Origin of the sequence: Clavibacter tessellarius, from assembly GCF_001618005.1 — a bacterium.
Classification (GTDB): Bacteria; Actinomycetota; Actinomycetes; order Actinomycetales; family Microbacteriaceae; genus Clavibacter; species Clavibacter tessellarius_A.
This window is the reverse complement of record NZ_LQXA01000049.1, coordinates 1-53,614: the sequence shown is the minus strand read 5'-3', so window position 1 is coordinate 53,614 and position 53,614 is coordinate 1. Positions and strand designations below refer to the sequence as shown.

The following is a 53,614-nucleotide window of genomic DNA, read 5'->3' as shown; positions in this document are numbered from 1 at the left end:
TCGCCGTCGCCCAGGGCGTGGACACCGCGACGCTGCCCCGCGGCGTCGACGTGCCCTTCACCGCCCAGACCCGCATGTCGGGCACCGCCGCGTCGTCGGTGGTGCGCCGCCGGTCCGCCCGCCCCCGAGGGCGCGGGCCGAACGGGCGGATCAGCCCTGGAAGCGCGGGAAGGCGCCGCGACCGGCGTAGACCGCGGCGGCGCCGAGGTCCTGCTCGATGCGGAGGAGCTGGTTGTACTTCGCGACGCGCTCGCTGCGGGCGGGGGCGCCGGTCTTGATCTGGCCGGCCTCCACCGCGACCGCGAGGTCGGCGATGGTGGTGTCCTCGGTCTCGCCCGAGCGGTGCGAGAGCACCGTGGTGTAGCCGCTGCGCTGCGCGAGGGCGACCGCGTCGAGCGTCTCGGTGAGCGTGCCGATCTGGTTGACCTTGACGAGGATCGAGTTGGCGACGCCGCGCGTGATGCCGTCGGCCAGGCGCTTCGGGTTCGTGACGAAGAGGTCGTCGCCGACGATCTGCACCTTCGAGCCGAGCTCGGCGGTGAAGTGGTCGTAGCCGGCCCAGTCGTCCTCGTCCAGCGGGTCCTCGATGGTGATGAGGGGGTAGGACGCGACGAGGTCCGCGAAGTACGCGGTCAGGTGCGCCGCGTCGACCTTCTGGCCCTCGAACGTGTAGGCGCCGTCGGAGTAGAACTCGCTGGACGCGACGTCGAGGCCGAGCGCGATCTGCTTGCCGGCGGTGAAGCCGGCGGACTCGATGGCCTCCATGAGCAGGTCGAGCGCGGCGCGGTTGCTGTCGAGGTTCGGGGCGAAGCCGCCCTCGTCGCCGAGGCCGGTGGACAGGCCCTTCTCCTTCAGCAGGCTCTTGAGCGCGTGGTACGTCTCGACGCCCCAGCGCAGGCCCTCGGAGAAGGTGGACGCGCCGACGGGGAGGAGCATGAACTCCTGGATGTCGACGTTGGTGTCGGCGTGCGAGCCGCCGTTGATGACGTTGAGCATCGGGACGGGCAGCGTGTGCGCGTTCGGGCCGCCGAGGTAGCGGTAGAGGGGCAGCTCGGCCGAGTCGGCCGCGGCCTTCGCCACCGCGAGGGAGACGCCGAGGAGCGCGTTCGCGCCCAGGCGCGACTTGTTCTCGGTGCCGTCGAGCTCGATCATCGTGGCGTCGATGATGCGCTGGTCGGCCGCGTCGAGGTCCTGGATGGCGGGGGCGATCTCGTCGCGCACCGCTGCCACGGCCTTCTGGACGCCCTTGCCCAGGTAGCGGCCCGCGTCGCCGTCGCGCAGCTCGTACGCCTCGAACGCGCCGGTGGAGGCGCCGGACGGGACGGCGGCACGCGTGAACGTGCCGTCCTCGAGGAGCACCTCGACCTCGACGGTCGGGTTGCCCCGGGAGTCGAGGATCTCGCGTGCGTTGACTGCTTCGATGGCTGCCACGGAATGGTCTCCTTGCGTTGCGGTGGGGGGTGGGAAGTCGGGTCCATCCTAGCCGCGGGCCCCTCGCGGGCCGCGGGCGACGGCGCCCCCGCGCAGGTGTCGCGCAGGTGACGGATCAGCCGCGCGGGCCGCCGTCGAGCGAGCGCTCCTGGAGGCTCGCGGCATCCGCCGTGTCGGCGTCGACGGCCGCGAACGTGCGGAAGCCCTGCTGCTTGAGCGCCTCGAGGAGCGGCGCGACGTTCTTCGGCCGCGGCTCCAACCGCACCCGGCGCCCGGACGCCACGAGCTCGGCCTTGAGGCGCGCGAGCACCGCGACGGGCGTGCGCCGGTCGTGCACGAGGGCGATCGCGCCGGCGTCCTCCGCGGCGGGGAGGACGGCCAGGTCGACGATCCGCTCGAAGCCGATGGAGAAGCCCGCGGCCGGCACGTCCTGGCCGAGGAACCGGCCGATCATGCCGTCGTAGCGGCCGCCGCCGCCCACCGAGCTGCCGGATGCCGGGTGCGCGATCTCGAAGATCGTGCCCGTGTAGTAGCCCATGCCGCGCACGAGGGTCGGGTCGAAGCGGAGCGTGACGCCCTCGGGCAGGCCGACGAGCGCGTCCGCCAGCGTCTCGAGGTCGGCCACCGCGTCGGGGTCGACGCCGGCGGGGAGGATCGCGGTGATCGCCTCGGTCGTGAGCGGCACGCCGCCGTCGGCGAGCGCGGGCTCGATGCGCTCGAGGATCCCGCCGAGCACGGCCGCCGCATCTGCCCCGCCCTCGGCGAGCTCCGCCACGACGCCCGCGGCGCCGATCTTGTCGAGCTTGTCGATGCTGATGAGCGCCTGCGCCTGCCGGTCGGGCGCGAAGCCGCAGAAGTCGAGGATCCCGGCGAGGAGGCGCCGGTCGTTGACCCGGATGGTGCAGCCCGTGAGGCCGAGCGCCGCGAGCGTGGCCGCGGTGGCGGAGATCAGCTCGACCTCGGCCAGCTGGCCGGCCTCGCCGATGATGTCGATGTCGCACTGCATGAACTGGCGGTAGCGGCCCTTCTGCGGGCGCTCGGCGCGCCAGACGGGCGCGGCCTGGATCGACCGGAAGACGCCCGGCAGCTCCGCGCGGTGCGAGGCGTAGAACCGCGCGAGCGGCACCGTGAGGTCGAAGCGGAGGCCGAGGTCGGACAGGGCGAGCACGTCGCCGGCGTCGGCGGCCGCGTGCAGGTCGTCGCCCGAGAGGCCGCGCTTCAGCACCGAGTAGGCGAGCTTCTCGTTGTCGCCGCCGAGGCCCGCGTGCAGCCGGCCGGACTCCTCCACGACGGGCGTCTCGATCTCGTCGAAGCCGTGCGCGCGGTAGGTGCGGCGGATGATGGCGAGCGCCTGCTCGCGGCGGGCCTTCTCGGCGGGCAGGAAGTCGCGCATGCCGCGGGGCGGCGTGATCTGCTGGGGCATCCCCCGATTCTGTCAGGCGGCGGGCGGGCGTCCGGCGCGCGGTCAGTCGGCGCGGTGCCGGTCGGGCGAGCCGGGGGCGCGCGGGCGGTCCGGCAGGTCGAGCCACGGCCGGATGCGCGGGACGAACGCGTCGACGAGCGCCTCGAAGCCGCGCATGGCCCGGACGCGGTCGCCGGAGATCACGAAGTCGAACTGGAGGCCGTACGACCCGGCCTGGAGGAGGTCGGCCGTGTCGACGGCGACGTCCTCGGGCACGCCGTGCGCCGTCATCCAGTCGAGCCCGAACCGCCGCCACGCGGCGACGCTCGCGATGGCGTCCGGGCGCACCTGGCCGTCGCGGCTGCGGAGGAGCGCGGCCTCGAACTCGAGCCGCTGGAAGTCGCGGTTGACGTCGGTGAGCCGCCAGCGCCACGCCTGCGTCGCCCAGGCGCGCAGCTCGGTGGCGGGGATCGCGCGCGGATCGCCGTCCACCATCTCCGCCTGGCGCACGTCGATCGCGTCCATCGCCGCCTCGAGCAGCCGCGCCTTGGATCCGAAGTGGTAGACGAGCACGAAGGTGCTCTCGCCGAGCGCCTCGGCGAGGCCGCGGAAGGTCACCGACTGGAGCGGGTGCGTGCGGAGGTGGTCGAGGATGTGGGCCAGCAGGTCCTGGCGGCGATGCGGATCCGGAGCTGCCACCCCGTCACCATAACGCCTGTGATGGACGCTCGACGAAGGCCCGTACGGTGGTGGGGCTCGGACTGTCCGCTGTCTCCTTCGGGTGGATGCGGCGGACCAGGCGCCCCGGGATCGGGTAAATCCCGGGCCGCGCCCCCGCGGGCCGGACGACGCGTCACGCGCTCCGGCCCGCGTCGGCGCTCCCGACGCCGGCCGAGCCCGGCTCGACCTCGGCTCGACGCCCGAGCCCGAGCCCGTGCCCCGCCGGGTGTCAGCTCCCGGCGGGATCCACCTCGCGTGGCGGCTCGGCCGTGCGGATCTCGTCCGTGAGCGACCGCAGCGTCGTCCGCAGCGCGCGCTCCGCGTCGAGCCCGCGCGATCTCGCCGACACCACGACCGCGAGCAGCAGCCGGCCGAGGTCGTCCTCGTCGTCCACCGGGATGGCCGCGGGCGCGTCGGGGTCGAGCAGGCCGATCCGCTCCGCTCTGCCGAGCAGCTTGTCGGCGAGCGCGAGCGACGGCATGCCCGCGGGGATCCCGTCGAGCACGCTCGTGCGGGCCGACTTCTCCCGGTCCTTGGCGGCGCCCCAGACGCGGAGGACCTCCTCCACGGTGTCGGCGCGCTCGTCGCCGAAGACGTGCGGGTGGCGGCGCACCATCTTGTCCGTGGCGGTGCGCGCGACGTCGGCGAGGTCGAAGCCCTCCCCCTCCGTGCGCGCGATGTCGGCGTGGAAGACCACCTGGAGGAGCACGTCGGCGAGCTCCTCGCGCATGCCCTCCACGTCGCCGGTCTCGATCGCCTCGACCAGCTCGTGGCTCTCCTCGATGAGGTACGGCACGAGCGAGCGATGCGTCTGCTCCCGGTTCCACACGCACCCGTCGGGCGCGCGGAGCGCGGCCATGGCGTCGGCGAGGGCGGCGACGGCGTCGGCCGCGCTCGGGTCGAATGCGGGGGCGGGGGCGGCGGATGCGGACGGGATGGCGGGCTCGCTCATCCCGCCAGTCTCGCATCGGGGTCTATGCGGTTCGGGTCCCTTCGCCCCTGGGCGGCGCGGAGTCCCAGGCACACTCTCGTGCCCCCTTCGGCTCGTAGGAACCAGATTTGCGAGCCGTATTGCCACTAGTACCTTCTTTGCCAGAGGAGCAGGCGAGGAGACCTTGTGACAGAGAACCAGACAGACGCACTTCCGGCACGACGGCGCGACGTGCACATCCGCACGTCCGCGGGAACGGTGATGTTGTTCTTCGTGGGAGTATCCGTCGCAGGTCTGCGGAATTCCGGATCTAGCCAACAGCCACTGCGGTTCGAGTGGATTGCCGAATGGGGCAAGGCACTCAACCCTTCGTCGATCGCCGCGAACTCGCTGTTCCTCGCGACGACCCTCGTGCTCTTTGGAATCTCGGTCGGGGGCCAAGCCACCTTCGAAAGCCAACGACACAAGGCGAGTATTCGCAGAAGCGTCGGCTGGATAGGGGTGCTCTTCGCGTCAGCCGCGCTCGCACTCTGCGTATTCGAGATAGCCGCGGTGATCGTCGCGCCCGAAACAGCTCCACTGTTGGTTGTGACCATCCCTACGGGGATCGCATGCTGGTATTTTGGGGTCGAAATCGGTCGTTACATCGTGCCCGATTTCGCGGTGCAGCTCAAGGACACCCAAGCGAGCCTGAAGAGTGCAAAAGAACGTAAGGAAGACGCCCCGGCGGCGGCTAGCACCACAGCGATCGCATACGCGACGACCTGCGCGTACGGAGTGCTCATGGGGTGGGGAACCGCAGCCGTAGCCGGACAGCATGGTCTCCCGTTCTGGACTGCCTTCGGCCTGTCGAGCGCATACTCGACCATGGCCTTGATCCTCCTGATGGAGCTGAGCGCAGACACTCTCGTGACGGAGAAGCGCCTTGGCGCGTTCGCCATAAGAGTTGCAGCCTATCTGATGTACGTGATGATGTTCGCGATAGTCGATCTCAGCATCCTCGCGACCTCCGGAGTCGGCGATGCAGAAGGCCTGCTCATCCTCTTCATCAAGCTCGCAGCACCCGCGCTCTTTCTTCGGCTTCCCGCCGAGACTCCCCAATGGATTATTGATGTTTCTCTTTCCGGAGCCCTGGCGGGCATTTACAAAAGAAATGTCGGTCAGGCGGTCACACGATTAGAGGCCAGAGTCAGCCGACTCAAGGCTCGGGATGCGGAGACCGCGACTGTGGCCCAAGCCCAAGCCCAAGCCCAATTCCTAGCTCAGGTGAACCACTGCGTCCGTTGCGCTCGCTCCCCCCGCCGCGTCGGCGGCGCCCCGGGAAACGACGTGATCGCCCGCCTCCTATCACGCCTTCGGCGCTGACTCCTTCGCCGCCGGCGCCGGCTCCACCGTGAAGACGGCGTCGAGCAGCTGCCTCACCCAGTCCACGAGCTCGGCGTCGGGGAGCGGCTCGCCGTCGCGCTTCGGCAGGGGCACGGTCACGGCATTCGTCTGCGCGAACAGCTTGCTGCCCGGGTACATGCGTTGCAGGCGCACCTGCTTGCTGTCGGCGAGGTCGGCCGGCGCGATGCGGAGGTTCGGCCCCATCGCGACGACCTCGCTGAGCCCGGCCCGCTGCGCGACGCGACGCAGGCGCGAGACGCGCACGAGGTTGTCGACCTCCACGGGCGGCTCGCCGTAGCGGTCGGAGAGCTCCTCGATGACCCGGTCGATCTGGTCGTCCGTCGCCGTGGGCGAGGCCGCGGTCGAGAGCTTCTGGTACGCCTCGAGGCGCAGCCGCTCGCTGTCGACGTACTCCTCGGGGATGTGCGCGTCGACCGGCAGCTCGAGCCGCAGCTCGGTCTGGCCCTCGGCGACGTCGCCGCGGAACGTGGAGACGGCCTCGCCGATCATGCGCAGGTAGAGATCGAAGCCCACGCCCTGGATGTGGCCGGACTGCTCGCCGCCCAGCAGGTTGCCCGCGCCGCGGATCTCGAGGTCCTTGAGCGCGACCTGCATGCCGGATCCCAGCTCGTTGTTCGCCGCGATGGTGGACAGCCGGTCGTGCGCGGTCTCGGACAGCGGCTTGTCGGCGTCGTAGAGGAAGTACGCGTACGCGCGCTCCCGGCCGCGGCCGACGCGCCCGCGCAGCTGGTGCAGCTGGCTGAGGCCGTACTTGTCGGCCCGGTCGATGATCAGCGTGTTCGCGTTGGCGATGTCGAGGCCGGTCTCGATGATGGTGGTCGACACGAGCACGTCGAACTTGCGCTCCCAGAAGTCGACGATGACCTGCTCCAGCATCGCCTCGCTCATCTTCCCGTGCGCCACGGCGACGCGCGCCTCGGGCACGAGCTCGGCGAGCTCCGACGCGACGCGGTTGATGCTCGAGACGCGGTTGTGCACGAAGAACACCTGCCCCTCGCGCAGCAGCTCGCGGCGGATGGCGGCGGCGATCTGCTTCTCGCTGTTCGGGCCCACGAAGGTGAGGATCGGGTGCCGGTCCTCCGGCGGCGTCGCGAGCGTCGACATCTCGCGGATGCCGGTGACCGCCATCTCGAGCGTGCGCGGGATCGGCGTGGCCGACATCGCGAGGATGTCGACGTTGGCCTTGAGCTTCTTCAGCGCGTCCTTGTGCTCGACGCCGAACCGCTGCTCCTCGTCGATGATGACGAGCCCCACGTCCTTGAACGCGATGCTGCCCGTGAGCAGGCGGTGCGTGCCGATGACCACGTCGACGGAGCCGTCCTCCAGGCCCTTGATGGTCTCGCGCGACTCCTTGTCGGTCTGGAACCGGCTGAGCTGTCGCAGGTGCACGGGGAACCCGGCGAAGCGCTCGGAGAACGTCTCGAAGTGCTGCTTCACGAGGAGCGTCGTGGGCACGAGCATCACGACCTGCTTGCCGTCCTGCACGGCCTTGAACGCGGCGCGCACCGCGATCTCGGTCTTGCCGAAGCCGACGTCGCCGGAGACGAGCCGGTCCATCGGGATGGGGCTCTCCATGTCGCGCTTGACCTCGTCGATGACGGTGAGCTGGTCGGGCGTCTCCATGAAGGGGAACGCCTCCTCGAGCTCGCGCTGCCACGGGGTGTCCGGCGGGAAGGAGTGCCCGCGCGACGCCATGCGCGCGGAGTACAGCTTCACGAGCTCGACCGCGATGTCGCGGACGGCCCGGCGCGCCTTGCCCTTGGCGGCGGCCCAGTCGCTGCCGCCCATCTTGCTGAGGGCGGGCTCCTCCCCGCCGACGTAGCGGCTGAGGAGGTCGAGCTGGTCGGTGGGCACGAAGAGCTTGTCGCCCGGGTAGCCGCGCTTCGAGGGCGCGTACTCGATGACGAGGTACTCGCGCCGCGTCTTCACGGCGTTGCGCCCGCCCGAGGAGACCTCGCGCTGCGTCAGCTCCACGAACTTGCCGATGCCGTGCGTGGTGTGCACGACGTGGTCGCCGGTCTTGAGCTGCAGGGGATCCACCACGTTCTTGCGCCGGGTGGCGAGCTTCTTGACCTGGCGGCTGTCGTAGCCGGCGGCGCGTCCGTAGAACTCGCTCTCGGTGAGGAGCGCGAGCTTCACCTCGGGCATCTCGAAGCCCGCGTCGATCGCGGAGCGCAGGAGGTAGGCGATGCCGGGCTCGGGCTCGGCGGGGAACTCCTCGACCACGCGCGCGGGCACGCCCGCCTCGCGCAGCACGGTGTCGGCGCGCTCGACGAGGCCGGATCCCTGCGCCACGACGCCCACGCTCCACCCGGCGGCGAGGCGCTCGCGCACGTGCTCGATGGCGCCGTCGGCGTTGCCCGCGAAGCTCGGCACGGGATCCGCGTCGATGCGCACGGTCATGACCTCGTCGATGCCGAGATCCTCCGGGAGCACGTCGGTGGCCTGGAAGCCGGAGAGAGTCCACCAGCGGCGCGGGCCGCGCGCATCCCGGAGGCGGCCGAGCGAGAGGAAGTCGCCGGACGCGAGGTCGATGGGCGCCTGGGCTCCCGCGGTGGCGGCGTTCCACGCGGCGTCGAGGAACTCGCGGTTCGTGTCCGCCAGGCTCTGCGCGCGCGTGGAGACGCGCTCGGGCGAGACGACGGCGATGGCCGCGTCCACCGGGAGGTAGTGCGTGACCGGCACGAGCCGGTCGACGAGCGCGGGCGCCAGCGACTCCATGCCCTCCACCGGGATGCCCTCCGCGATCTTCGCGAGCATCTGCTGCAGGTTCGGGAACTCGTGCTGCATCTCGCGGGCGCGCTGGCGCACGGGTGCGCTCAGCAGCAGCTCGCGGCTCGGCGGCAGCTCGACCGAGGTGATCTCCTCCTCCAGCGAGCGCTGGTCGGCGACCGCGAAGGGCCGCATCTGGTCGACCTCGTCGCCGAAGAACTCGACGCGCACGGGGTGGTCGGAGACGGGCGGGAAGACGTCGAGGATGCCGCCGCGCACCGCGAACTCGCCGCGGCGCGTGACCATGTCGACGCGCGAGTACGCGAGGTCGACGAGGCGGACCGCGAGCTCCGACAGGTCGTGGCCGCGGCTGCCGGTGGCGAGCTGCACGGGCGGCAGCTCGGTGAGGTTGTCGGCGACGGGCTGCAGCGCGGCGCGCACCGAGGCGACGATGACGAGCGGGCGCACCTGGTCGGCCGGGACCTCGCGCGCACCCTGGCCGAGCGCGGCGTGCCACTGCTCCATGCGGCGGAGGGCGTGGATCCGCTTCCCGACGATCTCGGCGCTCGGGCTGAGCCGCTCGTGCGGCAGCGTCTCCCAGGCCGGGAACTCGAGGATCTCCGCATCCGGCAGCACGGCGTCGAGGCTGCGGCGCATGCCCTCCGACTCGCGGCCGGTGGCGGTGACGACGAGCAGGCACCCCGGGATGCCGCGCTGGATGCGCTGGCGCAGGAGCCCCGCGAGCAGCGGCCCCTGGAGCCCCTCGGTGAGGGAGAAGTCGGCGTCGCGGGAGGCCGATGCGAGGGCGTCGTCGAACGTGGAGGCGCGCGAGAGCGCCGGGATCAAGCCCTGGAGGATCACCCGACGATCGTACGCGCCGCCGCCGACACGACCGGCGTCGTCCGCCGTGGGCGGACGGACCTGCACCGGACGGGAGCGGGCCGGGTGGTCAGGATGCGGCGGTGTGGAAGCGCAGCTGCGCCGCGATGAGGCCGTCGGACGCGATCATCTCGATGGCGTCGGCCGCGTCCTCGAGCACGTTCGGCAGCACCTGGCGCTCGGTGGAGGAGAAGGGCTTCAGCACGAAGTCGGCGGCGTCCTGGCGACCGGGCGGGCGGCCGATGCCGATGCGCACGCGCGTGAAGTCGCCCGTTCCGGCGGAGGAGATGATGTCGCGGATGCCGTTGTGGCCGCCGTGCCCGCCGCCCTGCTTGAGCTTCATCGCATCGAACGGGATGTCGAGCTCGTCGTGCGCGACCACGAGCTGGGAGGCCTCGAGCGAGAAGTACTTGAGGAGGTTGGCGACCGGGCCGCCGGACAGGTTCATGAACGAGCTGGGCTTCGCGAGGATGAGCTTCGGCCCGCCGGGCACCGCGCGGCCCTCGGCGACCTGCGCGTTGGCGCGGTGCGAGCGGAACGTGGCGCGCATCCGGTCGGCGAGCACGTCGAGGGCCATCTGCCCGACGTTGTGCCGGGTGCCCGCGTACTGCGGGCCGGGGTTGCCGAGGCCGACCACGAGCAGGGTCCGGTCGTCCACGTGCGCTCTCCTCGGTAGGTCGGTGCATCCGGGGCGGATGCGCGGAGCCCGCCGGCCGCGGCCGGTGTCCCGGACGGCGGCCGACGGGCTCCGTGGTGCTGGTCGTGCGTGCGCGGCCGGGGCCGCGGCGGGTGCTACTTGTCGTCGCCCGACTGGTCGCCCGTGGCGCCGTCGTCCGTGACGCCGACACCGGCGTCGCCCTCGGCCGCCGCGTCCTCCGCGTCGGTCGTGAGGTCGAGCTGGGGCACGGAGACCGCGAGCACGAGCGTCTCGGGGTCGGTGACCAGCGTGGCGCCGGCGGGCAGGGTGACCTGGCCGGCCGTGACCTGCGTGCCGTCCTCGAAGCCCTCGATGGAGACGACGAAGCTCTCGGGGATGTGCGTGGCCTCGACCTCGACCGTGATGGACGTGTTCTCGAGGCTGTGGATCGTGCCCGGGTAGGACTCGCCCTCGACGTGGATCGGGACCTCGACCTCGACGCGCTCGCCCTGGCGGACGACGATGAGGTCGACGTGCTCGATGATCTGGCGGACCGGGTCCTTCTGGACGTCCTTCACGAGCGCCAGCTGCGGCGTGCCCTCGATGTCGAGCGTGATGATCTGGTTGGCCTTGCGGATGATGAGCATGAGCTCGTGGCCCGGCAGCGTGACGTGCTGCGGGTCGGTGCCGTGGCCGTAGATGACCGCGGGGATCTTGCCGACCGCGCGGATCTTGCGGGCCGCGCCCTTGCCGAACTGCGTGCGCAGCTCCGCGGTGAGGTTGTTGTCAACCATGGTGTCGCTCCTAGTGCGGCCCGTGAGGGCTCGCGTCGTGTGCCTGTCGTCTGCTCGAACGCTTGCGCGTGAGGAATGAGGTGCGAGCCCCGTCCACCGCGTCGATAACGGACCGCCGCCGTGCTCGCGCACGGCTCCCGCGATCCCTCGCCGAAGTTCAACCCCCGATGCTACCGGACGGACGGCTCCCCGGTCGACGTCCCGTCGTCGCGCCGGGACGCGGGCGCGGCGGGCGACGGGTCGGCCGGCCCGGGAGACCCCGGCGCGGGCGGCGTCGACTGCCCGACGCGGAGGCGCAGGCCGTCGTGAACGCCGTCGACGACGTCCTCGAACGCGACGGGGGTGCCGAGCGTGGCCGACACGTAGACGCTCACCACGGTGGCGAGCGAGAGGAACGCGTCGTCCACCGTGACGCCCGCGGGGCGGCCGGTGCGGAGCGCGTCCGCGATGTCGTCGTACTGGCGATAGTGCCCCTCGAGGTAGGTGTTGTCGAGGCGCGGCGAGCGCGGCAGGTCGGCGTCGTGCATCTCGAGCTCGGCGTCGTTGCGCACGTCCGCCTGCGCGGGCACGCCCGACTCGGGCGCCGCGTGGAAGTAGGTGAGGGAGCCGGCCTCGATCACGGCGGATCCGCGCGTGCCCTGCACCTGCACCCGGGTGTCGAGACCCGGGTAGCCGGCGGTGGTCGCCTGCATGGTGGCGAGCGCGCCCGACGCGAAGCGGATCACGGCCACCGCGACGTCCTCCACCTCGATGCCGTCGTGCGCGAGCAGCGCCGTCTGCGCGTAGACCTCGACCGGGCGGCCGAGGTAGGAGACGAGCAGGTCGAGCGTGTGGACGCCCTGGTTCATGAGGGCGCCGCCGCCGTCGAGGTCCCAGGTACCGCGCCAGTGGCCGGAGTCGTAGAAGCCCTGGCTGCGCCACCACGGCGCGCTCGCGACCGCGGACGTGAGGCGGCCGAGGCGGCCCGAGCGCACGGCCCGGTCGACGACGACGCTCGACGGGTTGAAGCGGTGCTGGCTGATGACGGTGGAGAGGATCCCCCGCCCGGCCGCCTCGCGCGCGAGCTCCGCGATGCGGCGACCGCGAGCCAGGTCGACGTCGAGCGGCTTCTCGATGACCACGTGGAGCCCCGCGGCGAGCGCCTCCTCGGCGAGGCCGATGTGCAGGCCGCTCGGGGTGCAGATCACGACGAGCTCGGCGGCGTCCTCGCGGATGAGGTCGCCGAGGCGCGCGAAGACCCGCGGGCGCTCCGCGTGCAGCTCGTCGACGACCACGTCCGCGAGCTCCTGGGCGGTCGCGTCGGTGACGTCGACGAGGGCCGCGACCCGGAAGTCGGGGTGCTCGGCGAGGACGCGCGCGTGGTGCGTGCCGATGACGCCGCAGCCGACGATCGCGACCCGGATGGGCTCGTGCACGGCGGCGGCGGGGGCGCCGTCGGCGACGGTCGACGGGGAGGCCGCGTCGGCGCGGGGCACGTCGTCGTCGGATCTGGCCTCCCGCACGAGCGCGGGGACGTCCGCCTCGGGCACCGCGGCCGCGGGCTCCGTCGAGGTGGCGGGCGCGTCGTCGAGCCGCCCGGGCGACGCCGTGCGCCCGCCCGGGAGCAGCTCGCGCACGGCGGCGTCGGCGAGGGCGACGGGGTCGTCGGTGATGTCGAGCGTGATGCCCTGCTCGTCGTCGCCGAGCGGCTCGAGCGTGCGCAGCTGCGACGCGAGGAGGCTCGACGGCATGAAGTGGCCCTCGCGGGAGCCCAGGCGCTCGGCGAGCAGGTCGTGGTCGCCGGCGAGGTGCACGAAGACGGCATCGGGCGCGGCGGCCCGGAGGATGTCGCGGTAGTCGCGCTTCAGCGCGCTGCACGCGACGACGGGCCCGCCCTCGGGCCGACCGGCGAGCGCGCGGCCCACCTCCTCGAGCCAGGGGCGGCGGTCGTCGTCGTCGAGGGCGTGGCCCTCGGCCATCTTGCGGCGGTTCGACTCGGGGTGCAGGTCGTCTCCGTCGAGGAACGGGACGCCGGCGTCCTGCGCGAGGATCTCGCCCACGGTGGACTTCCCGGAGCCGGAGACCCCCATCACGATCACGGGCGGGAACGGGCGGACGGCGTCGATGCGGATCACTCCCTGCGGTTCGGTGAGGAACTCGTGCGGCGCACCCACTGTGGAGCGCCCGTCCATCCTACGAGACGCTCCCCGACGTCCCGCTGACGGTCGGGGGCCCGCGAGTAGCCTGAGCACGACTGTCGACAAGGAGGCATCAGATGTCAGATGACCAGCAGGGCACGGCCAACATCGGCGTGGTGGGGCTCGCGGTGATGGGGTCGAACCTCGCCCGCAACCTCGCGAGCCGCGAGGGCAACACGGTCGCCGTGTACAACCGCACCACCCAGAAGACCACCGACCTCGTCGAGGAGCATCCCGAGGCCGGCTTCGTCGCCGCCACCACGATCGAGGAGTTCGCGGCGTCGCTCCAGCGGCCCCGCACCGCGATCATCATGGTCAAGGCCGGACGCGGCACCGACGCCGTCATCGAGCAGCTGACCGAGGCGTTCGAGGAGGGCGACATCATCGTCGACGGCGGCAACGCGCTGTTCACCGACACGATCCGCCGCGAGAAGGAGGTCCGCGCGAAGGGCCTCCACTTCGTCGGCGCCGGCATCTCCGGCGGCGAGGAGGGCGCGCTCAAGGGCCCGAGCATCATGCCCGGCGGCACGGCCGAGGCGTACGAGACGCTCGGCCCCATCCTCGAGTCGATCGCCGCGGTCGCGGAGGGGAAGCCCTGCGTGACCCACATCGGCACCGACGGCGCCGGCCACTTCGTGAAGATGATCCACAACGGCATCGAGTACGCCGACATGCAGCTCATCGCCGAGTCGTTCGACCTCCTCCGCCGCGTGGGCGGCCACGAGCCGGACGCCATCGCGGACGTGTTCGAGGAGTGGAACGGGGGCGACCTCGAGTCGTACCTCATCGAGATCACCGCCGAGGTGCTCCGCCAGACGGACGCGTCGACCGGGAAGCCGCTCGTCGACGTCATCGTCGACCAGGCCGGATCGAAGGGCACGGGCGTCTGGACGGTGCAGAACTCGGTGGGCCTCGGCGTGCCGGTCGGCGGGATCGCGGAGGCCGTGTTCGCGCGCGCCGTGTCCTCCAAGCCCGAGCAGCGGAAGGCCGTGCAGGCCACCATCACGAGCCGTCCGGATATCCAGTCCGGCGGCGACACCTTCGAGGACGACGTGCGCGCCGCGCTCTACGCGAGCAAGGTCGTCGCGTACGCGCAGGGCTTCGACGCGATCATCGCGGGCGCGAAGGAGTACGGCTGGGACATCGACAAGGGCAAGGTCGCGGAGATCTGGCGCGGCGGCTGCATCATCCGCGCGCAGTTCCTCAACCGCATCGTCGAGGCGTACGAGAAGGACTCGGGTCTCGCGACGCTGCTCGAGGACCCGTACTTCGCGAAGGCCGTCGCCGACGGCGAGCAGGCGTGGCGCCGGGTCGTCTCGGTCGCCGCGCTGTCCGGGATCCCGGTGCCCGGCTTCGCGTCGGCGCTCAGCTACTACGACTCGCTCGCCTCCGAGCGCCTGCCCGCCGCGCTCGTCCAGGGCCAGCGCGACTTCTTCGGCGCGCACACGTACCACCGCACCGACAGGGAGGGCACCTTCCACACGCTGTGGTCCGGTGACCGCTCCGAGGTCGAGGCGGAGGACACGCACTAGGCGCTTCTCCCCCCGCACGACACGAGCCCGCCGGTCGAGGACCGGCGGGCTCGCACACGTCAGGGGACGCTCACCTGTGCCAGAAGGAGACGCCCGCGGCACCGCCCGGGTACTTGGCGTCGTACTTCGAGGTGTACTTGTAGATCAGGTTGACGTCCATGTCGTAGCAGAGGTCCGACCCCCCTTCCGCCCCCACCCGGGTGCTGAAGACCTCGCACGTCACCATGACGAAGGAGAGGCGGCCGCTCGACGTGGGGTAGGCCTGGTCGTAGTAGGCGCGCATGAAGTCGATCTTCTGGGAGCACGTCTCGTTGTTCTCGTCGTCCTTGTAGATCTTCGCCACCAGACCGGTGCCGTAGTTGCCGCCCTTCGCGGAGTTGAAGACCCCGCACACGCGGTAGTTGGGCTGTGCATTCGCGGCGGTCGCCGGGCCCATCACCGCACCCGTCACCCCCAGCCCGATCGTGAGCAGCGCGGCCGGCATCATCGCCGCCGCGCGCATGGCATTCCTCATCGCTCTCGTCCTTCCGTCCTCGTCGAGGGAGACCGCGGACCGTGCGCCGCGGTCGCCGGCAGCGTATGCGCGCCCCCGCCCTCCACGCGCGGATGCCTCACACGTGAGCACCCAGCGCGGCATCCGCTCGGCTGCGGGCCTCTGTCAGACTGGACGGGATGGACGACGACGAGCACCCGGAGCTGGCCGGCTACGAGCCGCACGGCCCGCGGAGCCTGCGCAGCAAGCGGACGCTGCTGGTGATGCGGGTCGTCGTCGTGGTCGGGATCGTGAGCCTGCTGCTCCCCGGCGCCGTCACCATGGTGCGCGTCGGCGCGAGCACGGCCGACATGGCGTGCGCCGACTTCGTGCAGTTCGAGCGGCCCGACTCCCCCTCGTACGAGGTGCGGTTCCAGCTGTTCGGCCCCGGCGTCGTGGGCTACGAGTGCTACACGAAGTACGCGTTCGGCGGCGACGAGCACATCGTCTCGCTCGGGGTCATCCCCTCGGGACGCGTCGCGCGCGAGGTCGTGGAGCGGAACTCGCGGGACTGATCCGGGAGCCGCCCGCGCGGGCGGCGCACCGGGGTCCGGCGCTGGATTCCTAGGCCGCGCCGTCGAACATGCTCGTGACGGATCCGTCGTCGAACACCTCGTGGATCGCGCGGGCCAGCAGCGGCGCGATGGGCAGCACCGTGAGCTTGTCCCAGCGCTTCTCCTGCGGGATCGGGAGCGAGTCCGTGACCACGACCGAGTCGATGTGCGGGCTGTTCAGGATCTGCGTGGCCGGGTCGGAGAAGACCGCGTGCGTGGCCGCGACCACGACGCCCGTGGCGCCGTTCTTCTTCAGCGCCTCGGCAGCCGAGACGATGGTGCGGCCGGTGTCGATGAGGTCGTCCACCAGGAGGCACACCCGGCCGGCGACGTCGCCGACGATCTCGTGCACGGTGACCTGGTTGTGCACCTTCGGGTCGCGGCGCTTGTGGATGATGGCGAGCGGGGCGCCGAGCTTGTCGCTCCAGATGTCGGCGACGCGCACGCGGCCCATGTCGGGCGAGACGACCGTGAGGGTCTTGGAGTCGAGCACGGAGCGCATGTGCTCGAGGAGCACGGGCATCGCGAAGAGGTGGTCGACGGGGCCGTCGAAGAAGCCCTGGATCTGCGCGGCGTGCAGGTCGACCGACATGATGCGGTCGGCGCCCGCGGCCTTGAACAGGTCGGCGACGAGGCGGGCGGAGATGGGCTCGCGGCCGCGGCCCTTCTTGTCCTGACGCGCGTAGGGGTAGAAGGGCGCGACCACCGTGATGCGCTTGGCGGAGGCGCGCTTCATCGCATCCACCATGATGAGCTGCTCCATGAGCCACTCGTTGATGGGCGCCGTGTGCGACTGGATGACGAACGCGTCGCTGCCGCGCACGCTCTCGTCGTACCGGATGTAGAGCTCGCCGTTGGCGAAGGTCCGCGCGTCCGTGTGCACGAGGGTCGTCTCGAGCTCCTCCGCGATCTGCTCGGCGAGCTCGGGGTGGGCTCGACCGGTGACGATCACGAGCCGCTTCTCACCAGCAGTCTTGATTGCGGACACGGGACTCCGTTTCGTCAGTGCTGCTCGGTGTTCTCAGGCGTCGGACGCGTCGTCCTCCCGCCCGTCGGCGGCCTCGACGGCGGCCCGGGCCTCGGGGGTGCCCGGTCGCTTGGCCTCGGTCCAGCCGACCATGTTGCGTTGCGGCGCCACCGAGATGCCGAGTGCGCCGGGCGGGACGTCCTTGCGGATGACGGCACCGGCACCCGTGTAGGAGCCGGTACCGATCCTAACCGGTGCGACGAGGACGTTCCGCGAGCCGAGGTGCACGTGGTCGCCCACCTCCGTGTGGTGCTTGGCGTGCCCGTCGTAGTTGGCGAAGACCGCCCCCGCGCCGATGTTCGTGTGCGCGCCGATGGTCGCGTCGCCGACGTAGCTGAGGTGCGGGACCTTGCTGTGCTCGCCGATCTCGACGTTCTTCGTCTCGACGTACGCGCCGATCTTGCCGTCGTCGCCGAGGCGCGTGCCGGGGCGCAGGAAGGAGAACGGGCCGACCGTGGCGCGGGCGCCGATGACCGCGAGCTGCGCGTCCGTGCGGCGGACCACCGCGTCCTCCCCCACCTCGGTGTCGCGGAGCGTGGTGTCGGGGCCGACGGTGGCGCCCGTCGCGACCGTGGAGGCGCCCAGGATCTGCGTGCCCGGGAGGATCGTGACGTCGGCGGCGAGCGTCGCCTTCACGTCGATCCAGGTGGTGCGCGGGTCCTCGATGGTCGCGCCCGCGAGCTGCCAGCGGCGGATGATGCGCGCGTTCAGCTCGGTGGCCGCGGCCGTGAGCTGCACGCGGTCGTTGATGCCGGCGACGAGCCAGCTGTCGCGCACGGGCAGGGCCTCGATGGCGCCGCCCGCGCGGCGGATCACGTCGGCCGCGTCGGTGAGGTACTTCTCGTGCTGCGCGTTCTCGGTGCCGATGGCGCCGAGGGTCTGCCGGAGCGCCTCGGCGTCGAAGACGTAGACGCCGGCGTTGACCTCGTCGATGCGGAGCTGCTCGCCGGTCGCGTCCTTCTGCTCGACGATGGCCTCGAACGCGCCGTCCTGGCCGCGGATGATGCGGCCGTTGCCGGTCGGGTCCTGCAGTCGGGCGGTGAGGAGCGTGAGGTCGTTGCGCGCCTGGCGATGCGCGGAGACGAGCGAGCGCAGCGTCGCGGCGTCGAGCAGGGGCACGTCGCCGGACAGCACGACGACCTGGCCCGTGAAGCCGTCGGGCAGGGCGGTGATGCCCATCTCGACCGCGCGGCCGGTGCCGGGGATCTCGTCCTGGTCGACGACGAGGGCCTGGGGGGACAGCTCCCGCACGACCTCGACCACCTGGTCGCGCTCGTGGCGGACCACCGTGACGATGTGGCGCGCGCCCAGCTCCTCGGCCGTCGCGAGCACGTGGCCGACGAGCGGCAGGCCGGCGAGGCGGTGCAGGACCTTGGGGAGGCGCGAGCGCATGCGGGTGCCCTGGCCGGCCGCGAGGATCACGACGGCGATGGAGGGGCTGCGCGGCTCGCCGTCCACGTCGAGCTCGCCCGTCACGATGGGGATCTCGCGGGTCCTCGGCGTGCTGTCTGAGTCGGTCATGCGCTCTCCCTGATCTGCTCTGCGTCTGTCCGGCGCGGCCGGATGGCGTCGCTCCGCCCCCAGGATTCGAACCTGGACCTCACAGCTCCAAAGGCTGAAGTGCTGCCGTTACACCAAGGCGGACCGCTCACGGCCCGGCCGTGCGCAGGTCGAGTCTGCCAGACGGGGGTGATGCGGTCCGCCGGGTCGGAGACGGCGCGCGGGGGCGGACGCCGTGCCCGCGCGGCCCCGGGATGCGCTCGGCTCAGCCCTCGCGGGCGAGGCGCGCGGCCCGGGCGGCCCGGGCCTCCTCGAGCCGGGACCGCCGGGGCGGACGCGACGCGAGCCGCTCCGCGACGGCCCGGACGCGCGGATCCCCGGCGGTCGTCGCCCGCTGGATCGCCGACCGTGCGTCCTCCCCGTCGATCGCCCCCAGCGCCATGAGGGCCGACACGGCCGCCTCGGCGTCGGCGTCCTCCGCGGCCGAGCCGAGCGCCGCCACGGCCGGATCCGCATCCGGGCTCCCGATGCGCCCCAGTGCCTCCGCGGCCTGCGCGCGCACCACCGACCGCGCGTCCCCGAGGGCCACGACGAGCGTCGGCACGGCGGCGGATCCGAACGCCGCGAGGACGTCGGTGAGCGCGTTCCGCGCCTCCGCGTCCGCCGCCCCGAGGTGCGCGGCGACGAGCGGTACCGCGCGGGCGTCGCCGATCCGCGCGAGGGCCCAGCGCGCCTTCGCGGCGACGGCCTCGTCCGCGTCGTCGATGAGCGGCACGAGATCGTCGACCGTCGACGGATGCGCGATCTTGCTCAGGACGTGCAGCGCCTGCGTGCGCACCCCGCTGCTCCGGTCGGCGCCGAGCGCCTGGCGCACGCCGGGGATCGCGGGGGCGCCGACCCGGGCGACGGCCCAGGTGAGGGTCTCACGCACGAAGAAGTCGGGCTCGGCCCAGAGCCGCTCCAGCACCGCGCCGAGGGTCGCCTCGTCCGCCCGCTCCCCGAGGGCGAGCGCCGCCTCCTGCCGGACGTCGCGGTCGGGATCCGCGAGCGCGGCCACCAGCGCCGCGGGGGCGGTGGTCGGCTCGGTGGGGCGGGAGGGCTGGTCGGGGGATCCGCTCGGCGACATGGGCGACAGGATGGCAGCCGACGACGCGGGAGGAGCAGCCCCTCCCCCGCGGGTGCGCCGGCGGCGCGGGCGCGAGTGCCCGGACCGGCATGATGGGGGGATGCCCAGCCGCGACGAGGTCGACCGCATCGTCGACGCGTGGCGGCGCGAGCGGCCCGACCTCGACTTCTCCCCGCTCGAGGTGCTGTCGCGGGTCGGCCGGCTGTCGCGGCTGCTCGAGCGCGCACGGCGCTCCGCGTTCCAGGAGTCGGAGCTCGAGTCGTGGGAGTTCGACGTGCTGTCGGCGCTCCGGCGGGCGGGTGATCCCTACCAGCTGAGCCCGAAGGCGCTCCTGCAGCAGACGCTCGTCTCCTCCGGCACGATGACGAACCGGATCGACCGGCTGGTGGCGCGCGGGCTCGTGGAGCGGCGGACGGACCCGCACGACGGGCGCGGGATCCTCGTCGTCATGTCGGACGCCGGGCGCTCGCGGGTCGACACCGCGATCACGCGGCTCGTGGCCGAGGAGGCCGAGCTGCTGGAGACGATGGCGGCGGGCGACCGGGACGTGCTCGCGGGGCTGCTGCGGCAGCTCATCCTCGACTTCGACGACGACGGGGCCTGAGCGGCACCTCGTGGCGCGCGCTCAGGCGTGCGCGACGCAGCGGCGCGCGGCCGGGCGGATCTCCAGCCGGCCCGCCGGGATCGGCTCGCCGCAGACCTCGCAGCGGCCGTAGGCGCCCGCGTCGAGGCGGGCGACCGCGGCGTCGACGTCCGCGAGGCGCACGCGGGCCTCGCGGATCATCGCGTCGGACTGCGAGCGCTCGAACGCGAGGGTCGCGCCCTCGGGGTCGTGCTCGTCGTCGGAGTTGGCGTCCTGGCGCGCCTCGACGATGGCCGCGACGTCACGGTCGAGCCCGCGGATCAGCGCGAGCGTGTCGGCCCGCAGCGCGGCGAGGGCCGCGCGCGGGTCCGGGTGCGCGGCCCCCTCCGGAGCAGGGGCTGGCAGGTGGGACGCCGGATCCCCCGACGCGACGCCCTCGGGCACCGGGCCCCTACGCGGCGACGAGGGCGTGCGCGTCCGCGAGCAGCTCGACCGAGCGGAGGCGCTCGGGCGTGCGCTGCGAGGCGTGACCGACGATGACCTCGTCGACCCCGGCCTGCTCCGCGAACCGGTTCGCGTAGTCGGACACCTCGGCGCCCGTGCCGATGCCGGTGTAGGTCATCATGCTGGCGACGTGCGCGCCAACCGGGGCCTCGAGGAGGCGGTCGAGCTCGTCGTCGGTGAAGGTCTGCGTGGCCGGGATCTGGCCGCTCTGGCGGAGCAGCATCATCAGGCGCGCGCGTCGGACGGCGGCGAACTGGCGCTCGGCGTCGGCGCGGTCGTCGGCCGCGATGGCGTTGATGCCCGCGATCGCGTACGGCTCCTGGAGCTGCTCGGACGGGCGGAAGTCGCGGCGGTAGATGCGGATCGCCTCGAGGAGGGCGTCGGGAGCGAAGTGCGACGCGAAGGCGTACGGCAGGCCGAGGGCGGCGGCCAGCTGCGCGCCGAAGAGCGAGGAGCCGAGGATGTAGAGGGGCACGCGCGTGCCCGCGCCGGGCGTCGCGGAGACGCCGGGCACCTGGCTCTCGCCGGAGAGGAAGCCCTGCAGCTCGACGACGTCCTCGGGGAAGCGGTCGGACGATCCCGGGTCGCGGCGGAGGGCGCGGAAGGTGGCCTGGTCGCTGCCGGGGGCGCGGCCGAGGCCGAGGTCGATGCGGCCCGGGTGCAGCGTCTCGAGCGTGCCGAACTGCTCGGCGATGGCGAGCGGCGAGTGGTTCGGGAGCATGACGCCGCCGGAGCCGAGCCGGATGGTGGACGTCTGGCTCGCGACGTGGGCGATGAGCACGCTCGTCGCGCTCGACGCGATGGTGGCCATGTTGTGGTGCTCCGCGTACCAGACGCGGCGGTACCCGCTCCGCTCGGCCTGCTGGGCGAGGGCGACGGAGGCGGCGAAGCTGTCGCGGGCCGTCTCCCCGGGGGCGATGGGAGCGAGGTCGAGGATGGAGAGCGGGACGGTCATGCAGGGGTCAACAGCGGGACGGCCGCGAGTGTTCCTGGCCGTGCGGGAGGCGCGGATCCGGGCGCGTCGCGGGCGGGCCGCGGTGTCGTCAGGCGGTGGGCGCGGGAGTGCGGAGCGGCGCCGCGGCGGCAGGACCGGGATCCGCGGCGGCGGCTGCGGCACCGGCGGCACCGGCGTCCGCATCCCTCCCGCCGGCGGACGCGCCCGCCGCCGTCCGCTTCCGCCGCGCGACCGACCACGCGGCCACGAGCCCCGCGAGCAGCGCGCAGACGACGGTCGCGAGCAGGATCCGCACGCCCTCCCCCGGCCCGGCGGGCACGAGCGGCAGCAGGATCTGCACGGCGAGCACGAGCATCACCCCGGCGATCACGGTGTCCAGCACGCGCCACGCGGCCGGCCGCGCGAGCACGGGCGCGAAGACGCGCGCGGCGGTCGCGAGGAGCGCGAACCAGACGCAGCTGGCGACCATCGCGCCCGCGCCGAAGGCCCAGCGGCCGTCGCCGTGGCCGGCGGCGACGGATCCGACGAGGAGCACCGTGTCGAGGTACACGTGCGGGTTCAGCCAGGTGAGCGCCAGGCACGCGGCGACGACGGCGCCGAGCGAGCGGGGCGCGGAGGCCGCGATCGCCAGGCCCTGCGGCGCCGCGGCGCGGAGGACGGAGAGCGCCGCGTAGCCCGCGAGGAAGCAGGCGCCGAGGACCCGGATCACGACGATCGCGAGGGGCGCCGCCTCGATGAGCGCGCCGATCCCGCTCACCCCGAGGGCGATGAGGATCACGTCGGAGACCGCGCAGATGAGCACGACCGGCAGCAGGTGCTCGCGCCGGGTGCCCTGCCGGAGGAGGAACGCGTTCTGCGCGCCGATCGCGGCGATGAGCGAGAAGCCGAGCCCGAAGCCGGACAGCGCGTGCGCGAGGGGGTGCATGACGATCACGCTAGGTGCGGGCCGCGCATCAGACCAGCTCATGTTCCTCAGGCACCGTTAGCATCGCTGATGATGGACATCCGCACCGAGCACCTGCGCACGCTGGCCGCCGTCATCGACACCGGCACGCTCGACGCGGCCGCCCGCGCGCTGCGGCTGACGCCCTCCGCGGTGAGCCAGCGGATCACGGCGCTCGAGCGCAGCGCCGGCCGCGTCCTCCTGCGCCGCACGCGCCCCGCGACCACCACGGAGGCGGGCGACGCCGTGCTCCGGCACGCGCGCCAGGTGCTGCTGCTCGAACGCGACCTCGACGGGCTGCTCGGCGTGGGCGGGTCCGACGCGCCCCGCGCCGGCACCGCGGCCGTGCCCGTGGTCGTCAACGGCGACTCGCTCGCCTCGTGGCTGCTGCCCGCGTTCGCGGCGCTCGCGACCGAGACCGGCCAGGCCGTGGAGGTGCTGCGCGAGGACGAGCACCACTCCCTCGACCTGCTGCGCGACGGATCCGCCATGGCCGCGGTCACGAGCGTGAAGGACCCCGTGCAGGGCTGCACCTCGGAGCGCCTCGGCCGGATGCGGTATCGCGCGCTCGCGACCCCGGCCTACGTCGCCGCGCACCTCCCCGACGGCCCGACGCCCGGCGCGCTGGCGGTCGCGCCGCTCGTCATGTTCGACCGCAAGGACGCGATGCAGGACCGCTGGCTCCGCGGCCGGCGCGCGCCCGCCGGCCAGCCGCGCCACTACGTGCCGTCGTCGGCGGAGTTCGTCACGGCCGTCACGCTCGGCATGGGCTGGGGCATGCTGCCGGACCTGCAGAGCGAGGAGCTCGTCGCGTCGGGTGCGCTCGTGCCGCTCGACGCGGGATCCCACGTGGACGTGGCGCTGCACTGGCAGCGGTGGAGCGTCGACTCCCCCGTGCTCGCCGACCTCACCCGGCACGTGCGGGCCGCGGCCGCGTCGCTCCGGTAGCGAGCGGGCGGCCGCGGGTCGTGCCGGCCGGACGGGGCGGATGGGCGGGGCGGGCGGACGGGGCGGGCGGGCGCCGGACGGGGCGGGCGGGCGCCGGATCAGCGCCGGAGCGCCGCCCGGGCCAGCCGGTTGCCGAGGAGCTGCACCACCTGCACGAGCACGATGATGATCAGCACGGCCGCCCAGGTGACGACCGGCTCGAACTGCCGGTAGCCGTAGACGATCGCGAAGTCGCCGAGGCCGCCGCCGCCGACCGCGCCCGCGACCGCGGTCATGTCGACGATGCCCACGAAGACGAACGTGTAGCCGAGGATCAGCGGCCCGAGCGCCTCGGGGAGCAGCAGCGTGAAGATGATCCGCACGGGGCTCGCGCCCACCGACCGGGCCGCCTCGATCACGCCCGGCTGCACCGTGAGCAGGTTCTGCTCCACGATGCGGCTGATCGCGAACGACGCCCCGAGCGACAGCGTGAAGATCACGGCCGGCTGCCCGATGCCGCTGCCCGTGACGGCGCGGGCGAGGGGCTGGGCGGCGACCAGGAAGATCACGAACGGGATGGGGCGGAAGGTGTTGACGACCACGTTGAGCACCGCGAACACGGGCCGGTTGGCGAGCAGGCTGCCAGCGCGCGTGAGGTAGAGGCCGAGGCCCATGATGAGCCCGCCGAGGCCGCCGAACAGGAGCGTGAGCAGCACCATCGTGAGCGTCTCGACGGTGGAGCGGCCGAGCAGGGGCAGGAGCGGGGTGAGCGCGTCCATCTCAGACCACCTCCGTCACGGTGACGCCGGCCCGGTCGGCGGCGAGCACCTCGTCGATGCGCGGGGCGTCGCCCGTGAGCGCCAGGGTCAGGTTGCCGAAGGTGCGGCCCTGGACGTCGGTGATGCCGCCGTGCACGACCTCGAACGCGACGCCCGCCTCGGCGAGCGCACGGAACACCTCGGTCTGGGTGGCGCCGCCGTCCGCGAAGGACAGCGTGACGAGGCGGCCGGGGTGCCGGTCGCGGAGCCGCGCCACCTCCTCCGGCTCGGGCACGCCCGCGACGACCGTGGAGACGAAGCGACGCGCGGCGTCGCTCGCGGGCCGGGAGAACACGTCGAAGACCTCGCCCTGCTCGATCACGCGGCCCGAGTCCATGACGGCCACCCGGTCGGCGATGGACTTGATGACCTCCATCTCGTGGGTGATCACCACGATCGTCACGCCGAGCTCCTCGTTGACGCGGCGGAGGAGCGCGAGCACCTCGCCGGTGGTCTCGGGATCGAGCGCGCTCGTGGCCTCGTCGGCCAGGAGGATCGCGGGGCTCGTCGCGAGCGCGCGGGCGATCCCGACGCGCTGCTTCTGGCCGCCGGAGAGCTCGTCGGTGCGCGCGTGCGCCTTGTCGGCGAGGCCGACGAAGTGCAGGAGGTCGCTGATCCGCCGCTGCTGCGCGTCCCGCGGCATGCCCGCGACCTGGAGCGGGTACGCGACGTTGCCCCAGACCGTCTTCGACGTGAAGAGGTTGAACTGCTGGAAGACCATGCCGATGCCGAGCCGCAGCTTCCGCAGCTCCCGCTCGGGCAGGTCCTGGATCTCGCGGCCGTCGACCGCGACCGTTCCGGACGTCGGCCGCTCGAGCGCGTTCACGAGCCGCACCAGGGTGCTCTTGCCCGCGCCGGAGTAGCCGATGATCCCGAACACCTCGCCGCGGCGGATGTCGAGGTCGACGTCGGCGAGGGCGGCGAGGCCCGGCTCGCCCTTCGCGCGCGGCGGGTAGGTCTTGCCGACGCCCCGCAGGGAGACGTGCGGGGCGTCCGTCATCGAGCCGCCTTCTGATCCGCGACAGCCTTCTCCGTGGTGGTGAGGAGGCTCCGCAGCTCGTCCTGCGGGGTCTTCAGCGGCACCGCCGTGCCGCCCGAGTTCGCGACCAGGGCGTCGATCACCGCGGGGGTGTCCTCGAAGATCCGCGCGAGCTTGACGTACGTCTCGTTCGTCGCGTCGTCGGCCCGGCTGGCGAAGACGTTGACGTACGCGAGCGCCTTGGGGTCGCTGGGGTCGTCCTGGGCGAGGGCGTCGTCGGCGGTGAGGCCCGCGTCCGTGATGAAGTCGTTGTTGATGATGACGGCGTCGGCGTCCGGCAGCGAGGTGGCGGTGAGCGCGGCCTCGACCGTCTTGACGGTGACCTTCGAGGCGGCCTGGTCGACGTCGTCGAGCGTGGAGACGCTGGATCCGCCGCCCTTCAGCGTCAGCAGGCCCTCGCGCTGGAGCAGGAGGAGGCCGCGCGCGAGGTTGGACTCGTCGTTGGGGAGGATGACCGTGCCGCCCCGCGGGATCTCGTCGACCGAGCCGTGCTTCTGCGAGTACAGCCCGAGCGGGTAGATCGCGGTGGCGCCGACGGGCGTGAGGTCGTCGCCCGCGCCCTCGTTGTACTGCGCGAGGTAGACGAGGTGCTGGAACTGGTTGAGGTCGATCTCGCCCTCGGACAGCGCGGGGTTCAGCTGCGGGTACTCGGAGAAGTTCACGATCTCCACGTCGATGCCCTGCTCCTTCGCGGCGTCGACGAAGAGCGGCCACTGCGGGTCGCTCGCGCCGACGACGCCGATGCGGACGGCCTTGCCGCCACCGGAGAAGGCGCCCGTCGCGAAGAGGACGGATCCGACGACCGCGAGGACCACGATGACGCCCACGATCGCGATGGCGAGCCGGTTGCGCCGCTTCGGGGCGTCGATCAGGGGTGCCGGGGTGGGCGATGCCGGGGTGGTCATGGGGTCCTCTCGGTGGTGCGCGGTGCGGGGCTGCGGGTGCCGGTGCTGTCCGGCGGGGGTGCGTGGTGCGGGTGCTGCTGCGGGCGTGCGGATGCGGTCGGTCGGCGGCGTGCGGGAGCGCGGTCCCGCACGGGCGCGGGCCACGACGCCGCGGCGGCAGCGGACGACGCGCGCCTCGCGGGGAGCGGGGACGCCGCCCGTGGCCGGTCGCCGCGTCCCTGCAGCACCTCGACGGTAGGTCGCGGCGGCACGGGATGTCGAACCGGGCCGTAACACGGGGACACCGCGGAGGCCCGCGCGATGTGGCAGGGTCGGCCACGGAGGTGCCCATGCACGACGACGATGACGTCTCCGCGCTCCCCCTCGAGGAGCTGCGGCGCCGGGTCTACGCGCAGGGGGCCGACGAGCGCGACGAGCGGTGGATCCGGGCGGCCGCCGAGCTCGCCCGCCGCGAGCGCGCGTCCCGGCCCGTCGCGGCCGCGGACGCGGACGCCGCAGCGGCCGCCGACGCCGACGGCGACGCCGTCGGGTCCGACGGCGCCCCGGACGCGGACGGATCCGACGCCGCCTCGCCCGCATCGCGCCGCCCCTCGCGTCGAGGCCTCGTCGGCGCGGCCGTCGCCCTGCTGGCGGTCGGCCTCCTCGCGGGCGGCGCGGTCCGCGCGGCCGTGAGCGCCGGATCCTCGGACGCGACGTCGGACGCCGGCTCCGGCGCGACCCCGGTCCCCGGCGCCGATGCGCCCCCGGCCGCCGCCGGATCCGCCGCCGCGTCCGCCAGCCCCGGCACCCCGGCGCTCCTCGGCCCCGACTCCACCTCCGACCAGCGCAGCCGCCCGGTCAGCGCGGTGTTCGACGGGCCGCAGGAGGACGCCGACCGCCCGCCGAAGGCCGTCCGCGCCGACGTCGACCCCACCTCCATCCGCGCGGTGCAGACGAGCGTCGGCCTGTACGCGGGGCTGTCGACCACGGGCGACCCCTGCCTCCTCGTCTTCCCGAGCGGCGGCGCGGGCGTCGTCACGTGCGCGTCGCCCGACCGCGTCGCGTCCGACGGCCTGCGCATCGCGTGGACCACCGAGTTCCCGTCCCGCAACCGGGACGGCTCGACGGGCATGATCACGGGCGACGTCGAGGCGGCGTGGGCGGGCGACGGCCTCATCACGCTGACGACGCCGGACCGCATCCTCGCGTACTGAGCGGACTCCGCGGCCGCCGCCGGCGATGTGGGAGGGTCGGCGCGGGAAGGGGAACGCGCATGCACCCACGCACGTCCGGCCACGACGACCGCGGGCTCCGCTCGATGACGACCGACGAGCTCCGGCGGGCCGTCTACGCGCAGGGGGCCGACGAGTCCGACGAGCGGTGGATCCGCGCGGCCGCCGAGCTCACGCGCCGCGAGCCCGCGTCGCGGGCCGCCGAGGACGCGGACGGCGCCGACCCGGCGTCCGACGCCGCCGAGGCGGCTCCCCCGACCCGCTCCCGCCGCGCGCTCGCGTGGGCCGGCGGTGCGCTCGCCCTCGGGCTGCTCGCCGGCGCGGGCATCGCCATGGGCCTCGGCGGATCCGCGGCCCCCGGCGCCGACACCAGCGCGACGCCGTCCGCCGACGCGTCCGCGTCCGCTTCCGCGGAGGAGCCGCCCGATCCCGCGCGCGTCCGGTCGCTCCTCGGCAGCGACATCACGCGCACCTCCGGCGGCATCACGGTCGAGGAGATCCTCGCCCGCCCGCAGGAGCAGGCCGACCGGCCACCCCGGTCGCCGGGCGGCGACGTCGACCTCACCACCATCCGGGGCGTGCAGACGAGCGTTGGCCTCTACGTGGCGCGCACGATCTCCGGCGACGCATGCCTGCTCGTGTACCCGTGGAGCGCATCCCGTCCGGGCCCGGACAGCAGCCCCGGCTCCGGCGTCGCCTCGTGCGCCCCGCCCGCGCAGCTCGCGGTGTCGGGCCTCGAGGTCACGTGGATCGCGGACATGCCGGTGCGCCGGTTCGACGGCGGCGTGGGGATGCGCGGCGGCGGGCTCACCGCCGTCTGGGCCGCGGACGGCCGCCTGACCCTGAGCTCGCCCGACGTCCCGCTCGCGTACTGACCGGCGGGACGGATCGATCCCGCGGGACGGATCGGCCCGGCGTGACGGATGGTCCCGGCCGGCGGATCAGCCCTCGAGCAGCTCGCTGAGCTCCATCCAGCGCGACTCGAGCGCCTCGACGTCGGCCTCGATGGCGCGCACGCCCTCGTTCAGCTTGCCGAGCCCGTCGTAGTCGTCCGGATCGTGGGTCGCCATGGCGTCGAGCGCCTGGCGGCGTCGCACGTCGGCCTTCTCGAGCTTCCGCGTGATGCTCGCGAGCTCCTTCTGCGCGTTCCGCAGCTCCGCGCCCTGGAGGGACGACCCGCCGGATCCGCCGAGCGTCGCGGTGGCCTGGCCGCCGACCTCGTCGGGCCGGGCGATCGTCGACCGCTCGGCGTTCGCCGGCTGGCGGCGGAGCTCGAGGTACTGCTCCACGCCGCGCGGGAGGTGGCGGAGGCTGCCGTTCATCACCGCGTACTGCTGGTCGGTGACGCGCTCCAGCAGGTACCGGTCGTGGCTCACGACGAGGAGCGTGCCGGGGAAGGAGTCCAGCAGGTCCTCCATCGCCGCGAGCATGTCGGTGTCGAGGTCGTTGGTGGGCTCGTCGAGGATGAGAACGTTCGGCTCGTCGAGCACGATGAGGAGGAGCTGGAGGCGGCGCTTCTGGCCGCCCGACAGGTCCTTGACGGGCGTGGACAGCTGCGCGCTCGTGAAGCCGAGGCGCTCGAGCAGCTGGCCGGGCGTCATCTCCTTGCCGCCCGCGACGTACGTGGTGCGCTGGCGGCCGATGACGGTGGAGACGCGGTCCTCGAGCACGTCCTTCAGCTCGTCGAGCTGCTGCGTGAGCACGGCGACCTTGATGGTCTTGCCGCGCTTGACCCTGCCGGTCGTGGGCTGGAGCGTGCCCGCGACGAGCGACAGGAGCGTGGACTTGCCCGCGCCGTTCACGCCGAGGATGCCCGTGCGCTCGCCGGGTGCGATGCGCCACTCGACGTCCTTCAGGATCTGCTTGTCGCCGTAGCTGACGGACACGTCGAGCAGGTCGACCACGTCCTTGCCGAGCCGCTGCATCGCCATCGACGCGAGCGAGACGGTGTCGCGCGCGGGCGGCTCGTCGGCGATGAGGGCGTTGGCCGCCTCGATCCGGAACTTCGGCTTGGCCGTGCGCGCGGGCGCCCCGCGGCGCAGCCACGCGAGCTCCTTCTTCATCAGGTTCTGGCGCTTCGCCTCCGAGACGGCGGCGCTCCGGTCGCGCTCCACGCGCTGGAGGATGTACGCCGCGTAGCCGCCCTCGAACGGCTCGATGAGGCGGTCGTGGACCTCCCACGTGGCGTTCGCGACCTCGTCGAGGAACCACCGGTCGTGGGTCACGACGATGAGGCCGCCGGAGCTCGGCGCCCACCGGCGGCGGAGGTGGCCGGCGAGCCAGGCGATGCCCTCCACGTCGAGGTGGTTGGTGGGCTCGTCGAGGAAGAGGAGGTCGTGGTCGCCGATGAGGAGCTTCGCGAGCGCCACGCGGCGGCGCTGGCCGCCGGAGAGCTCGGCGACGTCGGCGTCCCACGGCACGTCGGACGCGAGGCCGTCGATCACGTCGCGGATGAGGGGGTTGCCCGCCCACTCGTGCTCGTCGATGCCGCCCACGATCGCCTGGCCCACGGTCTGGCCGTCGGGCAGCGTGTCGCTCTGGTCGAGCACGCCGACCGTGACGCCGCGGCGGCGCGTGACGCGGCCGCGGTCGGGCTCGAGGCGCCCGGCGAGGAGGGAGAGGAGGGTCGACTTGCCGTCGCCGTTGCGTCCGACGATGCCGATGCGGTCGCCCTCGTTCACCCCGATGGTCACGTCGTCGAAGATCACGCGCGTCGGGAACTCGAGGTGGAGCGCTTCGGCTCCCAGCAGATGGGCCACCGCACGAGCCTAGGTGACCCTCGCCCGGGGAATTCCCGCGAGCGGTCCGCCGTTGGCTCCCCTCGTGGCCCGGGAGGGCCGCGCGCTCGACGGGGAGCGGCCCGCCCGGCGGCTCGTCGCCGGGATCCGCCGACCGCGAGGAGCGCGCATGACCACCGACACCCGAGCCGTGACCGCCCGCCGCGAGCCGGTCGCCGGCCTCCTCGTCTACGCGCTCACGCTGCTCGTGCTCATCGCCTCGGGCGCCGCGCCCTCGCCCCTCTACCCGGTGTACCAGGAGGAGTGGGCGCTGCCGCCGGTGGTGCTGACGGCCGTCTTCGCGGTCTACGTGGCCGGCCTCCTCGCGACGCTGCTCACCGCCGGCCGCCTCTCGGACCACGTCGGCCGGCGGCCCGTGATCCTCGGGGCCCTCCTCGTCTCCACCGCCGCGATGCTCGTGTTCGCCTTCGCGCACGACGGGCTCGCGCTCGTGATCGCGCGGATCCTCCAGGGACTCGCGATCGGCCTCGCCACGGGCGCGCTCGGCGCCGGCATGATCGACCACCAGCCGTCCCGCCGCTCGGGCCTCGCCGCGTTCCTCAACGGCGTCGTCCCGCCGGCCGCGCTCACGGTCGGCGCGCTCGGCAGCGGCTTCCTCGTGGCCTACGGCCCCGCGCCCGAGGAGACGGTCTTCGTGGTGCTCGCGGCGCTCATGGTGGCGGCCGGGATCGCCGTCGCGTGCGTGCCCGAGCGCCAGCCGCGTCGGGCCGGGGCTCTCCGGTCACTGATCCCGTCGGTCGCGGTGCCGCGCGCCGCCCGCTCGGTCTTCACCGCGGTCGTCGGCGGCATGATCGCGAGCTGGGCGCTCGGCGGCATGTTCCTGGCCTTCATCGGATCCGTGCTCGGCGACACCTTCGGCCTGCACAGCGCCGCGCTCACGGGCGCCGCGATCGCCCTGTTCACCGGCACGGGCGCGATCACCGGCATCGTGATCCGCACGCGCGACGCCCGCCGCAGCCTCGTCGTCGGCGTGGTCGCGCTCGTGCTCGGGCCGGTCGGCCTCGTCGCCGCCATCTGGACCGCGTCGCTCCCCCTCTTCGCGGTCGCCGCGGTCGTGGGCGGCGTGGGCTTCGGCGCCGGCTTCCAGGCGGGCCTCCGGCTGGTGCTCGCCGAGGCGCCGGTCGCCGAGCGCGCGAGCCTGCTCTCCTCGGTCTACGTCGCGAGCTACCTCGCGTTCGGCGTCCCGAGCGTGGTCGCGGGGGTGTTCGTGCAGGCCGACGGCCTGCCGATCGTCCTCACCGTCTACGGCGCGTTCGTCGCCGCGAGCGCCCTGGTCGCGCTCGTGCTGCAGCTCGTCGGCCGCCGCACGCGCCGGGCCGAGCGGATCGCCGACGCGCTCGACGCCGCCGCCGTCTCCTGATCGCTACCGCGCGCGGGGGCGCGCGGGGCGCGGATCGGGGTGCGCCCTGTCGTCCTGCCGGGGTCGCGGGCGGGACGGTCCGGGGTAGCATCGGGGCGCCGAGCGGCCCGCTGCACCTCCTCCGCCGCTCGCCCCTCCGGTCGGGATCCCGTCCGGCCGCGCCCGAACCGAAGGAAGACCCCCGTGGCATTCATCGTCGTCCTGCTCGTCCTCTGGCTGATCCTCACCGTCGTCGGCTTCGCCATCAAGGGCCTCGTCTGGCTCGGGATCATCGGCATCATCCTCGTCGTGGGCACCATCGTTCTCGGTGCCCTCCGTCGCCGCTACAACGCGGCCAAGACGCCCACGCCGTAGGGGTCGCGGGGCGGCGGGGCCGCGCGGGCGACGGGCTATCCTCGACTCGGACCGCGGTACCGCTCTGGCGCCGCGCCGTCCGCAGGGTGCCCGCCGGCCGCTCCTGTCCGCACGCGCAGCACATCCCGGAGAACCCATGACGCGAACGCCCCCGCACGCCCGCGCCCCGCACGTCGACGGCCGGCAGCGTCGGGCGTCGCTCCTCGTGTTCCTCGCGGCCCTCCTCGGCATCGGCGTGGTCAGCGGGCTGTGGGCGGTCACGATGCCGCTCGGCGCGAGCCCGGACGAGCCCGCGCACCTCAACAAGGCGGCGTCGGTCGTGCGCGGCCAGTACCTCGGGGACGTCACCGACGATCCGCAGGTGCGCATCGTCCAGGTGCCCGCCGGCGTCGCGTACTCGGACCCCGCCTCGTGCGCCCGGCACCAGCCGGACACCACCGCCGACTGCGCGCCCGGGTACCCGCCTGGGGACGCGGCCGACGAGATCGTCACCACCCAGACGAGCGCCGGCCTCTACGACCCCCTCTACTACCTGCTCGTCGGCTGGCCGACCCTGATCTGGGGCGGCACCACCACGGGCGTGTTCGGCATGCGCCTGGTCAGCGCGCTCCTCTGCACGCTGCTCTCGGCCGCCGCCATCGCGTACCTCGCCCGGCTGCCGCGCCCCGTCCTCCCCGTCATGGCCGCGTTCGCGGGGCTCACTCCCACGGCGTTCTCGCTGTTCGGCGCCGTGAACCCGAACGGGTTCGAGGTCGCGGCCACGATGGCGTTCGCCGCCGCGTACGTCAGCGGGCTCGTCCGCGGGGGCCCGGTGAGCTGGCGCACCGCCGCGTTCCTCGCGGTGACCGGCGGCGTGCTCGTGCACGCGCGCGGCCTGTCGCCCATGTGGCTCGGCCTGGTCGTGGTCGCGGGCGCCTGCCTCGTCGGCTGGATCCGGTTCTGGGCCTACCTCCGCCGGCCGCAGGTGCTCGCCGCCGTCGGGGTCGTCGCCGCGTCCACCGGGCTCGCGCTGGCGTGGATCCTCAACACGGGCTCGCTCGCGGCCGTCGGCGTCTACGAGGGGGCCGGCATGAGCTTCCAGAAGGGCTTCACGATCATGTTCGAGCGCACCTTCGACTACGCCCGCGACATGGTGGGCGACTTCGGCTGGCTCGACACCGCGATCCCGTCGTACGCGGTGTTCGCCTACTTCGTGGGCTGCGGCGTGCTGGTGGCCGTGGCGATGATGGTCCCCGCGCCGCCCGGCGGACGTCGCGCGGTCCTGGTCGGCCTCGTCGGCTTCCTCATCCTGCCCGCGCTCGTGCAGGCGTCGTCGGTGACGACGTCCGGATTCGTGTGGCAGGGCCGGTACAACCTGCCGGCGTACGTGGTGCTGATCCTGATCGCGGCCGTCGTCGCGGCGCCCGCCTACGACCGGGTGACCGCCCTCGTGCGCCGCCGGATCCTCGTGCTGGTCGCCGTGGTGCACGGCCTCGCCGCGTTCGTCGCCCTGATGACGTTCCTGCGCCGCAACTCGGTCGGCCTCAGCGCCTCGTGGGCCGATCTGCTGTTCCGCCCGCGCTGGTCGCCGCCCGTCGTGGGGGTGGAGCCGTGGATCGTCGCGATGGCCGTCGCCTCCGTCGTCGTCGGCGCCGCGGTGCTGCTCGCCGTGGTGGCTGCCGGACGCGGAGCGCCTGCCGAATCGCCGGGCCGCCATGCCGCGACCACGGGCACGGTGGCGGCCGCGGCCGCGGCCCACCCGGCCGTCGTGCCCGGATCGCGCCCCGGCGGCGCGGGCGATGCCGGCGAGCCCGATGCCGGCGAGCCGTCCGCGGCGTCGCCGCGTGCCACCCGGCCCGGCGCCGACGGGTCGTCCCCCGCGTGAGCACCGGCATCCCGGGCCGCATCGCGCGCTTCCGCGCCGGCCGCCTCTACGGGCCCTTCGTCTACCTCGCCGTGGGCGGGGTGGCGTTCGTCGTCGACCTCGGCCTGCTCATCGTCTGCCGCGACGTGCTCGGCTGGCCCCTCAGCGGCGCCAGCGCCACCTCGTTCTGGGCGGGTCTGCTCGTCAGCTATGTGATGCAGCGCTTCCTGACGTTCCGCCACCAGCGCTCGGACTGGCACAGCCTCTGGAAGTACGCGGTGCTCGTGGCCGTGAACTCGCTCGCGACCGTGCTCATCATCGAGCTGTTCGACCGCATCGGCGCCGGCTACATCGTGGGCAAGTTCGTCTCCACGGCGCTGACGACGCTGTGGAACTACGCCGCCTACCGGTTCTGGGTGTTCGCGGACCGGTCGGCGGGGGCGCCGGTCGCCTCGGATGCCGAGACCCCCGGAGCCGACGGCGACGTCGCGCCGGGCGCGCGCCCCGCGGAGCCGACGGCGGGCTGATCCCGGGACGCCGCGGCCTCGGCCGCGTCGCGCGCCGCCCGCGCTTCGCTCTCCAGGTCGTGCAGCCGGAGGTCGGTCATCGCGCTCTCCTCCGCGAGGCGGCGCACCTTGTCCTCCAGGTCGGTGAGCTCGGCGCTGAACTGCACGCACACCAGGAAGATCACGACGATGCTCGCGAAGAACGCGAGGTTGAGCGGCTCCTGCACGCCCAGGAACGCGGCGAGGCCCGAGAGCAGCGGCGGGAAGACGCTGATCACCAGCGCGACCACGCCGGCCACCAGCCACCACACGGCGTGACGCTCGCGGAGTCGGCGGCGGCGGAGGCGCTCGATGACGACGCCCACGGCGAGCAGCGCCGCGACGAGGGTGAAGACGTAGCTGGTGGGGTTCACGCGGTGACCGCCTTGATGGATCGGTTGATCGGACGGATGAGGGCGATCACGAGCGCCATGCCGGCGCGCGCCAGGTAGATGGCGGCCTTCGCCGGGTTGTGCGACGCGACGCCGCCGGCGCGGGGCCGCATCGACACGGGCACCTGCTCGATGGTGAGGCCGTGGCGGGCCGCGATGACGAGCGACTCGACCGTGTCGCCGAGGTACTCGGCCGGGTAGTTCTCGGCGAAGAGCGCGATGGCGCGCGGGCCGGAGCCGCGGTAGCCCGAGGTCGTGTCGGTGAGGGGCGTGCGCGCGATGCGGCTGAGCGTGAAGCTGAGGAACCTCATCGCCCACTTGCGCGGGCCGGAGACCTCGTAGTCGCCCTCGCCTGCGAAGCGCGCGCCGATGACGACGTCCTTGCGCTGGAGGGCCTCGAGCAGCTGCGGGACGCTCTCCGGGTTGTGCTGCCCGTCGGAGTCGATCTGGATCACGTTGTCGAAGCCGTGCCGCTGCGCGTAGCGGAAGCCCGCGCGCATCGCGCCGCCGACGCCGAGGTTGAACGGGAGCTCCAGGACGCGGGCGCCGGCCTCGTGCGCGACCTCGACCGTGCGGTCCTTCGAGCCGTCGCTGACGACGAGGCACGCGATGCCGGGCAGGGTCCCGAGGACCTCCCGCACGACCGCGCCGACCGCCTCCTCCTCGTTGAACGCGGGCATGACGATGAGGGTCGTGCTCAGGCTGGCGGGCATGCCACGAGGGTAGCAACAGGTCGCGCGGCGCCCGCACGGGATCGCCGGGCCGGCCGGCCGAGCGACGCCACCCGGGCTAACGCGGGCGCTCGAGCGACACCACGCGGCTGCAGGCCGCGGCCACCTCGGGATCGTGGGTGACGATCACGACGGCGGTCCCCCGGCGGCGCATCCCGTCGAGCAGGTCGAGCACACGCGCGCGGTTCGCCGGATCCAGAGAACCGGTCGGCTCGTCGGCCAGCACGAGGGCCCGCGGCCGGAGCGCCAGCCGCGCCAGCGCCAGGCGCTGCTGCTCGCCGCCGGACAGCTCGTAGACGCGATCGCGGGCGTGGTCGGCGAGCCCCCCCGAGGCTAGCGCCTCCTCCCGCCGGTCGGCACGTGATCGGCGGGTGCCTCCCGTCCACGACTGCGCGACCCGCAGGTTCCCCTCGGCCGTCTCCTCGTCCAGGAGCGCGAAGCTCTGGAACAGGTACCCGATCCGCTCCGCGAGCAGACGACGCGCACCCCGGGATCCCGGACGCGGGGCGGGCCGGTCGAAGAGCCGCAGGTCGCCGGACGTCGGGCGGTCGAGGAGCCCGATCATGTTCAGCGCCGTGGACTTCCCGCACCCGCTCCGACCCGTCAGGGCCACCATCTCGCCCGCCTCGACGCGCAGCGACAGCCCGCGCACCACCTCCCGTCCGCGGAACGAGCGGGTGACGTCGGTGAGCTCGCAGACCACCGTGCCGGGAGCCGCGGGGATGACGTGCGTGGATCCGGTCTCGTGCATCAGAAGGCTCCCTTGAGGATGTCGACGGTGCGGCGTCGCTCGAGGCGCACCGCCCACGCCGCGGAGACGACCAGCTCGATGGCGAGCACGGCCGCCGTGGTGATCAGGACCCCGCCGACGCCCGCGTCCGCGCTGCTCCCGTCCGCCGCCGTCGCGGTGCCGAGGCCCGCGTAGCCCGACGCGTGCGCGGCGAGCGCGGCACCGAACTGGACCGCCCAGATGGCGCCGAGAACGCCGAGGGGCTCCGCGTAGCGCCGCACGAGCCCGTGGCCGAACATCCGGCGGATCACGATCCGGCGGGAGGACCGCTCGAACATCAGGCCGACGCTCTGCAGGGTCAGCACGAGGACGCCCACGAGCAGGAGCGCACCCACGAGGGCGAGGAGCCGCAGCTCGTCGTCGAGGCGCTGCACCTCCGCCGCCTGGTGGTCGTCGAGGGTGGTCAGGTGGGTGAGGTTGTCATCCAGATGGAGGCGCCGGAGCGTCGGGGCGAGCTCGGCCAGCGTGGCGTCGGTGGAGCCGCCGTCGAGACGGACCTTGAGGGCATCGCCGATCCCGCCGCTCATCATGTTCGCGCGGTCGAACCCGACGCTGCCCGCCCGGGTCATGACCTGCACGACGGGGTCCGTCACGCTCCCGCCGTCATCCGCCCCCACCGACGGGTCGAAGGCGAAGAGGCGCTGGCCGGGCTGTGTCCAGATGATCCGCACCTGCTGCCTCGACGTGTCGAGCCCCCCGTCGCGATGGAAGAGGGATCGGTCCGCCTGCCCCATGCCGCGCCGCGCGTCCTGGAAGGTGCGCCGCAGATCGTCCTCCCGTCCGCGCATCGTCGCCGGGACGAGCACGGTCCAGTCCGCGTCCTCCTCGTCGACGACCACGGGCTCCCCGTCCTCGCCGAGGACCGGGAAAGCCGTCAGGTAGGCGGGGTTGACGACGAGGGAGGCGGGATGCGTCGATCCGCCGCGCGACCCGCCATCCGGACCCGGGCCATCAGGGGCCCGCAGCCCCGACGCGTCGACGTACAGCGCGCCACGCGCATCGAGCTCGTCGTAGAGGTCGTACGCCTCGTTCGCGAGGCGGCCCAGGTCCGACCCGCCCCCGGTCTCGCCGTCGTCGCCGATCGCCTGCGGATGGAACACGGCGTAGCCCGAGGCGCGGCTCCAGCTGCCGACCAGCTCCTGCTGGTGCCGGATGACCTGGACCTGCGATGCCGTGGTGGCGCCCGTGATCACGAGCGCGACGGTCGCGGCGGCCTTGAGCGTCGTGCTGGTCCAGAAGAGCGCTCGCGTGTCCTTCCGGTCCTTCAGGGCGTCCGCGATGCGCAGCCGTCGGATCGTGACGCAGGTGAGGGACGAGGCGACGAGGAGCGCGCCGAGGAGCCGGGCGACCGCGCCGCCGACGACGACCGCCAGCGCGACGGTGCTCCCGGGCACGAGGGCCGTGGCCGCCACCGCGACCGCTCCGGCGCTGCCCACGGTGAGGAGCAGGAGCCGGCCCGTGATGAGGAACCACACCTCGAACGTGCCGCGGCCGTGCAGCCGGAGCACGCCCGTGCGCCGGGCCTGCGCGAGCTGGCGGTAGAGGATGAGGATGACGACGAACAGGAACAGGATGACGACGACGGCGGTCACCGGCTCGACTCCGCCCGTGCTCGATCCTCCGCCGCTGTGCGGCGTCGCCAGGAGGTCGGCCGTGAGGGCCGCCTGGGGAGCGCGCTCGTCCACGAGCGCGGCGACGCGCTCCAGGAATGCGCGGCAGTCCTCCCGGGACCGGCACTCCATGCGGTACGCGCCGTCGGGCAGCAGGGTGTCGAATGCGGTGCGCAGGGGCCGGATGAGGAACCGGTCGTCCTCGCCGAGGTCCGCGATGGTGCCGACGGCCGAGGGGTCGCCGACCGCTGCCGTGGCGACGGAGCCGGTGCTGCCCCGGGACTCCTCCGGCGTGAGGAAGCGGCCCGTCGACAGCGGGAAGGCGCTCGGGAGCTGCGATCCGTCGGCGAGGAGCACGTAGAGCGTCGTCTTCTCCTGCGCGCCGTCGACGCCCTCCGCCTGGCGGATGACCGAGACGCCGGTCTCCTGGGCGGCGGTGGCGAAGGCGTCCGCGACGATGCCCGGATCCGTCGTCTCGGGCAGGACCGGGACGACGAACGGCGAGCCCCACCCCGCCGCGACCGCGTCGCGCGCCGCGCGGTCCCGCATGTCGGCGTCGACGGCGGCGGATCCCGCGACGACGAACGTGAGCACCACGCAGAGGACGACGAGGAGCCTCGAGATCATCGGGCTGTGGGGGAGGACGATCCGCTCCGCCGCACGAGGTGCCCTCCGGTCGGGTCGGCGAGCGCCGATGACCGGAACCTAGGACACCGGGTCGGCGCCGCGCGCGTCTGTCCACATGCCCACCCGGACGCGGCTCAGCCCAGCGACGCCACCCACTCGCTCGTGCCGTCGTCGAAGGCCTGCTGCTTCCAGATGGGGACGCGCTGCTTGACCTCGTCCACCAGGAGGCCGCACGCGGCGAACGCGTCAGCGCGGTGCGCGGAGGAGACGGCGCAGGTGAGCGCGACGTCGCCGATGCCGAGGCGGCCGATGCGGTGCTCGACGGCGATGCGCACGTCGGGGTACCGGGCCGAGACGTCGAGCGCGACCTGCTGGATCGCCTGGCGGGCGGCCGGATGCGCGGAGTAGTCGAGCCAGAGGACGCCGCGGCCGTCGTCGTGGTCGCGCACGACGCCCTCGAAGGTCACGACGGCGCCGGCGTCGTCGGCCCGGACGGCGTCGGCGCAGTCCTCGACGCGGATCGCGCCGCCGGCGATGCGGGCGAAGAGCACGCGGTCGGCGGTCACGAGGCGGCTCCCGCGTCCACAGACGCGGCGGCGGGTCGCGTGTCGGCGTCCGCGTCCGTCGCCGGGTGCACGGAACCCCGGATCTGCGCGAGCACGTGGTCGAGGATCCCGTCGAGCAGCCCCAGCCCGTCGCGCACACCACCGGGCGAGCCGGGCAGGTTCATCACGAACGCGCCGCCCGCGACGCCCGCGTGCCCGCGGGTGAGTACGGCCGTCGGCGTGTGGGCCGTGCCGACGCGGCGGGCCTCCTCCATGATCCCGGGGAGCTCGAGGTCGAGGAGCGGCCGCGTCGCCTCGGGCGTGCGGTCGGTGGGCGTGACGCCGGTGCCGCCGGTGGTGAGGATCACGCGCGCGTCGCCCGCCACCGCCTCGGCGAGCGCGGACGCCACCCCGGGTCCGTCCGCGCGCACGAGCGGACCGACGACCTCGAAGCCGCGCTCGGCGAGCCAGGCGGCGATGACGGGTCCGGTGCGGTCCTCGTACTCCCCTGCGGCAGCACGGGTGGAGGCGACGATCACGACCGCCCGGCCGCGCGGATCCGCGGCGCTCACGCCCGCTCCCAATCGCCGGACTTGCCGCCCTGCTTCTCGCGCACGAGCACGTCGGTGATGACGGCCCGCGCGTCGACGGCCTTGAGCATGTCGTAGAGCGTGAGCGCGGCGACCGAGGCGGCGGTGAGCGCCTCCATCTCCACGCCCGTGACGCCCGTGGTGCTCACCGACGCGACCACCGTGAGCCGGTCGTCGGCCCCCGTGATGTCGATCTCGATCCGGCCGATCGGCAGCGGGTGGCAGAGCGGGATGAGGCTCGAGGTCTGCTTGGCCGCCATGATGCCCGCGATGCGGGCCGTGCCGACCGCCTCGCCCTTGGGGAGGTCGCCGGAGATCACCGCCGCGACCACCTCGGGCCGCGTGACGAGCACGGCCTGGGCGACGGCGCGGCGCTTCGTGACGGCCTTGTCGGTCACGTCGACCATGTGGGCGGATCCGTCCTGCCGCAGGTGGGTGAGGGACGGCGTGGCGGCCGGCGTGGCGGGATCAGTCATCGATGCTCCAGACGGTGACGGGGTCGCCGGCCTCGAGCCGGGCGACGTCCGCAGGGATGTGGACGAGGTGGGTGGCGGTCGCGTACGCGTGCAGCAGGTGCGATCCGGGCCCGCCGACCGCGACGACGCGTCCGTCGGCGTCGAGGCGCCCGCGCCGCACCTGGTGCTTGCCGGCGGGCGAGTCGAGCGGCTCCGCCAGCGGCAGCTCGCGGGACGGGCGGTCGGGATGCGCGTGGCCGGCGATCCGCCTCAGCACCGGACGGAGGAACAGCTCGAAGGAGACGAGCGCGCTGACGGGGTTGCCGGGGAAGGCGACCACGGTTATCCGCGCGCCGCCGACCTCGGCCGTGCCGAGGCCCTGCGGCCCGCCCGGCTGGACCGCGACGGAGGCGAACTCGACGCCGCCGCCCTCGAGCACGTCGCGCACGACCTCGTAGGCGCCGGCGCTGACGCCGCCCGTCGTGATCAGGAGGTCGACGCCGGTCGCGGCGTCGCGGAGGGCGTCGCGGACCCGGTCGGGGTCGTCGGACGCGACCCGCAGCGGACGGACCGCGGCGCCGGCGTCCTGCAGGGCCGCGGCGAGCGCGATCGAGTTGGCGTCGTGGATCTGCCCGGGCGCGAGCTCCTCGCCGGGGCCGCGCAGCTCGAGACCGGTGGAGAGGAGGAGCACGACGGGGCGGCGGCGGACCGCGACGCTCGCCACGCCCGCGGACGCGAGGACTCCGAGGTGCGCGGGCAGGAGGCGCGTGCCGGCCGCGACGAGGACGCCGCCCGCGGCGAGGTCGCTGCCCTGCGCGCGGACGAACGCACCCGGATCCACGGGTGCGGTGAAGGAGACGGTCGCGTCCGCGGCGCCCTCGTCGACGAAGCGGTCGGGCGTCGCGGCCTCGATGGGCACGACCGCGTCCGCACCGGGCGGGACGGGCGCGCCGGTCATGCAGGGGGCCGCGGTGCCGGGCGCCAGCGGCTCGGGCGCGACGCCCGCGGGGATGCGCGGGGCGATGCGGAGCGTCGCCGGACGCGCGTCGGTCGCGCCCGCGAGGTCGGCCGCGCGCACCGCGTAGCCGTCCATCTGCGAGTTGCGGAACGGCGGCAGGTCGAGGGGGCTGGCCACGTCGCGGGCGAGGACGCGGCCGACGTGGCGGTGCGGATCCGCCGCGAGCGCCTCGGCGGAGACCGGCAGCTCCTCGGGCGGCAGCTCGGCGAACGGCGCGAGGAGGGCCTCGACGGCGGATCGGTGCTCGTCGACCGTGCGGCGTCGTCGGTCCGCGGGGCGGTCGGGGGTCATGAGCCCATCATCCCCCGGGGCGGCGGCGCTCGCCGTGCAGATGATCGCCGTGGTGACGGCGGGGCGGGGCTGCTCGTCGCCGCTGTGCGCTCGGCGGCCGGTCGCCGGCGCTGAGCTGCGGCCCCGCATGGGTCCGCCGCTCCTCCCCAGGCGCCGGCCGTACGCGCGTGTCCGGGTCCCGAAGCCGCCCCTGCCGTGCGCCGCCCGGCCGTCCTAGGGTCGGACCATGACCATCGCCGCCCGCGGGCAGAACCTCGTCGACCTCCACACCGCACCCGAGCTCCTCCGGGTGGTGAACGTGTGGGACGCCATCTCGGCCGCCGCCATCGGCTCGCTGCCCGAGACGAAGGCGCTCGCCACCGCGAGCCACTCCATCGCCGCCACCTTCGGGTACGAGGACGGCGAGAGGATCCCGCTCGACCTCCACCTCGACATGATCGGCCGCATCGTCGCCGCCGTCGAGCAGCCCGTCTCCGCCGACCTCGAGTCGGGCTACGGCGATGCGGGCGAGACCGTGCGCCGGGCCGTCGGCGTGGGCGTCGTCGGCGCCAACCTGGAGGACGGCATGCGCCCCCTCGCCGACTCGATCCGCGCGGTCGAGGCCGCCGTCGCCGCCGCGCAGGCCGAGGGCGTCCCGTTCGCGCTCAATGCCCGCACCGACGCCTACGTGCTGGGCGGGGACCGCGACCGGTCCGACATCCTGGCCGACGCCGTCGAGCGCAGCCGCGCGTACCTGGCCGCCGGCGCCACGTCGGTCTTCGTGCCCGGCCCGCTCACCGAGGACGAGGTGCGCACGCTCGTGGACGCGCTCGGCCCGCAGCGCCTCACGGTCATCGGCGTCCCCGGATCCCTCTCCCCCGCCCGCTTCGAGGAGTTGGGCGTCGCCCGCATCTCCTACGGGCCGTGGACCCAGCGGGTCGCGCTCACGGCACTGCAGGACACGGCGAAGGACCTGTACGCGGGTGGCGCGCTGCCCGAGGGGACGCGCCCGCTCAACTGAGCGGGTCACGTCCGCGTCGAGCGGGGCGCGGCGGATGCGGTCGAGCCCGCGTCCACCGCGCCCTGGTTGACTGGCCACCCACCCGAAGGAGCACGACGTGACCGACACCCCCGCCGCGGCGCCCGCCGCATCCGCCCCCCGCGCCGAGATCGGCGTCATCGGCGGCTCCGGCCTCTACGCGCTGCTCGACCCCGCCACGAGCGAGTCCCACCGCGTCGAGACGCCGTTCGGCCCCACCTCGAGCGAGGTGACCGTGGGCGAGCTGGCCGGGCGGCGCGTCGCGTTCCTCACGCGGCACGGCGCGGACCACTCGGTCGCGCCGCACCTCATCGACTACCGGGCGAACGTGTGGGCGCTCGCGTCTCTCGGCGTCACGGCCATCGTGTCGTCGTCCGCGGTGGGCGGCGTCTCGCCGGACTACCCGCCGGGATCGCTCGTGCTCACGGACCAGCTGCTCGACCGCACGTGGGGCCGACCCGACACCTTCTTCGACCAGGGCGTCGTGCAGCACCTCTCCGCGGCGGATCCCTTCGACCCCGAGCTGCACGGCCTCGCCGCCGCCGCGCTCGTGGAGTTGGAGGGCGGCGACCGCGCGGATCCCGCGGGGCCGCTCCGTACCTCCGGCACGGTCGTCGTGATCCAGGGGCCGCGCTTCTCCACCCGCGCCGAGTCGCTGTGGTTCCGCCAGGCGGGCGCGCACATCGTCAACATGACGCAGTACCCGGAGGTCGTGCTCGCGTCCGAGCTCAACATCGGCACGGTCAACCTGTCGTTCGTCACCGACGCCGATGCGGGCCTCGCGCCCCTCCCCGGCGAGCAGGGCGACGCCGTCACCGCCGAGCTGGTGTTCGCCCGGCTCCGGGAGGCGCAGCCGCGCATCGTGCGGGCGATCGAGGCGGTCGTCCGCGCGATCCCGGCCGACTACCGCGGCCGGCCGCTCATCGACCGGGACGCGGTCGCCTCCGTGCTCGCGCGACCCGCCTCGGGCGCCGGCGACGCGACGGGTGCGCGCTCGTGAGCGACGGGATCCTCCTCGTCACGGGCGGCGCCGGGTTCATCGGCGGCACGGTCGTCGCGGCCGCCCTGGCGGAGGGGCGCCGCGTGCGCATCCTCGACTCGCTGCGCGCCGACGTGCACGGCGGCACCCCCGAGATCGACCCGCGGGCGGAGCTCGTGCACGGCGACGTCACGGATCCGGACCAGGTGGCCCGCGCGCTCGACGGCGTCGACGCCGTGTGCCACCAGGCCGCCAAGGTCGGCCTCGGCGTCGACTTCCTCGACGCCCCCGACTACGTGCACACGAACGACGGCGGCACCGCCGTGCTGCTCGCCGCCATGACGCGCGCCGGCGTCGACCGGCTCGTGCTCGCGAGCTCCATGGTGGTCTACGGCGAGGGCGCCTACGCGGGCGCAGACGGCCCGGTGCGCCCGCCCGCGCGCCGCGTCGCCGACCTCGACGCGGGGATGTTCGATCCGGTCGATCCCGCCACGGGCGAGCCGCTCGTCCCCGCGCTCATCGGCGAGGACGTGCCCCTGGATCCGCGCAACGTCTACGCCACCACGAAGCTCGCGCAGGAGAACCTCGCCAGCTCCTGGACCCGCGCCACGGGCGGTCGCGCGGCAGCCCTCCGGTACCACAACGTGTACGGGCCGGGCATGCCGCAGAACACGCCCTACGCGGGCGTCGCGTCGCTGTTCCGCTCGGCGCTCGCGCGCGGCGAGGCGCCCCGCGTCTTCGAGGACGGCCGGCAGCGCCGCGACTTCGTGCACGTGCGCGACGTCGCCGGCGCGAACCTCGCCGCCCTCGCCTGGACCGCGGATCGAGAGGCCGGGTCCTTCCGCGCCTTCAACGTGGGCAGCGGCAGCGTGCACACCATCGGCGAGATGGCGGAGGCGCTCGCGTGGGAGGCGGGCGGATCCGCGCCCGTCACCACGGGCGAGTACCGGCTCGGCGACGTGCGGCACATCACCGCCTCCTCCGAGCGGCTCCGCACGGAGCTGGGATGGGCGCCGCAGGTGGGCTTCGAGGAGGGCATGCGGGAGTTCGCGACGGCGCCCCTGCGGACCGCGGTCGGCTGAGCGCCGGCCCACCGCGCGTGCAAGGGCGGGCCGGGAAGGCCGCGCGTGGCGGGCGTGTCGCGCGACTGGGGCGTGCCGCTCTCCGCGGCAGCCGCGGCAGCCGCGGCAGCCGCGGCGTCTGCGGGCGAGGCGGCTCGGTCGCCTGCCGGGCGAGGCGGCTCGGTCGTCGTCCCCGGGTGCCGATCGGCGGGGCATCACGGTACCCCCGGCGGACGAGACCACCGGCGCGCGCCCGCGAGACTGGTCGCATGACCCCCGCTGCATCCCGCCGCGCCGCCATGCGCTGCGGCATCGCCCTGACCGTGAGCGCCGCGACGCTCGCCCTCACCGCGTGCTCCGACATCACCGACGACCTGGCCGACATCTACGCCATCACCTACGAGGTGACCACGACGGGGGCGGCGGACGGCGGGCTCGCGGATGTCTCCTACGCGGAGGCGGCCCGCCGCGGTCACCCGTCGATCGTGAAGGAGGTCGGCACCGTGTCCTTCTCCCCCGGCGACGACTCGGCGAGCTCGATCTGGTCGGCCGAGACGGTCGTCACCGCGGAGGACTGGGCCTTCGTCCAGGCGACTCCGCGGGACGGCGAGGCGCTGACCTGCCGGATCCTCGTCGACGGCGTGAAGGAGATCGCCTCCTCGACGGCCGCGGCGGGCCAGCCCGTGACGTGCCAGGTGCCCACCGCGCCGTTCAGCTGACCCGCGCCGGTCGCGCCGGGCCCGCCGCCCGCGCCGACCGACCCGGATCCCGCCGCTCAGTACTTCGCGGACTGCCCGCCGTCGATCGGCAGCACGGCCGCGTTCACGTACGCGGCGTCCGAGGACAGCAGGAACGCGACGACCGACGCGATCTCCTCCGCCTCGCCGTAGCGCTTCGTCGGGTTGCCCTGGATGAACTGCTCGGCGGCGCCGCGCGGGTCGTCGGCGCTGATCTGCTTCATCGACGCCTCGACCATCGGCGTCCAGATGGCCCCGGGCGCGATCGCGTTGACGCGGATGCCGAACTCGCCGTACTCGACGGCGGAGTTGCGGGTGAGGCCCACGACGCCGTGCTTCGCCGCCGCGTAGCCGGACTGGTTGCCGACGCCGCGGATCCCGCCGACGCTCGCGGTGTTCACGACCATGCCGGAGCCCTGCGCGCGCATCACGGCGAGCACCTTCTCGAGGCCGAGGAACACGCCGCGGAGGTTGATGGCGACGACCTTGTCGAACTCGGCGGCCGTGAAGTCCTCGGTGAGGTTCTGGCGGCCCTCGATGCCGGCGTTGTTGAAGAAGCCGTCGATGCGGCCGAAGCGCTCGATGGTCTGCTGCACGTAGGCGTCGACGTCGGACTCCTGCGACACGTCGGCGATGACGGTGAGGACCTCGGCGTCGGGCGCGGCGGCGGTGACGGCCTCGACGGTGGCGGCGAGGCCCTGCTCGGAGATGTCGACGAGGGCGAGGCGGGCGCCCTCGGAGGCGAGGCGGACGGCGGCGGCGCGGCCGAGGCCGGATCCGCCTCCCGTGATGAGGACGACCTGGTCGGCGAAGCGGGTGGTGGTCATGGGGTCTCCTGACGAGTCGGGGACGGCGGCCCGCGTCTCGTGGGCGGAGCCACTGGTCCATGCGATCGCATGGACATACCTACCGTAGGTCGGGATCCTGGGCACCGCCTCCGCGCACCGCCCGCCGCTCGGGCGCCCGCCGCTCCATCCCCCACCGCACCGCGACGAAGACGATGCCGGCGAGCACGATGTGCACGAGCACCAGCGCGATCGCGTCGGGCTCGGCGAACGCGACGTCCCAGCCCGACGACGCCCAGGCCATGCCGCCCAGCAGCACCCGGGTGACCGTGAGCTGCATCCAGTGGAACGCCATCGCGATGAGGAGCGCGCCCTCCACCGGGATCCGCCGTGCGGCGATGAGCGCGAGCCCGAACAGCCCGAGCTGGAGCACGTACACGACCGCGTCGTTCCCGGCGGGAATCGGCGTGAAGGCGCCGGTGTCCGACCCCGTGAGCGTCCGCACGATCCAGCGGCCGGACTCGATCACGACGCCGGTGGCGGGGAAGAGGGCGGTGGTCACGAGGGTGGCGACGACGAGGCCGGTGCCGTCGCGGAGGTTCGTCCACATGTACCCGCGGAGGGCGAGCTCCTCCGGGATCGCCTCGTAGAGCGCGAGCACGAGGCCGTTGAGGAGGAGGAAGCCGACGAACGCGGCGGCGTCGATGCCGTCGACGCGGATCCAGCCGAGGAGGCCGGCCGGGACCCAGACGACCGCACCCGTCACCGCGCCCACCCCGACGCCCAGCGCGATCGGCCGCCCGATCCGCCGCGAGAGGCCGAGGGACGCGAGGCTCCGGCGATCGAGCCGCCGGCGCAGGAGCACCACGGCGGGCACGACGAGCGCGGACATCAGCACGGCCTGCAGGACGATCCTGGCGAGCAGGCCGGCGCCGGTCGCCTGCTCCACCACGTCCGTGATGCCGATTGCCAGGCCGAGACCCACGCCGAGCACGACCCAGGCGAGGAGCGCGACCGCGACGGCGCGGATCCACGACTGCGGGCGGCGCGTCTGCGCGTCGAGGCGCGGATCCGGCGCGAGGGCGGCCGGGTCGTCCCGGTCGGCCGATGCGTTCGGGCTGGAGGCGGAGGGGCGGGCGGATGCGGGCACGGAACTCGTCTCGTCGGCGGATCGTGGGCGGCGGGCGTCCTCACCCATGCTGGCCGCAGGGTCCCCGGCGCGCGACCCCGACGGCGGCCTGGCCCGCTTCTGGGGCGCGGGATCAGGCCGCAGACGCCCCCGCTTGGCCGCCGGCCGACGTCGCCGCCTCCGGCTCCGTCGCCGGCTCCGGCTCCGGCTCCGGCTCCGGCTCCGGCTCCGGCTCCGTGAAGTCGAACACCAGCACCCCGTGCGGATCCGGCGCCAGCAGCCGCCCCACGAACCCCTTGAAGGCGGCGTGCTGCACATCGATGCGCGCCGGATCCGCGATGAGCGGCTCCCCGAGGTAGAGGTTGCGGTCGCCCTCCGAGGAGAAGGTCAGCACGAAGCCGAGCTCGAAGCCGCGACCGACGCCCTCGGGGCTCGACTGCCGACCGGCGTGAAGCGAGCGGATGTACGGGCCGGACCCGTCGGGGTGCGGCGAGTCGGCGAGCGCGCGGAAGCGGCGCTCCACGTCGTCGCGGTCGGCGGGCGTCGCGTCGTCCCGGAGCCGGAACAGCACGACGTGGTGCACGAGGCCGGGGACGTGGTCGCGGGCGGTGAGCTGGGCGTCGGTGAGGGCGGGGCGGGCGTCGGTGGTCATGTCCGGATCATGGCCCGATCCGGCCGGGTCGGCGCGGAGGCCGCCGACTGACCCGGATGGGGCCTCGCCACGGCGGGACCACCGCCGTACCGTGGGCGGTACCCGCACGACCGCACGGCCGCACGGACCCACGGCCGCGGCGTCCGGGCCCGCGACGAGGAGGCCGCATGTCCGACCCGCTCGACGGCCTCGACCCCGACGCCGCCCTCGCCCGGCGCCTCCGCGACGATCCCGATGCCGCGCGCCGTCTCGAGGGGCTGCGACGCACCGCCTACGGCCGCGACGGATCCACCGCGCCGCTCGTCGAGGTCCCCGCCGACCTCCGCGCGCGCACGGGGTACGACGAGGCCGAGCTGCCGGCGCCGCTCGTCGCGCTGCTCGCGGCGGAGGCACGGCTCGTCGACGAGGGCGCGGCGCTGCTCGCGGCGGAGCGGCCCGCGGTCACGGCAGCGGACGCGGACGCGGCTTCCACGCCAGCGGCTCTCGACGACGACCGCGCAGCGGACGCCCCCGTCGCCGCGCCCGCCCGCCGCCGGGCGCTCCGACCCGGTCCGCTCGCGGTTCTCGCGGCCGGCGTCCTCGTGCTCGCCGGGCTCGGCGTCGCCTCCGCCGCAGGCCTCCTCGACGCCGGCCGCACCACCGCCTCGCCGCCGCCCTCGAGCGGCGGCTCCACCGCCACCGCGACCGCCACCCCGCGCGGCCAGGCGATGGGCACGCCCGACGGCCGACGCGGATCCGTCGTCCCCGACTTCACGGCCGATCCGCCCGTCCCGGTCCCGCAGACCGATGCCGAGCTGGCCGAGAGCCTGCAGGTGCGCGCCGATCAGGCCTGGCGCCTCGTGCTCGACCAGGAGCCCGACGCGGTGCGGCCCGACGTGCAGACGGAGCGCGTGGTCGACGAGGAGGACCACATCGACCAGCAGATCGCCTGCCTGCGGGACGCGGGCGTCACGGCGTCCAGGGTCGGAGACGACAGCTACGAGCTGACCGACGCGGATCCGGTCGCCGTCTACGTCTGCCAGGTCCGCTTCCCCCAGCGGGAGGCCGGCCCGCGATCCGACGCCGAGCTGGCCTACATCCACGACTACTACCTCTCCTACCTGATCCCCTGCTACGCCGCGGAGGGGAGGCCGTACGACGGCGAGGTCCCCGCGGTCGACGACTTCATCGCCGCCGTGCGCGCCGAGCGGCCTTGGACCCCATTCCCGCGCGCCATGGACGAGCGGATCGCCGAAGCGTGCCCGGTGCTCCCGGCGGCCTACCGGTGACGGCGGCGGCCGCGACCGCCGCGGTCGGGGAGACCGGTGACCCCCGCGCGCGCCGCCCCGCCGCCGCACTCACGGAGGTCCGATCCCCCCGCGGTTAGGGTGGATCCCGTGCGCGCGACCCCCGGACCCTGCCCCCGCGCCACCGGTCCGCGATGACGGACCGGCACAGCCCCTTCACCCCCGACGACGACGGCGCCTCGCCCTTCGACCGGCCCGCGCGCTCCTCGCGTCCGCGACGCGAGCGGATCCGCGACCGACGTGCCCGCGACGCCGAGGCGGGAGCCGGCCCGGCGACCGGCCCGGCGACCGCGACCCTCACGGCCCCGCCCCCGCCCGCCGCGCACGACCACCCCCACGACCACGACACCCCGCGCCCGTCCCCCACCGGGATCCGCACCGGCCTCGTCACGGGCCTCGCCCTCGTCCTCCTGCTGCTCGCCCTCCGCGCCGCCTCCCCCGCGCTCGGCGACAGCGTGCTCCCCGACCGCCTCCAGGACCTCGTCACGCTCTCGGTCAGCGTCATCGTGGAGTCGCTGCCGTTCGTGATCCTCGGCATCGTCCTGTCGATCGTCGTGCAGGTGTGGGTGCCGCCCGGCGTCATCGAGCGCCGCCTGCCGCGGAACCCCTTCGCGCGCCGCGCCTGCATCTCGTTCCTCGGCATGGCGCTGCCGGTCTGCGAGTGCGGCAACGTGCCGCTCGCGCGCGGCCTGGTGGTGCGCGGCTTCACGGTGCCGGAGTCGATCACGTTCCTGCTGGCCGCGCCGATCCTCAACCCGATCACCATCATCACGACGCACGCGGCCTTCGGCTGGGACGGCTGGATCCTCGTGGCCCGCCTCGTCGGCGGCTTCCTCATCGCGAACGTGGTCGGCTGGCTGTTCAGCCTCCACCCCGAGCCCGACCGGCTCCTCACCGACGAGTTCCGCGCCGAGTGCGCGCTGCCGGACCCGCACGCGCACGGCGGCGCCCGCGTCCGGAAGTCGATCTCGCTGTTCGGCCGCGAGGCGACCACGATCATGCCGGCGCTCGTCATCGGCTCCCTGCTGGCCGGCCTCATCCAGGTCGCGGTGCCGCGCGAGGTCCTCGTCACGCTCGGTGGCAGCCCGATCCTCTCGGTGCTCGCGCTGATGCTCCTGGCCTTCGTCGTCTCCGTCTGCTCCAACGTCGACGCGTTCTTCGTGCTCTCGTTCGGATCCGTGTTCCTCCCGGGCGGCATCGTCGCCTTCCTGGTGTTCGGCCCGGTCATCGACGTGAAGATGCTCGCGCTCATGCGCACCACCTACTCGACCCGCACGCTCGTGATGATCACCTCGGTCGTCGCGCTGATCAGCCTCGCGCTGGGATGGGGAGTCAATGCCATCGCCTGACGACCGGACCGACGGACACCCGATGCCCGCCGACGCGAGCGCCGCGGACACCCGCACCGCCGACCGCGCGGCCCCCGCCCTCCGCCGCGCCCGCCGCCGCCGTGCCGCGGGCGGCCGCGCCTCCTCCACCGTGGGCCTCGTGCTCCTCGCCGCGTGCATCGTCTCGACGCTGTGGCTCACGATCACCGGCCAGCTCGGCCTCTACATCCACCCGCGCTACTTCGTGTTCACGGCGATCATGGCGGTCATCGGCCTCGTCGCCACCGTCGCCGGGTTCGCGCTCCGCCCCGCCGAGGCGGCCGACGACCACGATCACGCGCACGACCACGACGGCGGCGGATCCGCGTCGCCCGCCGCCCGCCGCACCCTCCGCGCCCGCGCCTCCCGCGTCGCCGTCGCGACCGTCGTCACGATCACGGTCGTCGCCGTCCTCGTGCTCCCGCCGCGCACGCTCACCCAGAGCACGGTGACGCAGCGTGCCCTCAACTCGAGCACGGTCTCCTCCGACGCCGCGCCCGACCAGGAGCTCCTCGGCACGAGCGACTTCTCCACGCTCGGCGTCAAGGACTGGTCGCAGCTCCTCGCGCAGACCACGGACCCCACCTTCTTCACCTCGAAGTCCGTCGACATCACGGGCTTCGTCAGCGCCGACCCCGACGACCCGGAGGACGTCTTCTACGTGACCCGCTTCGTCGTCACCTGCTGCGCGGTCGACGCGCAGCCCGTCGGCGTGCCCGTCTACCAGCCCGGCTGGAAGTCGACGCTCCAGACCGACGAGTGGGTGGAGGTGAAGGGCCCCTTCGCCTCGAACCCGAGCGCGAAGAGCCGGCAGCCGCTGGCCGTGATGCCGCAGGGCGTGACGAAGGTCGACCAGCCCGCCGACCCCTACGTCTACTGAGCCATCCGTGACCGACGCCGCCCGATCCCCGCGCGCCTTCCGCCGGGCGTTCACCGCCGTGATCCTCGTGCTCGTGCTCGTCGCCGGCGGCCTGCTCGCGGTCGCCGGCAGCCAGGGGCCGCGGCTCGTGCGCACCGACGTGGATCCGCTCGCCGTCGTGCAGCAGTCGCGCCAGCGGCTCGTGCTCGCGGCGAACCGGCCGGTGGCGCCGATCGACGCGTCCCGCGTGCGGATGGAGCCGGGCGCCGACTTCACCGTGGACACGCAGGCCGACCGCATCATCCTCGACTTCACGCGCCCGCTCGCCTACGACGCCGACTACACGGTGTCGATCGACGGCGTCCAGGGCGTCGGCGGCGGCCCCGCGTCGGACCTCGCGACGTCGTTCCGCACGGGCGACCCCGGCATGTACGTGCTCGTCCGCGGCGGCGAGCAGCAGGCCGACCGCATCCTCCGCCAGGACGTCGCCGGGAGCGGCGAGGGCACGAGCGACGTGGTGTTCCAGGCCACGAAGATCCAGGAGTACGCGGTCGTCGGGAAGTCGCTCGTGGTCGCGACGCTCCAGGACGACGGCACGAACGGGCTCGTCATCGCGGCGCTGGACGGATCCGGCCAGGCCGACCTCCCCCTGCCCGGCCGCGGCGCCCTCGACGACCTGCACGCGGAGGACGCGGGCACCACGGTCGGCTTCCGCTTCACGAGCGCGGACGGCGGGCCCTACGACGACACCCTCATGGTCGACGACGTGGGCGCCGGTGCCGCCCCAGCTGCCGTGACGGGCCTCGACGGACGGGAGCTCAGCGTGCAGGCGTGGGGCTTCGTGCCCGGCCGCCCGCAGCTCGTGGCGCACGGGCAGGACGGCGACCTGTACCTCGTGACGGTCGACGGATCCACGCCCATCGTGCCGCTCGGCCGCCACGGCACGCTCGGCCCGTTCTCGGCGGACGGCACGCGGCTCGCGGTCACGGATCCGGGTTCGACGACCGAGATCGACCTCCGCACGGCGCAGCAGACGCGGCTGCCCACGGAGACCGGCGGCGCCGACCTGCAGTACGACGGCGCGATCTCGTTCGTGCCCGGCGACGACGCCGCGGTGCTCCGCGTGCGCACGTCCCTCGACGCCGGGACCGGCACCGCCACGCAGCGGCTCGTGGTCGTGCGCGACGGGAAGGCGAGCGACGTGTACGTGCCCGCGGATCCCCGGACCCGCATCACGGGCCTGAAGGTGACGCCCAACGGCCGCTTCGCGCTGCTCGAGACCGTGCCGGATCCGGCCCGCGGCGCGAGCGACGACTACCCGCGGAACCCGCGCGACTCGACCGTGACCACGCTCTTCGTCGAGCTCGCCACCGGCACGGTGACCCGCAGCGTGGCGGGCTTCGCGGTCACGATCGGCTGATCCCGCGCGGACCGTCGGAGGATGGACCCATGACGCATCCTCCCGTGACCGACATCGCCGCCGAGCTCCGCGAGGTGACCGCCCACTGGACGCCCCGGGTCGTGGGGCGGGTGAACGACCAGTACGTGAAGGTCGCGAAGCTGCTCGGCGAGCTGACGTGGCACGCGCACGACGCCGAGGACGAGATGTTCCTGGTCGTGTCGGGCCGACTCCGCATCCAGCTGCCCGACGACCGGGAGGTCGTGCTCGGACCCGGCCAGTTCCACGTCGTGCCGCGGGGCGTGCGGCACAACCCGGTCGCCGACGAGGAGGTGGAGATCGTCCTGATCGAGACGGTCACCACGGCGCACACCGGCGAAGTGGTCGTCCCGGGCACGGTTCCGGTGGAGCGCCAGGTCGGCGACTTCCGCTGACGCGAGGTCGCGGGATCCGCCCCCGCACGCACGACGGCCCCGGCTCCCGATGAGGGAGACGAGGCCGTCGATGCGTTCTGCTGTGATCGCAGGTGGTGCGTCCCGGCGGAGCCGGGTGGGTGCTACTTGGTGTTGACGGTGATCTTGGCGATGCCGACGACGAGCTTGTCGGTGACGGCGTCGGTCTTGAAGGTGCTGTTCAGCAGCGATGCGGCGTCGGGGCTGATCTTGACCGTGGTGCCCTCGAGGACGGCCTTGTCGCCCTCCATCGCGAGGGGCTTCAGGGTCGTGCCGTCGAGGTTGAAGATGTAGACGTCCTTCATGACCTCGCCGTCGCCGACCTGGACCGAGCCGGTGAGGCGGCTGGTGCCGGGGTCGATGACGAAGTCGGTGAGCTTCACGACGGTCGAGCCGGCGGTGAGGCTGATGCCGGAGCCGGAGTGGTCGATCTCGCCCTGGACGTAGGGGCGGTAGGACTGCTGCGGGTCGAAGTACTTCACGTTGCCGCCGGTGATGGGGAACGCGAGGGTGCCGGTGGCGCCGTCGAGGGTCGCGGTGCCGATGACGCCGGGGGTCAGGCCCAGGGTCGTGAGGGCGCCGGTGAAGCCGGAGTCGAGCGTGACCTTGGTGTCGACGCCGGTGAGCTTCGGGATCGTGGCGAGAGCGGTCGGGTTCGCCTCGGTCGTCGCGGTCGCGGCGGGCTTCGACGAGGA

The 53,614-nt window shown here is 73.9% G+C and carries 50 protein-coding genes, 1 tRNA gene and 1 pseudogene; 20 read left to right on the top strand and 32 right to left on the bottom strand.

The genetic code is table 11. The features are described from left to right. Positions 1-150 precede the first annotated feature (150 nt). From eno to AWH51_RS13335, 4 genes are all read right to left on the bottom strand, one after another. Positions 151-1,431, bottom strand: coding sequence for a phosphopyruvate hydratase (gene eno / locus AWH51_RS13350; protein ID WP_063072549.1), 1,281 nt, complete (start codon positions 1,429-1,431; stop codon positions 151-153). Between the two features lie 115 nt (positions 1,432-1,546). After that, positions 1,547-2,854: a histidine--tRNA ligase gene (gene hisS / locus AWH51_RS13345; protein WP_063072548.1), complete on the bottom strand. Its 1,308-nt coding sequence runs from the start codon at positions 2,852-2,854 to the stop codon at positions 1,547-1,549. 42 nt (positions 2,855-2,896) lie between these two features. Continuing rightward, a complete protein-coding gene (locus AWH51_RS13340; RefSeq protein ID WP_063072547.1) occupies positions 2,897-3,532 on the bottom strand; it encodes a TetR/AcrR family transcriptional regulator in 636 nt (211 codons plus the stop codon). Positions 3,533-3,782: 250 nt separating this feature from the next. After that, the gene (locus AWH51_RS13335; protein WP_063072546.1) at positions 3,783-4,505 is read right to left on the bottom strand and encodes a MazG family protein; all 723 of its coding nucleotides are present in this window, start codon (positions 4,503-4,505) and stop codon (positions 3,783-3,785) included. A gap of 165 nt (positions 4,506-4,670) precedes the next feature. Here AWH51_RS13335 and AWH51_RS13330 point away from each other — a divergent pair, with 165 nt between their 5' ends. After that, complete coding sequence (locus AWH51_RS13330; RefSeq protein WP_131798142.1) at positions 4,671-5,849, top strand: hypothetical protein; 1,179 nt, start codon at positions 4,671-4,673, stop codon at positions 5,847-5,849. Here the strand turns inward: AWH51_RS13330 and mfd are convergent. The 4 genes from mfd to AWH51_RS13310 form a co-directional block, all read right to left on the bottom strand. Next, positions 5,832-9,464 (bottom strand): transcription-repair coupling factor, encoded by a 3,633-nt coding sequence (gene mfd, locus AWH51_RS13325; protein WP_063072544.1) that lies wholly within the window; start codon positions 9,462-9,464, stop codon positions 5,832-5,834. The genes AWH51_RS13330 and mfd overlap by 18 nt on opposite strands. A gap of 88 nt (positions 9,465-9,552) precedes the next feature. Next, positions 9,553-10,140, bottom strand: a complete 588-nt coding sequence (pth, locus tag AWH51_RS13320) for an aminoacyl-tRNA hydrolase (RefSeq protein WP_063072543.1) — start codon at positions 10,138-10,140, stop codon at positions 9,553-9,555. A gap of 134 nt (positions 10,141-10,274) precedes the next feature. Next, positions 10,275-10,913: a 50S ribosomal protein L25/general stress protein Ctc gene (locus AWH51_RS13315; RefSeq protein WP_063072542.1), complete on the bottom strand. Its 639-nt coding sequence runs from the start codon at positions 10,911-10,913 to the stop codon at positions 10,275-10,277. Positions 10,914-11,083: 170 nt separating this feature from the next. Next, a complete protein-coding gene (locus tag AWH51_RS13310; protein ID WP_254654583.1) occupies positions 11,084-13,027 on the bottom strand; it encodes a gluconokinase, GntK/IdnK-type in 1,944 nt (647 codons plus the stop codon). A gap of 140 nt (positions 13,028-13,167) precedes the next feature. On the opposite strand from AWH51_RS13310, the gene gndA reads away from it, so the two are divergent. Next, positions 13,168-14,622 (top strand): NADP-dependent phosphogluconate dehydrogenase, encoded by a 1,455-nt coding sequence (gndA, locus tag AWH51_RS13305; protein WP_063072540.1) that lies wholly within the window; start codon positions 13,168-13,170, stop codon positions 14,620-14,622. A gap of 70 nt (positions 14,623-14,692) precedes the next feature. Here gndA and AWH51_RS13300 read toward each other — a convergent pair whose 3' ends face one another. Beyond that, positions 14,693-15,136, bottom strand: a complete 444-nt coding sequence (locus tag AWH51_RS13300; RefSeq protein ID WP_131798141.1) for a hypothetical protein — start codon at positions 15,134-15,136, stop codon at positions 14,693-14,695. Between the two features lie 158 nt (positions 15,137-15,294). Here AWH51_RS13300 and AWH51_RS13295 point away from each other — a divergent pair, with 158 nt between their 5' ends. Then, positions 15,295-15,669, top strand: coding sequence for a hypothetical protein (locus AWH51_RS13295; protein ID WP_063072538.1), 375 nt, complete (start codon positions 15,295-15,297; stop codon positions 15,667-15,669). 49 nt (positions 15,670-15,718) lie between these two features. On the opposite strand, the gene AWH51_RS13290 is transcribed toward AWH51_RS13295, so the two are convergent. From AWH51_RS13290 to AWH51_RS13275, 4 genes are all read right to left on the bottom strand, one after another. Continuing rightward, positions 15,719-16,696, bottom strand: coding sequence for a ribose-phosphate diphosphokinase (locus AWH51_RS13290; RefSeq protein WP_063072537.1), 978 nt, complete (start codon positions 16,694-16,696; stop codon positions 15,719-15,721). A 33-nt stretch (positions 16,697-16,729) separates the two neighbouring features. Next, positions 16,730-18,256 carry a bifunctional UDP-N-acetylglucosamine diphosphorylase/glucosamine-1-phosphate N-acetyltransferase GlmU gene (glmU, locus tag AWH51_RS13285; protein WP_081235129.1) on the bottom strand — a complete coding sequence of 509 codons (1,527 nt, stop codon included), beginning with the start codon at positions 18,254-18,256 and terminating at the stop codon, positions 16,730-16,732. 51 nt (positions 18,257-18,307) lie between these two features. Beyond that, positions 18,308-18,379, bottom strand: a tRNA-Gln gene (locus AWH51_RS13280). Positions 18,380-18,500: 121 nt separating this feature from the next. After that, positions 18,501-19,361 (bottom strand): HEAT repeat domain-containing protein, encoded by an 861-nt coding sequence (locus tag AWH51_RS13275; RefSeq protein ID WP_081235128.1) that lies wholly within the window; start codon positions 19,359-19,361, stop codon positions 18,501-18,503. A gap of 100 nt (positions 19,362-19,461) precedes the next feature. Between AWH51_RS13275 and AWH51_RS13270 the strand changes: the two genes are divergently transcribed. Then, positions 19,462-19,965, top strand: coding sequence for a MarR family winged helix-turn-helix transcriptional regulator (locus AWH51_RS13270; RefSeq protein ID WP_063072536.1), 504 nt, complete (start codon positions 19,462-19,464; stop codon positions 19,963-19,965). 21 nt (positions 19,966-19,986) lie between these two features. Here the strand turns inward: AWH51_RS13270 and AWH51_RS13265 are convergent, their stop codons facing one another. From AWH51_RS13265 to AWH51_RS13255, 3 genes are all read right to left on the bottom strand, one after another. Continuing rightward, positions 19,987-20,349, bottom strand: a complete 363-nt coding sequence (locus AWH51_RS13265) for a TraR/DksA C4-type zinc finger protein (RefSeq protein ID WP_107490210.1) — start codon at positions 20,347-20,349, stop codon at positions 19,987-19,989. Positions 20,350-20,395: 46 nt separating this feature from the next. Further along, positions 20,396-21,403 (bottom strand): LLM class flavin-dependent oxidoreductase, encoded by a 1,008-nt coding sequence (locus AWH51_RS13260; protein ID WP_063072534.1) that lies wholly within the window; start codon positions 21,401-21,403, stop codon positions 20,396-20,398. A gap of 88 nt (positions 21,404-21,491) precedes the next feature. Further along, positions 21,492-22,328, bottom strand: coding sequence for a LysE/ArgO family amino acid transporter (locus AWH51_RS13255; RefSeq protein ID WP_063072553.1), 837 nt, complete (start codon positions 22,326-22,328; stop codon positions 21,492-21,494). A gap of 69 nt (positions 22,329-22,397) precedes the next feature. Here AWH51_RS13255 and AWH51_RS13250 point away from each other — a divergent pair, with 69 nt between their 5' ends. Next, the gene (locus AWH51_RS13250) at positions 22,398-23,294 is read left to right on the top strand and encodes a LysR family transcriptional regulator ArgP (protein WP_081235127.1); all 897 of its coding nucleotides are present in this window, start codon (positions 22,398-22,400) and stop codon (positions 23,292-23,294) included. A 98-nt stretch (positions 23,295-23,392) separates the two neighbouring features. Here the strand turns inward: AWH51_RS13250 and AWH51_RS13245 are convergent, their stop codons facing one another. The 3 genes from AWH51_RS13245 to AWH51_RS13235 are packed head-to-tail and all read right to left on the bottom strand — an operon-like array spanning position 23,393 to position 26,035. Further along, entirely contained in the window at positions 23,393-24,052 is a 660-nt protein-coding gene (locus AWH51_RS13245; RefSeq protein WP_063072533.1) for a methionine ABC transporter permease, read from the bottom strand. A gap of 1 nt (position 24,053) precedes the next feature. Continuing rightward, positions 24,054-25,091, bottom strand: coding sequence for a methionine ABC transporter ATP-binding protein (locus tag AWH51_RS13240; RefSeq protein WP_063072532.1), 1,038 nt, complete (start codon positions 25,089-25,091; stop codon positions 24,054-24,056). After that, entirely contained in the window at positions 25,088-26,035 is a 948-nt protein-coding gene (locus tag AWH51_RS13235) for a MetQ/NlpA family ABC transporter substrate-binding protein (protein ID WP_063072531.1), read from the bottom strand. The genes AWH51_RS13240 and AWH51_RS13235 overlap by 4 nt, the downstream gene beginning before the upstream one ends. 329 nt (positions 26,036-26,364) lie before the next feature. On the opposite strand from AWH51_RS13235, the gene AWH51_RS13230 reads away from it, so the two are divergent. Together AWH51_RS13230 and AWH51_RS13225 are read left to right on the top strand one after the other, a co-directional pair. Then, positions 26,365-27,228 (top strand): hypothetical protein, encoded by an 864-nt coding sequence (locus AWH51_RS13230; protein WP_063072530.1) that lies wholly within the window; start codon positions 26,365-26,367, stop codon positions 27,226-27,228. Positions 27,229-27,287: 59 nt separating this feature from the next. Beyond that, positions 27,288-28,121, top strand: coding sequence for a hypothetical protein (locus AWH51_RS13225; protein WP_063072529.1), 834 nt, complete (start codon positions 27,288-27,290; stop codon positions 28,119-28,121). 66 nt (positions 28,122-28,187) lie between these two features. On the opposite strand, the gene AWH51_RS13220 is transcribed toward AWH51_RS13225, so the two are convergent. Next, a complete protein-coding gene (locus AWH51_RS13220; RefSeq protein WP_063072528.1) occupies positions 28,188-30,005 on the bottom strand; it encodes an ABC-F family ATP-binding cassette domain-containing protein in 1,818 nt (605 codons plus the stop codon). A gap of 148 nt (positions 30,006-30,153) precedes the next feature. On the opposite strand from AWH51_RS13220, the gene AWH51_RS13215 reads away from it, so the two are divergent. The 4 genes from AWH51_RS13215 to AWH51_RS13205 all read left to right on the top strand — a co-directional run bounded on the left by AWH51_RS13215 (position 30,154) and on the right by AWH51_RS13205 (position 34,128). Then, on the top strand, positions 30,154-31,404 hold the full coding sequence (locus tag AWH51_RS13215; protein ID WP_063072527.1) for an MFS transporter: 1,251 nt from the start codon (positions 30,154-30,156) through the stop codon (positions 31,402-31,404). Positions 31,405-31,587: 183 nt separating this feature from the next. Continuing rightward, positions 31,588-31,758 carry a hypothetical protein gene (locus AWH51_RS16340; protein WP_175345529.1) on the top strand — a complete coding sequence of 57 codons (171 nt, stop codon included), beginning with the start codon at positions 31,588-31,590 and terminating at the stop codon, positions 31,756-31,758. 136 nt (positions 31,759-31,894) lie between these two features. Next, positions 31,895-33,622 (top strand): DUF2142 domain-containing protein, encoded by a 1,728-nt coding sequence (locus AWH51_RS13210; protein ID WP_081235126.1) that lies wholly within the window; start codon positions 31,895-31,897, stop codon positions 33,620-33,622. Further along, positions 33,619-34,128 (top strand): GtrA family protein, encoded by a 510-nt coding sequence (locus tag AWH51_RS13205; protein WP_063072526.1) that lies wholly within the window; start codon positions 33,619-33,621, stop codon positions 34,126-34,128. Before AWH51_RS13210 ends, AWH51_RS13205 begins: the two co-directional genes overlap by 4 nt. Before the next feature lie 89 nt (positions 34,129-34,217). On the opposite strand, the pseudogene AWH51_RS16515 reads toward AWH51_RS13205, so the two are convergent. From AWH51_RS16515 to glp, 8 genes and pseudogenes are all read right to left on the bottom strand, one after another. After that, a pseudogene (locus AWH51_RS16515) lies at positions 34,218-34,520 on the bottom strand (DUF2304 family protein); the annotation flags it as partial. Next, entirely contained in the window at positions 34,517-35,251 is a 735-nt protein-coding gene (locus tag AWH51_RS13200; RefSeq protein ID WP_063072525.1) for a glycosyltransferase family 2 protein, read from the bottom strand. The pseudogene AWH51_RS16515 and the gene AWH51_RS13200, both read right to left, overlap by 4 nt. A 76-nt stretch (positions 35,252-35,327) precedes the next feature. After that, positions 35,328-36,020 carry an ATP-binding cassette domain-containing protein gene (locus tag AWH51_RS13195; protein WP_063072524.1) on the bottom strand — a complete coding sequence of 231 codons (693 nt, stop codon included), beginning with the start codon at positions 36,018-36,020 and terminating at the stop codon, positions 35,328-35,330. Next, positions 36,020-38,296: a hypothetical protein gene (locus AWH51_RS13190; protein ID WP_063072523.1), complete on the bottom strand. Its 2,277-nt coding sequence runs from the start codon at positions 38,294-38,296 to the stop codon at positions 36,020-36,022. The genes AWH51_RS13195 and AWH51_RS13190 overlap by 1 nt, the downstream gene beginning before the upstream one ends. Positions 38,297-38,430: 134 nt before the next feature. Next, the gene (locus AWH51_RS13185) at positions 38,431-38,862 is read right to left on the bottom strand and encodes a molybdenum cofactor biosynthesis protein MoaE (protein ID WP_063072522.1); all 432 of its coding nucleotides are present in this window, start codon (positions 38,860-38,862) and stop codon (positions 38,431-38,433) included. Continuing rightward, complete coding sequence (locus tag AWH51_RS13180) at positions 38,859-39,413, bottom strand: MogA/MoaB family molybdenum cofactor biosynthesis protein (RefSeq protein ID WP_063072521.1); 555 nt, start codon at positions 39,411-39,413, stop codon at positions 38,859-38,861. The genes AWH51_RS13185 and AWH51_RS13180 overlap by 4 nt, the downstream gene beginning before the upstream one ends. Next, positions 39,410-39,907: a cyclic pyranopterin monophosphate synthase MoaC gene (gene moaC / locus AWH51_RS13175; protein WP_063072520.1), complete on the bottom strand. Its 498-nt coding sequence runs from the start codon at positions 39,905-39,907 to the stop codon at positions 39,410-39,412. The genes AWH51_RS13180 and moaC overlap by 4 nt, the downstream gene beginning before the upstream one ends. Then, complete coding sequence (gene glp / locus AWH51_RS13170) at positions 39,900-41,195, bottom strand: gephyrin-like molybdotransferase Glp (protein ID WP_063072551.1); 1,296 nt, start codon at positions 41,193-41,195, stop codon at positions 39,900-39,902. Before glp ends, moaC begins: the two co-directional genes overlap by 8 nt. Before the next feature lie 226 nt (positions 41,196-41,421). On the opposite strand from glp, the gene AWH51_RS13165 reads away from it, so the two are divergent. From AWH51_RS13165 to AWH51_RS13150, 4 genes are all read left to right on the top strand, one after another. Beyond that, positions 41,422-42,195, top strand: a complete 774-nt coding sequence (locus AWH51_RS13165; RefSeq protein ID WP_063072519.1) for an isocitrate lyase/PEP mutase family protein — start codon at positions 41,422-41,424, stop codon at positions 42,193-42,195. A gap of 97 nt (positions 42,196-42,292) precedes the next feature. Next, positions 42,293-43,213, top strand: coding sequence for an MTAP family purine nucleoside phosphorylase (locus tag AWH51_RS13160; RefSeq protein WP_063072518.1), 921 nt, complete (start codon positions 42,293-42,295; stop codon positions 43,211-43,213). Continuing rightward, a complete protein-coding gene (locus tag AWH51_RS13155) occupies positions 43,210-44,274 on the top strand; it encodes an NAD-dependent epimerase/dehydratase family protein (protein WP_063072517.1) in 1,065 nt (354 codons plus the stop codon). Before AWH51_RS13160 ends, AWH51_RS13155 begins: the two co-directional genes overlap by 4 nt. Before the next feature lie 248 nt (positions 44,275-44,522). Further along, entirely contained in the window at positions 44,523-44,972 is a 450-nt protein-coding gene (locus tag AWH51_RS13150; RefSeq protein ID WP_063072516.1) for a hypothetical protein, read from the top strand. A gap of 56 nt (positions 44,973-45,028) precedes the next feature. On the opposite strand, the gene AWH51_RS13145 is transcribed toward AWH51_RS13150, so the two are convergent. The 3 genes from AWH51_RS13145 to AWH51_RS13135 form a co-directional block, all read right to left on the bottom strand. Beyond that, entirely contained in the window at positions 45,029-45,817 is a 789-nt protein-coding gene (locus AWH51_RS13145) for a glucose 1-dehydrogenase (protein WP_063072515.1), read from the bottom strand. Positions 45,818-45,896: 79 nt separating this feature from the next. Further along, entirely contained in the window at positions 45,897-46,925 is a 1,029-nt protein-coding gene (locus AWH51_RS13140; RefSeq protein WP_063072514.1) for a type II CAAX prenyl endopeptidase Rce1 family protein, read from the bottom strand. A gap of 112 nt (positions 46,926-47,037) precedes the next feature. Further along, entirely contained in the window at positions 47,038-47,556 is a 519-nt protein-coding gene (locus tag AWH51_RS13135) for a Dabb family protein (protein WP_081235125.1), read from the bottom strand. 167 nt (positions 47,557-47,723) lie between these two features. Between AWH51_RS13135 and AWH51_RS13130 the strand changes: the two genes are divergently transcribed. From AWH51_RS13130 to AWH51_RS13110, 5 genes are all read left to right on the top strand, one after another. Further along, a complete protein-coding gene (locus AWH51_RS13130; protein ID WP_063072513.1) occupies positions 47,724-48,824 on the top strand; it encodes a hypothetical protein in 1,101 nt (366 codons plus the stop codon). A 473-nt stretch (positions 48,825-49,297) separates the two neighbouring features. Continuing rightward, the gene (locus AWH51_RS13125; protein ID WP_043588478.1) at positions 49,298-50,191 is read left to right on the top strand and encodes a permease; all 894 of its coding nucleotides are present in this window, start codon (positions 49,298-49,300) and stop codon (positions 50,189-50,191) included. Between the two features lie 22 nt (positions 50,192-50,213). Further along, complete coding sequence (locus AWH51_RS13120) at positions 50,214-51,089, top strand: TIGR03943 family putative permease subunit (protein ID WP_254654581.1); 876 nt, start codon at positions 50,214-50,216, stop codon at positions 51,087-51,089. Between the two features lie 7 nt (positions 51,090-51,096). Further along, entirely contained in the window at positions 51,097-52,488 is a 1,392-nt protein-coding gene (locus AWH51_RS13115) for a hypothetical protein (RefSeq protein ID WP_063072512.1), read from the top strand. Positions 52,489-52,517: 29 nt separating this feature from the next. Then, positions 52,518-52,901, top strand: coding sequence for a cupin domain-containing protein (locus tag AWH51_RS13110; protein WP_063072511.1), 384 nt, complete (start codon positions 52,518-52,520; stop codon positions 52,899-52,901). A gap of 122 nt (positions 52,902-53,023) precedes the next feature. Here the strand turns inward: AWH51_RS13110 and AWH51_RS13105 are convergent. Then, positions 53,024-53,614: hypothetical protein (locus AWH51_RS13105; protein WP_063070863.1), on the bottom strand; the 591-nt coding region annotated here is incomplete at its 5' end.

Bases quoted from the DNA above. Each gene is read 5' to 3' on its own strand.
- AWH51_RS13255 (WP_063072553.1), bottom strand. From the start codon at position 22,328: ATGCACCCCCTCGCGCACGCGCTGTCCGGCTTCGGGCTCGGCTTCTCG.
- AWH51_RS13230 (WP_063072530.1), top strand. From the start codon at position 26,365: ATGCACGACGACGATGACGTCTCCGCGCTCCCCCTCGAGGAGCTGCGG.
- AWH51_RS13165 (WP_063072519.1), top strand. From the start codon at position 41,422: ATGACCATCGCCGCCCGCGGGCAGAACCTCGTCGACCTCCACACCGCA.
- AWH51_RS13240 (WP_063072532.1), bottom strand. From the start codon at position 25,091: ATGACGGACGCCCCGCACGTCTCCCTGCGGGGCGTCGGCAAGACCTAC.
- AWH51_RS13130 (WP_063072513.1), top strand. From the start codon at position 47,724: ATGTCCGACCCGCTCGACGGCCTCGACCCCGACGCCGCCCTCGCCCGG.
- AWH51_RS13225 (WP_063072529.1), top strand. From the start codon at position 27,288: ATGCACCCACGCACGTCCGGCCACGACGACCGCGGGCTCCGCTCGATG.
- AWH51_RS13235 (WP_063072531.1), bottom strand. From the start codon at position 26,035: ATGACCACCCCGGCATCGCCCACCCCGGCACCCCTGATCGACGCCCCG.
- AWH51_RS13195 (WP_063072524.1), bottom strand. From the start codon at position 36,020: ATGCACGAGACCGGATCCACGCACGTCATCCCCGCGGCTCCCGGCACG.
- moaC (WP_063072520.1), bottom strand. From the start codon at position 39,907: ATGACTGATCCCGCCACGCCGGCCGCCACGCCGTCCCTCACCCACCTG.
- glmU (WP_081235129.1), bottom strand. From the start codon at position 18,256: ATGACCGACTCAGACAGCACGCCGAGGACCCGCGAGATCCCCATCGTG.
- AWH51_RS13200 (WP_063072525.1), bottom strand. From the start codon at position 35,251: ATGCCCGCCAGCCTGAGCACGACCCTCATCGTCATGCCCGCGTTCAAC.
- AWH51_RS13270 (WP_063072536.1), top strand. From the start codon at position 19,462: ATGCCCAGCCGCGACGAGGTCGACCGCATCGTCGACGCGTGGCGGCGC.
- AWH51_RS13250 (WP_081235127.1), top strand. From the start codon at position 22,398: ATGATGGACATCCGCACCGAGCACCTGCGCACGCTGGCCGCCGTCATC.
- AWH51_RS13260 (WP_063072534.1), bottom strand. From the start codon at position 21,403: ATGACCGTCCCGCTCTCCATCCTCGACCTCGCTCCCATCGCCCCCGGG.
- AWH51_RS13315 (WP_063072542.1), bottom strand. From the start codon at position 10,913: ATGGTTGACAACAACCTCACCGCGGAGCTGCGCACGCAGTTCGGCAAG.
- AWH51_RS13110 (WP_063072511.1), top strand. From the start codon at position 52,518: ATGACGCATCCTCCCGTGACCGACATCGCCGCCGAGCTCCGCGAGGTG.
- AWH51_RS13150 (WP_063072516.1), top strand. From the start codon at position 44,523: ATGACCCCCGCTGCATCCCGCCGCGCCGCCATGCGCTGCGGCATCGCC.
- AWH51_RS13295 (WP_063072538.1), top strand. From the start codon at position 15,295: ATGGACGACGACGAGCACCCGGAGCTGGCCGGCTACGAGCCGCACGGC.
- hisS (WP_063072548.1), bottom strand. From the start codon at position 2,854: ATGCCCCAGCAGATCACGCCGCCCCGCGGCATGCGCGACTTCCTGCCC.
- glp (WP_063072551.1), bottom strand. From the start codon at position 41,195: ATGACCCCCGACCGCCCCGCGGACCGACGACGCCGCACGGTCGACGAG.
- AWH51_RS13120 (WP_254654581.1), top strand. From the start codon at position 50,214: ATGCCCGCCGACGCGAGCGCCGCGGACACCCGCACCGCCGACCGCGCG.
- AWH51_RS13335 (WP_063072546.1), bottom strand. From the start codon at position 4,505: ATGAGCGAGCCCGCCATCCCGTCCGCATCCGCCGCCCCCGCCCCCGCA.
- AWH51_RS13300 (WP_131798141.1), bottom strand. From the start codon at position 15,136: ATGAGGAATGCCATGCGCGCGGCGGCGATGATGCCGGCCGCGCTGCTC.
- AWH51_RS13215 (WP_063072527.1), top strand. From the start codon at position 30,154: ATGACCACCGACACCCGAGCCGTGACCGCCCGCCGCGAGCCGGTCGCC.
- AWH51_RS13210 (WP_081235126.1), top strand. From the start codon at position 31,895: ATGACGCGAACGCCCCCGCACGCCCGCGCCCCGCACGTCGACGGCCGG.
- AWH51_RS13245 (WP_063072533.1), bottom strand. From the start codon at position 24,052: ATGGACGCGCTCACCCCGCTCCTGCCCCTGCTCGGCCGCTCCACCGTC.
- AWH51_RS13135 (WP_081235125.1), bottom strand. From the start codon at position 47,556: ATGACCACCGACGCCCGCCCCGCCCTCACCGACGCCCAGCTCACCGCC.
- gndA (WP_063072540.1), top strand. From the start codon at position 13,168: ATGTCAGATGACCAGCAGGGCACGGCCAACATCGGCGTGGTGGGGCTC.
- AWH51_RS13145 (WP_063072515.1), bottom strand. From the start codon at position 45,817: ATGACCACCACCCGCTTCGCCGACCAGGTCGTCCTCATCACGGGAGGC.
- AWH51_RS13190 (WP_063072523.1), bottom strand. From the start codon at position 38,296: ATGATCTCGAGGCTCCTCGTCGTCCTCTGCGTGGTGCTCACGTTCGTC.
- AWH51_RS13275 (WP_081235128.1), bottom strand. From the start codon at position 19,361: ATGTCGCCGAGCGGATCCCCCGACCAGCCCTCCCGCCCCACCGAGCCG.